Genomic DNA, 56,193 nt, shown 5'->3' on the forward strand with positions numbered 1-56,193 from the left:
CGGTCATTGCCATCAATTATGGCAACCGGATGTCTACGAAAGGCTGGCCGGTCCATGGGGGACTGAACGCCCTCGTGAAGTCGAAGTACTTCTGGTTCGCTGTCGCGATAACGATTCTGTGCTCTCGCTACTTCACAACTCCCGGCTGGTGGGAGCTCGCTATCACCGTGATACCCGGCCTGGTGGGATTTTCCATCGCTGGCGTTGCAATCTTCGTAAGTTTGGGAAGCGACTCTCTGCGGGCAGTCATAGCAGGAAAGGATCCCAACGATCCTTCTCCGTCGCCATTCATGGCCTTCATGGCGATGTTCACTCATTTTGTGGTCATCCAGCTCATTGCACTTCTATGCGCCTTTGTTGCACAAGCCCTGTATGACGCCCGCCCCATAGCAAGCAATCCACTTGAGGGCCTGGCTAGCGAGCTTCGAGGTCCGTTCTGGTTAGTCGGTGGACTCCTATTCTGCTATGCGCTCTCGCTTTGCACCGCCTTAGCGATCGAGATATATCGGCTCGCGAAGATGATCGATGAGTTTCAGAGCCGCGAGAACAACTCAAGATAGCGTGAGCTACCACCCCTTCCATCGAGAGGCAATGCAGCATGGCTGTTGTAACGCGCACACTCGGGCCGCTGCATTTCGAGGATCTGGAGCCGAAGCGATTTGAAGACCTTGTACGTCAACTGATCTACGACTTCCGGGAGTGGTACAAGCTAGAGGCCACCGGAAGAAGTGGCGATGACGACGGCTTTGACGCGCGGGCCACAGAAGAAGTGAGTCGCAGTGTCGGCGAGGAGGATCAGGCCGAACCCAGCTCAGCTCCTCACCGAACTTGGCTTGTTCAGTGCAAGCGCGAGAGGAAGATAAGTCCAAAAAAGCTTCTGGAGTATCTTGGCGGCATCCGGGAATCCGCAGGCGAGCCCCTACATGGGCTGATCTTTGTTGCCGCTTGTGATTTTTCAAAAAAGGCAAGAGACGCTTTTAACTTTGCCTGCAGAGAGATGGGGCTGCAGGAGTGGTTTCTGCTAGGTAAAGCTGAACTTGAAGACCTGCTCATGAGGCCGAAGTATGATCACCTGCTGTACGGCTACTTCGGGGTCTCTCTCGGGGGAAGGCGGACGAATCCGTACGCTGCACTTCGCAAGTCACTCGCGGCAAAGCGCAAAGCAATTCGCGTACTGGATGATCATCACCACCGCCCGGTACTAATTCGCGCAGCGGATGCCGAGGACTACCCCCACCCTACCGATGCTGAGAAGTTCAAAACGCGCCCTGGGTGGATCGTCAGGACATATCTTGGCCACACGTACGCAGGTCTTCTCTTCCTTCACAGGAAGCACTTTGCCTTCCTGGCCGAAAACTCGGTCGATTGGGACGCCGCCTTCTCGTTCAACGACGCTGTGAACGCACACGACGATTACTGGAGCCACTTTCGCAAGCAACTAGCGTCCAGGCATGACGTCTTTACGGCGTGGGAGTCTCTTGGGGAGGATAGAGCTTGGCTCGAGATTCAGGCTGTCCTCCCGTACGATCGGATCATCGATATTGACGAGCACGGCGACGACTTGGCTGAATTTCCGCAGATCATAGTTGAGAGAGATGACCAAGGGCACATCTTCTCTAGCGCGCATGCAGAAGTTTCTACGATCGGAAACGTCCGGCGGAGTCGACAACTAAGCTCACCAGAGGAAGACCGCGTATCTGCTTTCCCTGAAGGCCTCCGAGAAGAGGAATGAGGGTACGCTTCTCAGGCTCGACATGCTTAGCCAGTCGCCGCCTGAACAGCGAAAGCAAGCCGCAACCGGCGACCATGCACGCCACCACGTTCCGTCGAGGCCTGAAGAACAGGGACTCTGCTTTGAACGAAGGCGGCTATCCGATCTTCCGTCTCCAGCGCGCGCTGAAACCTATTCGGCTGATCCGAAATGAAAGCCGCGACTCTCGAGAAATGAGACGCATCAACGGAAGTCTTCTGAAGGCCGAGCTTCGCGCCCATCTGTGACGCTAAGACCATCGCGGACAGTCCCTGCCAAGCTGCGGGGCGACCGAATGGACCGGAATTGTGCTGCTGCATGGTGTTCTCCGAAGGATAGAGAGATGGGGCCTGGCGCCGTCGCTCTCGGCGACAGGCCCCGGTTTGCGCGATCGACCCTTGGAGGTGCCCAATGGGCTTGAAGAGCCTCACGCTGCCGAGGTTGTTTCGGACACTCACGGCTTGTCCGCTACGGGTGCGGGAGACCCGTGGAGTTACGCCGTCGGCCGAATGCCCGTGATCAGCGTGAAGGCTCGCGCATACATCGCGGCCACGTCGACGCGCGCATGACAGATGAAGCCGATCTGCCCGGTTTCGGCATAGAGCTCGTTCGCCACCTGCACGCTGACACCTTCGCGGATGAAGAATACGAACTGGCTGAAGTCGCCTACGTAGATCTCGCTGCAGTTGTCCGAGCTGCCCACTTCGAGATCGGTTGGGATCTGCGAGGTTTGCAGGAACCTCATCGATTCCAGCAGCGGCGGCAGCCGCAAGGGCTGGCCCGTCGTGTCCGCGAGATTCGCGAAGGTGGCGAGATCTCTCGGATGCATGATGGCGGCAGTGGGCGCGGGGGCGTTGTTGGTAGTGCTTTCCTTCCACGCCGAGACCATGCAGCTGTAGTTGGTCGGCGCCGCGCCATTCGCTCCACCGAAAGCCACCGCATTGATATTCGCGATGTTCTTCAGACCACGGATCTCCGGAGCGGTACCTGTACCTCGGAGGCCAGCCCTGTCCATCTCTTTCGCGAAAGCTCCGGCGATCGCGAGATAGAGCGCGGCCTCCAGACCAGCCTGACTATCGCCCAGGAGTTCACGCGAGATCTTGAAGCGGAATGCCAGGCTGCGCGGCACAACGTCGATAGCCCTGAAGGTGGCATCACTTTCGGCGATGTTCCCGTTCTCGGAACGCCACGCGGCCGTGGGAATGTTGTCGATACCCGCGATCCGGAAGCTCTTGCCCTCGCCCTGCAGCATCGCAACGGAGGCGCCAGCGCTGAGCAGCGAAGATGCTGGCACCAATGCCGAGAGAATGCCGGGTAGCAGCACGGAGGGCACGGTATATCCGCCGGCGGTGTCAGTGCCGACACTGAGACTGTTACGCACGGCCTCCGTCGTCTTCATGTTGGCGACACCGCGGAAGAAGTCTGCGATGTCGATGTCGCTTTCCGCTCCCAGACGGGCGACGCCAAGGCTGTCTGCCACGCCGACCTGGTCCTTCAGCGCTTGATTCGTGAAGAACGTGCCGATCCGCCTGCCCTCGTCATCGCGAAGAGCGTTGCTGAGCTTGCTGCGCCCGGAGAAGGTCGACTCGGCCGCCTCATCCAAGTCCAGCTGATTGGAAATCAAACCAATCTCGGCAGACAGGTAATCGATCGTATTCACGATGTCCTCCGTCAACGTCGCGGGCTTCGATCGATCGTAGGAGTGCTGAACGGCGTTCATTGCTCGCCTAAGATCCGCGCGGCGCGCCAGCATCGAGCGTCGATCATCCGGAACGTCCTCGAGATTGAGGGTGACTCCCAGCTTCCCAAGCTCTGCCTTTGCGGAAGCTTTCAGTTGGCGATCTGCGAGGACTTCACGAAACTCGGCGGTTCCGCCTCGGGCGCTCGGCGTCATGCTGGCAGAGATGGCGCGTGCGTGCGTGCCGTGGGGGTTGAATCTGTTCATGAGGTTTTTCCTTGGTTGCGACCCGGGAAACGAAAAAGCGCGCCCGGATCAGTGGTTACTGATCTAGAGCGCGCTTTGGCGTGGCCTCGGCCGCAACTTCGGACCGGTGTCGGATTCGCCCGTGGGGCGTTCCGTCCTGGACCCGATCAGGATAATTCCAGCGCGCGCTGGTGCAAGGGGTTTCGTTACGGAGATTGCTGATCGCATCTCCAGGTGCCGGCGCGCGCGGAATGCCGCTTGACGGCAAGCTCCGCTGCAGAACATACGGGGCCGCCCATTCGCGTTCTCGGAAACAACATTCCGGCAGCTGGGACATTGGGTCATGCCGGACGCCCCGCCGTGTGCCTGGCAAAGCGGTTGCCCTGAAGAGGTTCCTTGAAGGCCGTCACCTTGCTTCTGGTGGCCGGGGTAAGTCCGAGTTGCCCGAGCAGCGCCTCGAGTCGACGGAACTTCGCGTCCGACAGCATCGGCCCCAGCGCGCGGAAGTTGGCGAGCAATACAGCCGTCATCTCAACCACGAGCCGGTCCGCGTGGCGGAGCACGCCAGGGGGTGCGATTCGCTCGATTTCGCCCCAGCAAACACGCTGCTCGGCGGTCAGATGCATCGGAGGATCCCCCAGAGCCCTATTGTCGACGGGCTCGTCAGCGCGATCGCGAAAGCGCTGGGGGTCATGACTCAGAGAGCCGGACAGCTGGTGAAGGGCAGTTGGCTTGCGAGGGCGCGCCATGGGTCACCTATTGCAATTTTGCGGGTGTGAAAATTTGGCTGGGCGTACGTGTCGTGGTCGAAGGGCCTTCTACTTTCGATGGCCCCCTCCCCTTACGCGGCTTGGGACTGCTCGAAGCGCTTCCATTGCTCGCCGGCGGTCGTGAGCAGATATCCGCCTGAGGCCGGATCGAAGCGCCACAACTTCAGCCAGTCGCCCTGGACGGCGTTCTGGTAGACCCGCGACCAGTCGCGATAGCGCTTCGTCTTGTCACCGCGATACCGATCCTGAAAGGCCAGCCAGGCGAGGTAGAGCCAGTCGTCCGGGATGCCCACCTGCTCAGCCCATCTGAATATGGGGTGGTCAGCTGCGATCGGCTCGGAGTGATCCGGCATGCCGTCTATCCACTCATCGAAAGTCGCTAGGGCGAGCGCGCGCTTGCGCGTGCCTTCTGTTGCTTTTGCTTTTCTCTTCTGTTTGGGTGCCATGCGTGGTACCGGTTCGGTGCCATGCGTGGTACCGGTTTCCGCCTCGTCGCTGCCATGCGTGGTACCGGTGCCGTGCGTGGCACTGGTGTCACTCATGGCACCACTTAGAACGTAGTGGCTTGTGGCTCCGGTACGCCGTTCGACGATGATCCAACCTGTCGATTCAAGCGCCTTCAGCGCGCGCAGGACGTTGGTTCTGGGCAGCCCGGATTCCGTCACGATCCGCGAGACGCTCGGGTAGCACCGGCCGCTGTATCGGTCGGCGTGTTCTATCAGCACCGCTGCCACGGCGATCGCCGCTTGAGACAGTCGCTTATCCCTGCAGATTCGCCCGAGGCGCCAGAGCTTCCCGGAATAGTTGAGGGGCGGGTCATGATCCATGCGCGCCTGCCTCGCCTAAGCGAAACAGCTCCAAGGGCCGCACGTCAGTCCTTCCCTTCCTGGCTGTGCGCAAGCTGCTTAGCGATGTAGTTCCGGAGCTCTTCCTCAGGGATGAGGGTTCGAGCACCCGCCTTGAAATGCCGGATCTCGCCTCGCGCGATCAGCTCATAGAGAGTCGTGCGGGAAACGCTCAGCCGGTGGCAGGCGTTGGGGACCGTATGCGCAAGCGGCGCCGTTTCATTGGTTGTCACTGTCCGTCCTCGGGTGTAGGGATGCCGACGTTTCGGCACGGACATATTCCGAGGATCCCAAGATGCAGACGACGGGAACAATCGTGGCTGACCGCCCCCGATTTCCGCCCTTCACTTGTTATGACTGAACTCTCTCATGATCTTGGCAGCTTCGTTGCAATCGTCAGGGATTGGCACCCCACAAGTCGTGAGCAGTTCGCTCGCGCACTGAACGGCCTTCATTCGCGCCAATCCGCTCGAACTCTCAAGCTTGAGGACAACCGCGGCCAGGAGCTCGCCACGCGCGGTGGCGGGCTTCCTGCCGGCCTTCCCGCTCTCGGCGTCGACCCCTCGCTCAGCCTCAATGAGCACACCGCGAAGCTCTTCAAGATCACCAGACACGCGCCTCCGCAGATCGGCGTACGGTTGACCGGCTCGTTTCAGACACACTTCATCCGCAGCAGCGCGCGCGCGTGGCGGAAGATCGTCCAGCTTTAGTTTCAGATCTCCTAGCTCGCTGATCATCCGTTCGAGAAAACGGAGCTCTTCGGAAACCTTCGGGGTCGATTCCTCGCTCCCACGAAGGCTCCGATAGAGAGAGACCCTCTCGCTCAGGTACTCCAAGAACATCGCCTGATCCAAGCCCGGGGCCAGTTCGATCAAGATCGCCCGGAGACGCCCTTCAGGGATGGCCTCGTCAACGAGCTCGCCTTCCGCCCAGCTCATCTAGCCAGCTTGTCCAGGTCGCGGGACAGGCGCCGCAGTAGCTCAGCACAGGCGTATAGACGGCCATCCATATCGCTGACCTCCCCGACCATGCCCGCAAGAATGTCGGCGACGCCATCGATGGATCCGGACACCACCTCAAGTTCACTGTTCATCGTTACTGCCCTCATCTGTGTTGCGGGTAAAGCGAGTGCTCAGCGCCTTCCCGATGTGATGTTCCCTAGCGTAAAGCGAGGCCGGCGGCGCGAACATGACCCTCTCCAACTCGGCAGCAAGCTTCGCAACTCGGTCGGGAGAAGGCACGTATCGTCGATGGGGCGCTACGGTTTTGGGAAAGCTGATCACGTTGTCGGCCATGTCAGGAAGCGCTCCCAATCACCGGGATCTCTACCCACTCTTCAGCCTCAGCGAAGATGGCCGCACTCGCGTCGTTAATGCTCACGTACGCTTGTGCCAACGTCGACTCTAGTCCCTTCAGGGCTTCGCCGATCGCGTTTTCCCACTCTTCAGCACTGAACTCCCCAGACTCCATGAACTTCGCGATCAGGCGCAGGTTGCAGCTCACCTGGTACACCCTTTCATTGTGCTCATCGATCGTACGCAGTGCGGCCTCGCGGCTCTTGCCTGAGACTTCGCCAGCAACGACACTTTCGTTTCCCATAATCGTTCTCCTATCGAGCGGTTGTGGAAGGCGGGCCGGGTGCCTCAATCACCCGGCTCGCCGCTTCTTCCCCTTCAACGGGGATACGTTGTCGCCGACGAAGACTCCCAAGCGCGGCATCTTTGCGACCGCCCTCGCGACTTCGTTCGGCAAATACTGTGCGTAGTGCTTTCGAGTGATGCGGCTATCGCTGTGCCCCAGCGCGCGGGCGACCATCTCGATGTCCTTGGTGGCGATCAGCAGCAGCTTCCCGTAGGTCGCGCGGGTGGTCTTGAAACTCACGTCGTCCAGCTTGGCGGCAGCCACGGCGGCTAGCATGGGCTTGGTCACGTCATCCCTGCCCCAGGCCCGGCCATCGGCCCTCATGAAGATCGGATCCATAGGCCCCTTGCCGGCCGTTGCCCGCTGAAAGAACGACTCCCCTTCCGGCGTGAGCGGCTGCAGGAGCGTCTTGCCGGTCTTGGACTGATATAGGCGCACCGTGCCGTGATCCGGGCTGTAGTCGCGCGTTTGGAGCGCCACCAGCTCACCCCTGCGCCCGCCAGTCATAAGCGCCCCCGTCAGGAGCTCCCGCAGGTCTGGAGCCGCCGTGTTGAGCAGCCGGGTGATCTCGTCTCGCTCCAGCATCCGCGGTGGCGGATCCTCTCCGAGCTCGAACGGGGTGACCTTGACCCACCAAGTAGGTAGGTCGGCAGGTAGCCGGTCATTGGCCCAGGCGTAGTTCAGCGCCGCCTTCACGATCGTCAGATTCCGATTTGCCGTCGACTTGCGGCCGCGCAGCTGGTCGGGGTCTGCCGGGTCAAAGGGCTGGACCTTCCCCCGAATGACGGGCGCCTTGGCTGCCAGCGCCTTGTGCCACTTCCGCAGTGCCGGCGCGTCCAGGGCGGTCACTAGCTTGCTACCTATCGAGTCGGCCCCGTGCAGTGCCCATGACTGCCTAGCGATCTTCTCCGAACCCTTCCCGGCCAGATGCTCTTCGAAGTACGCGTCGACCACCTTCCCGAGGGTCATTCCGTCCCGGTAGTGCTTGGGCCGTGACGCCCGCTCTTCAACCTGCAGCGTGGTCGACAGCGGAACGGCCTGCGCGTAGCTCAGCACTACCTGCCCATCGGCGGCAGCGTGATCGTCGGGCGTCCCAATTCGCTGGTGCCGATACCCCACTCCCTCGCGCTGGCGAACGATCCAGGCAGCATCGCGCTTGCCGCGGTAGTAGCCAAGGAATGTGCCTGGGACGATCTGACGCCAGTACGGCTCTTTGCGCGCCTTCAATTTGAGGCGCGCTTCACGTGTCTCGAGGCGGTGGTCTCTGGGTTGCCGTGCCACGGTAGCGATCGTCCTTCTTCCGGAGTTTTCCGGAATATACCGGGGCGAACCCCCGTGAACGCTACCGTACAGGAGCGGACGCTAAAGTCAACAGCACCAATGGTTTAAGCGGAGTATTGGCGAACAATAGCGAACGGTGACGAACATGCAAACCTACTCTTTCACGGTAGCGACCGGGGTTCGAATCCCCGTGGGGACGCCAATTTTTCAGAAGGCCCGGGAAACCGGGCCTTTTTTTTGCGCTTCGTGCGGTATCCGCTTCGCCCATTTTTACGAGCATTTCATCGTGTCCGGCGTAGATGCTTCCGCGACGCCTGCCCACAGCCCCAGTACGGCAGTTGCGTAATGGGTGGGCGGTGGCCATGCCACCTTTGTGGAACCGGCGTGATGACGCACGATACCCTCGCTGACGAACTGATCGCGCTACTTCCCCTCCACCGCGCGCGATACGTGCTGGACAGCAGGATCGCGGGAGCGGGATGAGGTGGCCTTCGATGCCGTGCCGCAACGCCCGACGCGTCACGCAACGTCGCGTGCAGCGCTTGTCGGATGCAGGGTGGCGACGCCGTGCCCCTGCTCTGCCAAGTACTCCAACCACTTTCCCAGGAACGTATTCATGCGCATGCGGTGGCTGATCACCTCCGCCGCGGGCGGATACAGACCGATCACGTCCTGCCAGCGCTTGCCGACGTAGCAGTGCGTTGCCTCCACCTGATGGGCGTCACGGTACAGGCGGACGAACGCGGAGGGATCAGGCTCACCGGTCAGTGGATCGCAGATGTCGTAGGTGAGTCGCAGTTCTACGGTGTAGCGGTGCGTCTCGATGACCTCAAGCCGCAGGTCCAGTCCATCGCCGATGCTGGAGAAGTACGTGCCGGGCTGCAGATGTTCCGGTGAGAACAGGCGCGTCAGCCGCGCATGGTTTTCCGCATACAGCGCCATCAACCAGCCGAAGCGGCTCAGCCGGGGGATGCGCGCGGTGCGTGCGAGGGCCTGTGACATGGGTCGATCCTACACGCGGAATCCCGCTCGCGGCAGCATTGACGACCTGCGGCATGGGGCCTTAGTTAAGGGTTCCCGGATGGCATCTTCCGGGCACCCGCAACGCCCTCCCGACTCAGTACATGTCCCGCTGCAAGCCCAGCGTGGAGAGGACCTTGCTGGAGATTTCCTCGATGGACTTGTTGGTGGTGCTCAGCGTGGGCAGCCGCTCCACCTGGAACATGGCCTCGGCCGCGGCCACTTCGCGCTTGCAGGTCTCCATCTTCGCGTAGCCCGAGTTCGGACGCCGCTCCTGGCGGATCTGGTACAGGCGGTCCGGGTCGATGGTCAGTGCGAACAATTTGCGGCGGTACGGGCGCAACCGCGCCGGCAGGCGGTCCGTTTCCAGGTCGCCGTCGGTCAGTGGGTAGTTGGCGGCGCGGATGCCGTAATGCAGGGCCAGGTAGACGCAGGTCGGGGTCTTGCCGGCGCGCGACACCGCCACGAGGATCACGTCGGCTTCGTCGTAGTTCACCGCCATGCCGTCGTCATGGGTCAACGCGAAGTTCATCGCGTCGATGCGGCGGTGATAGGTCTCGAAATCCACCAGGCCATGTGCCTGGCCCACCCGGGACTCGCGCTGCTGGCCCAGCTCCCGTTCCAGCGGCTCGATGAAGGGGGCGAAGACATCGAGCATCAACGCGCCGCTTTCCGCGACCAGCGCGCTCAGCGCCGGATCGACGCACGAGTTGATGACGATGGGTCGGCTGCCCAGCTTCTCGCCCGCGCGGCGGATGCGGTCGGCTGCATCCCGGGCCTTTTCCTCGTCATCGACGAAGGACAGCCGGTCGGTCTGGAACCGCATGCCGGCGAACTGGGTCAGCAGGCTGTGGCCGATGGTCTCGGCCGTGATACCGGTTCCATCTGAAACATAGAACACCTGCCGCAAGTCAGACATGACGACCCTGCCCCTTCACCATGGAAACCCCCTCACATCAAGCTTGTCTGCAATTGGTATGCACTGCATCATATCGCTTCTTTCCCCATGGACACGGCACCCCACGCCGATGGTCATCGGCATGGCGCGGCCTGCTTCGGAGCATTGCGCTTGAACGAGAACATCCTGTGGTTGCATGAGCTGCGCCTGGCCGACCTGGCCCGCGTAGGTGGCAAGAATTCGTCGCTGGGCGAAATGATCGGCCACCTGGCCAACCTGGGCGTGTCGGTGCCCGGTGGTTACGCGACCACGGCGGAAGCCTTCAAGGCCTTCATCGCGCACAACGACCTGTCCAAGCGCATCTTCGACAAGCTGGCCACGCTGGACGTCGAAGACGTGCCCGCGCTCACGGCCGCAGGCAAGGAAATCCGCGGCTGGGTCATCGATGCCCCGCTGCAGCCCGACCTGGATGCCGACATCCGCGCCGCCTACGCCAAGCTGTCGGCCGACAATGGCGGCGGTGATGTCGCTGTGGCCGTGCGCTCCTCCGCGACCGCCGAAGACCTGCCCGACGCCTCGTTCGCCGGCCAGCAGGAAACCTTCCTCAATGTCACCGGTGCCGACGATGTCGTGTACAAGGTGAAGGAGGTCTTCGCCAGCCTCTACAACGACCGCGCCATCGCGTATCGCGTGCACCACGGCTTCAAGCACGAGGACGTGTTCCTGTCCTCGGGCGTGCAGCTGATGGTGCGTTCCGGCGTCGGCGCCTCGGGCGTGCTGTTCACGCTGGACACCGAATCCGGCTTCCGCGACGTGGTGTTCGTCACCTCCAGCTTCGGCCTCGGCGAGATGGTCGTGCAGGGCGCGGTGAACCCGGACGAGTTCTACGTCTACAAGCCCACGCTGAAGCAGGGCAAGCCCGCCATCCTGCGCCGCTCGCTCGGCAGCAAGGCGCTGCGCATGGTGTATTCGGACACGCCGGGCGAACGCGTCCGTACCGAAGACACACCGGTGGAACTGCGCAACACGTTCTCGATCAGCGATGCCGATGTGGAGGAACTGTCGAAGCAGGCGCTGGTGATCGAACAGCATTACGGTCGCCCGATGGATATCGAATGGGCGAAGGACGGCGTGACCGGCAAGCTGTTCATCGTGCAGGCACGGCCGGAAACCGTGAAGTCACGCGCCAAGGCCACGCAGATCGAGCGTTATGCGCTGGAGAAACGCGGCGAGGTGATCGCCGAAGGCCGTGCCATCGGCCAGAAGATCGGCAGCGGCGTGGCGCGCGTGGTGCGCTCGCTGGACGACATGGCGCGTGTGCAACCCGGTGACGTGCTGGTCGCCGACATGACCGATCCGGACTGGGAGCCGGTGATGAAGCGCGCCAGTGCCATCGTCACCAACCGTGGCGGCCGCACCTGCCATGCCGCCATCATCGCGCGCGAACTCGGCGTGCCGGCCGTGGTCGGCACCGGCAACGCGCTGGACCGCATCGAGGACGGCGTCGAGGTCACGATCAGCTGCGCCGAAGGCGATACCGGCTTCATCTATGCGGGTGCCCTGCCCTTCGAGCGCACCACGACCGATCTGGCCGCGATGCCCGAAGCGCCCTTGAAGATCATGATGAATGTGGCCAACCCGGAGCGCGCGTTCGACTTCGGCCAGCTGCCGAATGCCGGCATCGGCCTGGCGCGCCTGGAGATGATCATCGCCAGCCACATCGGCGTGCACCCGCTGGCGCTGCTGGAATACGACCGCCAGGACCTCGACGTCCGCAAGAAGATCGATGCCAAGACCGCCGGTTATGCCGATCCCGTCAGCTTCTACGTGGACCGGCTGGCCGAAGGCATCGCGACGATCACCGCATCGGTGGCGCCGCATCCGGTGATCGTCCGCCTGTCGGACTTCAAGTCGAACGAGTACGCGAACCTCATCGGCGGCAGCCGCTACGAGCCGCACGAAGAGAACCCGATGATCGGCTTCCGCGGTGCCAGCCGTTATGTCGATCCGTCCTTCGAGCCCGCCTTCGCGCTGGAGTGCCGGGCGGTCCGCCGCGTGCGCGACCAGATGGGCCTGGACAACCTGTGGGTCATGATCCCCTTCGTCCGCACGCTGGAAGAAGGCCGCAAGGTCATCGACGTGCTGGCCAAGCATGGCCTGCGCCAGGGCGATGGCGCCACCGATGGAAAGCCGGGGCTCAAGATCATCATGATGTGCGAGGTGCCGTCGAACGCATTGCTCGCCGAGGAATTCCTCGACATCTTCGATGGCTTCTCGATCGGTTCGAACGACCTGACCCAGCTGACACTTGGCCTCGACCGCGATTCCAGCATCGTCGCCAACCTGTTCGACGAGCGGGATCCTGCGGTCAAGAAGATGCTGTCGATGGCGATCAAGGCCGCCCGCGGCAAGGGCAAGTACGTCGGCATCTGCGGCCAGGGCCCCAGCGACCATCCCGATCTCGCCGAATGGCTGATGGCGGAGGGCATCGAATCGGTGTCGTTGAATCCGGATACTGTCGTCGATACCTGGCTTCGCCTTGCGAAGAAGAAGGCCGGCTGACGGCCGCTACGGTCGCCTTCACGCAAACGCGGTTAACATCGCGACGCATCGCCAGCACGCCCCTGATGGGGCGTGCTGCATTTCAGGAGTCCTCATGCCCGTGCCTTCCATCGCCACCGCTCCCACCCTCACCGAGATTCCAACGGAACCGGCTGCCCTGATGCGCCAACTGCGCGGCATCGACTGGCTGCAGTTGCTGGAAACCTGGGGTCTGAAGCTGCTGGCCGCCGTGGTCATCTTCCTGGTCGGCATGTGGCTGGCCAAGCGACTGAGCGCCGGGCTGGAGCGCGTCCTCGGCCGCACGCATGCCGACGCCACGCTCGGCGGCTTCCTGCGCCGCGCCAGTTACGCCGCGATGATGGTGCTGGTGATCATCACGGCGCTTACCTCGCTGGGCGTAAATCCGACCTCGATGCTGGCCGTGCTGGGTGCGGCCGGCCTCGCCGTCGGTCTGGCCCTGAAGGACTCGCTATCGAACATCGCGTCTGGCGTGATGCTGATCGTGCTGCGGCCGTTCCGTGACGGCGACTTCGTGCAGGCGGGTGGCCTGGAAGGCATCGTCGAGGAAGTCCGCATCTTCCAGACCCGCATGCGCACACTGGACAACCGCCTGATCGTGTTGCCGAACAGCCTGATCACCACCGCGCCGATCATCAATTTCACCGCCAAGCCACATCGTCGCATCGACATCCCGGTCGGCGTCGGTTACGACGACGATCTCAAGCGGGCGAAGCAGATCCTGCTGAAGATCGCCCAGGACCACCCGCACGTAGTGCAGGATCCCGCCCCCAGCGTCATCGTCTCCAGACTGAGCGAAAGCAGTGTCGATCTGATCCTGCTGGCGTGGGCCAAAACGGAGGATTTCGGCGATACCAAGAGCGACCTGACCGAAGCCGTGCGGACCGAGATCATCGGCAACGGACTCAACATCCCCTATCCGCAGCGCGACCTGCATGTGTACCACCACAACAGCGACGGCACGCCGTTGACGGACATCATCACCAAGGGAGTCGCCGACGACGGCGACGTGGCGAAGCCGCCTGCCTGACAGGCGCCGGCTACTCGCCCGCGAGCGCCGCCATGTGCTTGCGGTAGTGCCGCAGCTCCTCTATGGAATCGCGCACGTCACTCAGTGCTGTGTGGCTGGCCTGCTTGCGCACGCCTTCCAGCACCTGCGGCGCCCAGCGGCGTGCCAGTTCCTTGAGCGTACTGACGTCGAGGTTGCGGTAATGGAAGTATTTCTCCAGACGCGGCATCAAGCGATGCAGGAAACGGCGGTCCTGGCAGATCGAATTGCCGCACATCGGCGAAGCGCCCACGGGCAGCCACTCATTGAGGAAGGCCACCGTCTGCGCTTCGGCCTGGCCCAGCGACACCTGACTTTCCACCACCCGCTTCCACAAGCCTGACCGGCCATGCTGGTTGCGGTTCCAGTCGTCCATCGCCTCCAGCACGGAGACAGGATGGGCGATGGCGAACTCGGGCCCTTCCGCCAGCACGTTCAACTTCGAATCGGTGACCACCGTGGCGATCTCCAGGATCGAATCGCGGTCGGTATCCAGCCCGGTCATCTCCAGGTCGATCCAGATCAGGCGGTCGGTATTCGCGTTGTTCGGGGCCATGCAGCAATCCATCACGGGAAGGAGATCCGGCCGTTGCACACCGGGATGCGGACGTACCGCATCGTGTCATGATAACGCAGACCACTCCGACGACCGGCCCATGAACCCCACCACCGATCACGCCGTGCTCACCGCGATGCTGGCGCCAGCGTTCTTCCTGACGGCGACTGCGTCGCTGTTGCTGTCGGCCAACAACCGGCTGGCACGCATCATCGACCGCGCGCGAACCCTGTTGCGTGAACTGGCCGACGTGGAGGAAGACGCGGATCGCGGCTTGCTGGAGAAGCGCATCGCATTGCAGCGTCTACGCAGCCTGATCATCCTGCGCGCCGGCCAACTGCTTTATGCGGCGATCAGCTGCTTTGTTGGCACCAGCCTGGCGGTCGCCGTGGATGCGTTCACCGGCCACCGCCTGGGATCTTTGCCTACCTGGCTCGCGGCGCTGGGCGTGGTCGCGATGCTGGCCGCGAGCCTGCTGCTCGCGCGCGAATCCACGCTCGCCGTCACTGCGATCAACGAAGAGATGGATCACCGCAAAGTGAAGCGGAAGTTTCCTACGCCTTAGACCAGCGGTCTTCCACGCTTGGCGCGGAAATAGTTGGTCAGGCGACGGCCGGCGTCTTCACCCAGTACGCCGCCAACTACTTCGATCCGATGGTTGTGCCGCGGATCGGCGATCAGGTCGAACACGCCGCCGCACGCCCCCGTCTTCGGATCGGACGCGCCGTACACGACGCGCGCCACGCGCGCATGCACCAGCGCCATCGCACACATCGCGCACGGCTCCAGCGTGACGTACAGCGTGCTGCCGACCAGGCGGTGGTTGCCCAACGCCCTGCCCGCTTCGCGCATCGCCACGATCTCGGCGTGCGCGCTGGGATCGTGGTCGATGATGTTGCGGTTCCAGCCCTCGCCCAGCCGCTGTCCGTCGACGGATACCAGTACCGCACCGACCGGAATCTCGTCGAACTCCTGTTGAGCGCGATCCGCCAACGCAAAGGCGTGGCGCATCCAGGTTTCGTCGTTGCACTCGGTCATGACGTCACCGAGGGCTTCCCGGTCAAAGGATTCACAGGCATTTTGCTGATCTTTTCTTGGTCCAGCTTTACGACCCAATGACCGCCTGGCTCCTGAGTCGATTGCAGCAAGTCATAAGTTCGGAGCATGTCCAGCAGACCGGAATGCCCGTATGTGCTTGGCGTAAAGGATGGATCGGTACGCCGCAAATAGTTGCCGAGAGCGCTAAGACTCACCTTGCCCTCAGGAGTGTCGCCAGCGAGCATGGCAACAGCCTTCACGACCAGCATCGGTCGCTGCTTGCCAGAAGATCGAGTCTGATCGACCTGCTTGGCCATTGAGCCACTCTCTAAACCAGGTTTCGCCTGCGAACCGGCACCCGACTCAACAACTGCCTCCCATTGCGAAAAGTGGTCGCTAGCGTTCCTAAGGGCGGATGGAGTTTTCTCCTCCCCCACGATACAGACAAGTGCACCTCGTTCTCGTAGTTTCCGGCAGAGATGGGCGAAGTCGGAATCACTTGTGACTATGCAAAACGTGTCGACGATTTCATCGAAGAGCATCTCCATCGCATCCAACGCCAGCGCGATGTCGGCGGTGTTCTTTCCACTAGCGTACTGATACTGCAGGCATGGAGTGAATGCCTGTTGCGTCAAAGCATCCTGCCAGCGCGCAGCGCCAAGAGTCATAGAGTTACCGTAACCACGCCGGACCACGACGCGCCCGAACTGCGCAACGAAGCGTAATGCGTGGTCAAGAATCACTGGTGGCACGTTATCGCAGTCCACCAGGACCGCGACACGCGCGTCTCTACTCTCCGAAAGACCTGCCATCCTGGCTACCTCATCGACTGGATGCGCCGAAGTCTAGCCCAAGAAGCGGGCTGTCATTACTCCCACTCGATCGTCGCCGGCGGCTTGCCGGAAATGTCGTAGACCACGCGCGAGACGCCGCGCAGCTCGTTGATGATGCGGTTGCTGACCGTGCCGAGGAACTCGTAAGGCAGATGCGCCCAGTGCGCGGTCATGAAGTCGATCGTCTCGACGGCACGCAGCGCGATGACCCATTCGTAGGCGCGCGCGTCGCCAACCACGCCCACCGACTTCACCGGCAGGAACACCGCGAACGCCTGCGAGGTCTTGTCGTACAGGTCGGCCTTGCGCAGTTCGTCGATGAAGATCGCATCCGCTTTCGCCAGCAGTTCGGCGTACTCGGGCTTCACTTCGCCCAGGATGCGCACGCCAAGGCCCGGACCCGGGAACGGGTGGCGGTAGACCATCGTGCGCGGCAGGCCGAGTTCGACGCCGAGGCGGCGCACCTCGTCCTTGAACAGCTCGCGCAGTGGTTCGACCAGGCCCAGCTTCATGTGCTCGGGCAGGCCGCCGACGTTGTGGTGGCTCTTGATGACATGCGCCTTGCCGGTCTTGCTGCCGGCCGACTCGATCACGTCGGGATAGATCGTGCCCTGCGCCAGCCACTTGGCGTTCTTCAGCTTGTTCGACTCTTCCTCGAAGATCTCAACGAACAGGTTGCCGATGATCTTGCGCTTGGCTTCCGGGTCGGCGACGCCTGCCAGCGCCTTGAAGTAACGGTCGGCGGCATTGACGCGCACGACCTTGACGCCCATGTGCTCGGCGAACATCGCCATCACCTGGTCGCCTTCCTGCCAGCGCAGCAGGCCCGTGTCGACGAACACGCAGGTCAGTTGCTCGCCGATGGCCTTGTGCAGCAGCGCGGCGACGACGGACGAATCCACACCGCCGGACAGACCGAGGATCACTTCGTCAGAACCGACCTGCTCGCGCACGCGGGCGATCTGGTCGTCGATGATGTTGGCCGCCGTCCACAGCGTCCTGCAGCCGCAGATGTCGGCGACGAACCGGCGCAACAGTGCCTGACCCTGCTTGGTGTGCGTCACTTCCGGGTGGAACTGCACGCCGTACCAGTGCTTTTCTTCCAGTGCCATCGCAGCGACCGGAATACGGTCGGTGGTCGCGGTGATCGTCCAGCCCGGTGGCGGCTTGGCGACGTGGTCGCCGTGGCTCATCCACACATCGATGCGCGGTTCGCCCTGGTGATCGCTCAGGCCACCCAGCAGCGCGTCATGTGCGACCAGCTGCACCTCGGCATGACCGAACTCACGCGCATCCGCCGCTTCCGTCGCGCCACCCAGCTGCGCGGCCAGCGTCTGCATGCCGTAACAGATGCCGAGGAGCGGCAGGCCGCTGTCGAACACCTGCTGCGGCGCCGCAGGGGCGCCGTGCTGCGTGGTGGATTCCGGACCACCCGACAGGATGATGCCCTTTGCACCGAACTTCGCGATTTCCTCAGGGTCGTGGTCCCACGCCCAGATTTCGCAGTAGACGCCGATCTCGCGGATGCGGCGGGCGATCAGCTGCGTGTACTGCGCGCCGAAATCGAGGATGAGGATCTTGTCGGTGTGGATATTCGTCATGGTGTCCTGCGGCTGTAAACGAAGAAGGGAAACGCTTGCGTCTCCCTTCCCTGGCAACGATCAGCCCATCCGGTAGTTCGGCGGCTCTTTGGTGATCTGCACGTCGTGCACGTGGCTTTCGCGCTGGCCGGCGCCGGTGATGACGACGAACTTCGGCTTGCTGCGCATGTCCTCGATGGTCGCGCAACCCACGTAGCCCATGGTGGCGCGCAGCCCACCGACGAGTTGGTGGACAATGCCGCCAACCGAGCCGCGATACGGCACGCGGCCTTCGATGCCTTCCGGCACCAGCTTGTCGGCGTCGCTGGCGTCCTGGAAGTAGCGGTCCTTCGACCCCTTCTCCATCGCGCCGAGGCTGCCCATGCCGCGGTAACTCTTGTAGCTGCGGCCCTGGAACAGTTCGACTTCGCCCGGGGCTTCCTCGGTGCCGGCGAACAGGCCGCCGATCATCACGGTGGATGCACCGGCGGCGATCGCCTTGCCGATGTCGCCCGAATAGCGGATACCGCCATCGGCGATCAGCGGAATGCGGCCCTGCAGCGCCTCGGCGACCATGTCGATCGCCGTGATCTGCGGCACGCCCACGCCGGCGACCATGCGCGTGGTGCAGATGGAGCCCGGGCCCACGCCGACCTTCACCGCATCAGCGCCCGCGTCCATCAGCGCCAGCGCGGCATCGCCAGTGACGATGTTGCCGCCGATGACCTGCAGCGACGGAAAGCGCTTCTTGACCCAGCTGACGCGGTCCAGCACGCCCTGCGAATGCCCGTGCGCGGTGTCGACGATGATCACGTCCACGCCCGCAGCCACGAGTGCTTCGACGCGCTGGTCGGTATCGCCGCCGACGCCCACTGCGGCGCCGACGACCAGGCGGCTGGCGCTGTCCTTGGCGGCGTTGGGGTTGTCGGTCTTCTTCTGGATGTCCTTGACGGTGATCAGGCCGCGCAGGTCGAACGCGTCGTTGACCACCAGCACCTTCTCGATGCGGTGCTTGTGCAGCAGCTGCAGGACTTCGCCGTCGCTGGCGCCTTCGCGCACCGTGATCAGGCGATCCTTCTTGGTCATGATGTGGCGGACCGGATCGTCGAGCTTCGTTTCGAAGCGCATGTCGCGACTGGTGACGATGCCGACCAGCTGGCCGCCGTCGACCACCGGCACGCCGGAGATGTTGCGTGCGCGGGTCAGCTTGAGCACCTCGGCGATGGTGGTTTCGGGCCCGACGGTGAAGGGCTCCTTGATGACGCCGGCCTCGAACTTCTTGACCTTGGCCACTTCGGCGGCCTGCTGTTCCACCGTCATGTTCTTGTGCAGGATGCCGATGCCGCCCAGTTGGGCCATGGCGATAGCCAGGCGTGCCTCGGTGACGGTATCCATGGCCGCCGAGACGATAGGCAGCTTCAGCCGCAGGTCGCGCGTCAGGCGCGTTTCCAGGCTGACATCCTTGGGCAGGACGGTGGAATGGGCGGGGACGAGGGAGACGTCGTCGTACGTCAGTGCTTCAGCCTGGATGCGCAGCATCGGCGGGCCCGGATAGTTGGGGAAGCGCGGCATTATACCCTTATCCGCGGGGCTTCCGCCTGCTGCTGCAGGCGGAACGATGCATTCCCGGCAATGCCCATGTCCCGTGGGAGCGACGTCAGTCGCGATGAGCCATCCGGGAGCTTCATCGCGACTGACGTCGCTCCCACGACACCCGTCCGCCGTATCAGAAGCCCGCTTCGGCCGCTTCCAGCGTGTTCTGCATCAGCGTGGCCACGGTCATCGGACCCACGCCGCCCGGGACGGGCGTGATCCAGCTGGCACGCGTCACCGCCGCATCGAAGCCGACGTCGCCGACCAGCCGGCCGTCGTCCAGCCTGTTGATGCCGACGTCGATGACCACGGCGCCTGGCTTGACCCATTCGCCAGGGACGAGGCCCGGCTTGCCGGCCGCCACCACCAGGATGTCGGCATCACCGACCCGGGCCTGCAGCACGTCGCGCGGGGTGAACTTGTGGCAGCTGGTGACCGTGCAGCCGGCGATCAGCAGTTCCAGCGCCATCGGCCGGCCGACGTGGTTGCTGACGCCCACGATGGTGGCGTTACGGCCACGGACCGGCTGGTCGGTATAGCCCAGCAGCGTGGTGATACCGCGCGGCGTGCATGGGCGCAGGCCGAACTGGCGCAGCGCCAGGTGGCCGACATTGGCCGGATGGAAACCGTCCACGTCCTTGCGCGGATCGATGCGCTCAATGAGCCGGGTGGCGTCCGGAATGCCGGGCAGCGGCAGCTGCACCAGGATGCCGTGGATCTTCGGATCGGCATTCAGCTGGTCGATCAGGGCCAGCAACTGCGTTTCGGACGTGCCTGCCGGCAAGTCGTAGTCGAAGGCCTCGATGCCGACCTTTTCGGCCGCACGACGCTTGTTGCGTACGTATACGGTCGAGGCCGGATCGCCGCCGACCAGCACCACCGCCAGCCCGGGCCGGCTCTGGCCTGCGGCCACGCGCGCATCGACCCGGACCTTGAGTTCGTCCAGCAGGTTCTCGGCGATGCGTCGGCCGTCCAGGATTCGGGCAGTCATGGGGAGGTGCGGTGTAGAGTCGGCGCGTATTGTCCCCGATTCCCCTGCCCCAGCGCGACCCACGCCGCGCATCCGGACCCGCCGACACCATGACCGACACCACTGCCCTCGAAGCTGCCGCGTTCCGCCGCCTGCTCAAACACCTCAACCACGACCGCACCGACGTGCAGAACATCGACCTGATGATCCTGGCCGGCTTCTGCCGCAACTGCCTGTCGGACTGGTATCGCGACGCCGCCACGGAGGCAGGCCTCGCGATGGACAAGGAGCAGGCGCGCGAGCGCATCTACGGCATGCCGTTCACCGAGTGGAAGGCGCAGCACCAGCGCGAGGCCTCGCCAGAACAGCTGGCCGCCTTCAAGGCCGCGCAGGAGCGCCATGGCTGATAACCGCGCGCGTCGCATGGTGGTCTGGCTTCTCGGACTGGCGATCTGCGCTTACCTGGCGATCTGCGTCCTGCTCTACCTGCAGCAGCGTCGCCTGATCTATTACCCGCAGTTCACGCGGGTTGCTCCGGCGCAGACGGATTTCGCCTTCCAGCGGCCCGATGCTGTGCTGCGCGGCTGGGTCGTGAACTCCGGTCGACAGGATGCGGTGCTTTACTTCGGTGGCAATGCAGAGGCAGTGGAAGCCAATCGCGACGTGTTCGCCCAGTGGCTGCCCTCCCGCACGGTCTATCTGGTGGCCCATCGCGGCTACGGCGCAAGCGACGGTGAACCGTCGGAAGCTGCCCTGCTGGCCGATGCGCTTGCGGTGTACGACGACATCGCGCATCGCCATCCGGATGGCGACGTAGCCTTGATCGGCCGCAGCCTGGGCAGCGGCGTGGCGACCCACGTGGCATCGGAACGCGCGATCAGTCATCTGATCCTGGTGACGCCGTTCGACAGCCTGGCGGCCGTCGCACAATCCCACTACCCGGCGTTTCCGGTGAGCCTGCTGCTGAAGGACCGCTACGATTCCGTTGCACGGCTGCCAGGCTACGACGGAGGACTGCTGGTGCTGAGGGCGGGGCGCGATGCGGTCGTACCGCCGCCGCACACCGACCGGTTGCTGGCCTCGTTCAAGGGAGAGGCGCAGGTCGTGGACTTTCCGCGCGCCAGTCACGACGACCTGTCGTCGGATCCCGCCTACTGGCCGGCGATCCGGGATTTCCTCCAGCGCACCGCCGACTAGCGTCGGCTATTCCTCTTCTTCCTCGCCGATGATTTCGGCGGCTTCCTCGTTCAGCGCCTTCGCCTCCCGCTTGGGCTTGGTGAACGGCGTCGGCGTGGGTTTGGCAGGCTTGTTGTTGCCGTACAGCGCGGGAATGCCGGATCTGAGGTCTCCTCCGCCGGCGATCTCGAGCTCGAAGCGCTCGGCATCACGCCGGCGGATCTCCAGCGCGATCGCATCCGCGTCCTCGGGCGACGTGCCGACGCTCATCAGCGCAGCCTTGCCGAACTCCACCGCCGACTCGAAGGTCTCGCGGATCTGGAAGTCGACGCCCGCCGCGATCAGCGCGAGCGAGTGCTCGCGGTCGAACGAACGCGCCAGCACCTGCGCCTGCGGGAACTCGTGCCTGACCAGTTCGACGATGCGGCTGGCGGCTTCCTTGTTGTCGATGCAGATGGCGATGGATTGCGCGGTCTGCGCACCGCAGGCCCGCAGTACGTCCAGCCGCGTGCCGTCGCCATAGTAGATCTTGAAGCCGAACTCCTCGGCGCTGCGGATCATCTCGATGTCGGTATCGATGATGGTGACGTCCACGTCGCGTGCCAGCAGCGACTGGCTCATCACCTGGCCGAAGCGGCCGAAACCGATGATCAGCACGCTGCCGCTGAGGCCCTTGGCCTCCTCGATGCCCTCCATCGACGGCTTTTCGGGATGGGTGAAGCGTCGCAGCAGCAGAACGAACAGCGGCGTCAGCGCCATCGACAGCACGACGATGGCGGTGAGATTCGCATTGACCGTCGCATCGATGATGCCCGCAGACGCAGCAGCGGCGAACAGCACGAAGGCGAACTCGCCGCCCTGCGCCATCAGCACGGCGCGATCGAGCGATTCGGCATGCGAACTGCGGGTCACGCGCGCCACGATGTAGATGCAGAGGGCCTTGACCGCCATCATCGCCAGCACCGCGCTGACGATCAGCGGCCAGTTGGTGGCCACCACGGCCAGGTCCAGCGCCATGCCGACGCCGAGGAAGAACAGGCCCAGCAGGATGCCGCGGAACGGCTCGATGTCGGCTTCGATCTGGTGGCGGAAGGTCGATTCGGACAGCAGTACGCCGGCCAGGAACGCGCCCATCGCCATCGAGAGGCCGCCCAGTTGCATCAGCAGCGCTGCACCCAGCACGACCAGCAGCGCGGCTGCGGTCATCACTTCGCGCGCCTTGGCGGCGGCGAGGATGCGGAAGAACGGATTCAACAGCCAGATGCCGGCCGCGATCAGGCCACCCAACGAGGCTGCGGCAATACCGATCGAAACCCAGCGTGAGCCTTCCTCCGGCTGCACCACCTGTGGCGACATGAAGGCGACCAGCACCAGCAGCGGGACGATCAGCAAGTCCTCGAACAGCAGGATCGACACGACTCTCTGCCCGTTCGGCAGCGCGACGTCGCCGCGCTCGGCGAGCAGCTGCATCACCACCGCCGTGGAGGTCAGCACGAAGCCCATGCCGCCGATGAACGACACCGGCAGCGAATAGCCGAACAACAGGCCGACACCGGTCAGCAACAACGTGCAGACCGCGATCTGCAGCGCACCCAGCCCGAAGATCTGCTTGCGCAGGCTCCACAGGTGGCTGGGCCGCATCTCCAGGCCGATGACGAACAGGAACATCACCACGCCGAGTTCGGCGACGTGCAGGATCGACTGGGGATCGTTGAACCACTTCAGTCCGAACGGTCCGATCGCCAGGCCCGCGGCCAGGTAGCCCAGCACCGACCCCAGGCCCAGGCGCCGGAAGATCGGCACCGCCACCACCGCTGCGCCCAACAGGGCGACGACACTGACCAGTTGGCTGGCACCCGATTCTGCACTCATGCGGCGAGTCTACCGGATGGTGTGCGCATTACGGTCCCCATCCGGGCATGCGCGTGCTTCAGTGCGCCGCCTTCCGCGCCAACCACCACGCCATCGCGACCGGCATGAAGTAGATCACCGCTTGGATCGGCAGTTCTTCCTGCAGCGAATACCCATGCGACATGCCGGTCCGCAGGTTCCACAGCACGACCGCAAGCCAGCCCGCGCTAAAGACCACGGCGGCGACGCGGCGCTTGCCAGGCCGGGCAAGCCACATCGCGATCCCCACCAGCAGCAAGCCGACGACGATGAAGATCAGGGTACGCATGATGGTCTTCCCATGTGCTAGTCATCCGGTGCGTGCACGTTATCGCAAGGACGTGCCATGCGACACGGGAATGGGCGGACGCGATGCCGCGCCGCCCTCAAGGCTTACTTGGTGGTGTAGCCGCCGTTGATCAGGATGGTCTGCCCGGTGATCCACCAGCCATCACTGACCAAGTGGCGGATGAAGGGCACCACGTCCTCGATGTCGGTCAGGCCGGTCCTGCTGTGCGGCGACAGCGCGGCGGCCGTTTTGTGGTAGGCGACGGCGTCCGCGCCTTCGGCCGGGTAGAAGAACGGCGTGTCCATCGGGCCCGGGCCGATGGCCGTCACCGAGATGCCACGTGCGCCGAACTCCTTGGCCGCCGCGCGGGTGAAGTGCTCGACCGGTGCCTTGGTGCCCGCGTACGACGCATAGAACGGCGTGAACGCGCCCAGCAGCGAGGTGACCAGCGTAACGACCTTGCCGTTGTCGTTGACGTGCCTGCCCGCCTCCTTCAGGAAGAAGAACGCCGTCTTGGCGTTCACGGCCGACATCTCGTCGTATTCGGCCTCCGAGATCTCCGCGATCGGCTTCTTCAGCACCTTGCCGACGGTATTGATGGCGATGTCGGGACGACCGACGGCGGCAACGGTGTCGGCGAACAGTCGTTCCACGGCAGCGGCGCTGGTCAGGTCGCCTTGCAGGGCGACGGCCTTCGCACCGGCGGCCTGGATGGCGGCGACGGTCGCATCGGCGTCAGCCTTGCTCGCCGTGCTGTTGTAATGGATGGCGACGGCGCTGGCGCCCTGCCCAGCCAAGTCACGGGCGATCAAGCCGCCCAGGTTCTTGGCGCCGCCGGCGATCAACGCCACTTTGCCGCGGATGGAATGGTCGGTCATGGGAAAGCTCCTACAGTGACAGGACGGGGGACGCTCCGGGGGCGAGGTCTTCGTGTAGGCAGCCCGGCGGAACGGCCCTAAGATGCGTGCGAAGCAGTCCGCCCGGCTTTCACGATGTCCGATCCGCTATCAAATTCTCCGGCGCACGATGGGTGGGCGTCCTCGCATGACGGGGACGATGCGTTGATGGCAGGAACACCGGCTTACACCGTGCTGGCACAGGCGCAATGGCCGGGCGTGGACTTGCTGGTCTGCCGGGAAGACATCCGCCAGCGCACGCTGTGGTCGATCGAACAGCCACGGCACACCGTCATCGTCCATCTCGGCGGCACCATGCGCGAACTCGACACCGAGATCGACGGTGCCGGATCGACGCACGCCCCACCGTCGCCCGGCGACATCTGGCTCGTCCCGGCAGAACGGCGCTACGCCAGCCAGGCGCGTGGACAGGTCATCACTTATGCCGAGCTGCGTCTGTCGCCGCTTGCGGACGTGGACCTCGGCAACGAGTCGCGCATGCCGCTCGACGAGTTGATGCCCAGGCTCGGGCACCGGGACGAGTTCCTTCACTACAGCGTGGCGCGACTGGGTCGGCTCAGCCAGAACGCCGATGACCTGTCACTGATGATGGCCGAACGGCTGCAGTTGCTGCTGCGGCAGCACCTGTACGACGGCTACCGGCTTCCGGTGGCGCCAAGACCGGAAGCCGGCTCGCTCTCGCCACAGGCGGCACGCCGGCTATGCGACCACATCGAGGATTGCCTGGACCAGCGCATCACGCTGGCCGATCTGGCCGCGCTGGCGGGCATGAACGTGCACCAGCTGTTGATCGCCTTCCGGCGCAACTTCGGGACCACGCCCGCGCAGTACATCCTGGCGCAACGGCTGCGTCGTGCACGCTGGCATCTGCTCAATGGCAATGCCGACATCGCGGACATCGCCTTCGACTGCGGCTTCGCCAGCCACAGCCACCTCAGTGCCGCGTTCAAGCGCGACACCGGCATCACGCCACGGCAGTTCCGCGATGGGCTGCGCATGCGCGCCGACTACTGATCAGGTCACGCGACAGAAGGCGGCGTAGTCGATGTAGCCAGGAAATGGCCGACCGGCGGCGCACACAGGGCAATCAGGGTCGTGGCGCAGGCGGGTTTCGCGGAAGCGCATCGCCAGGGCATCGAAGTGCAGCAGGCGACCCGCGAGCGTTTCACCGGCACCCAGCAGCAGCTTGATGACTTCCGTGGCCTGCAACAGGCCGATCACCCCGGGCAACACGCCCAGTACACCGGCCTCGGCGCAGTTCGGCGCGAACTCCGGTGGTGGCGGTTCCGGGAACAGGCAGCGGTAGCAGGGCTGCTCGCCCCGATGCCGGCCGGCATCGAACACACTCACCTGCCCTTCGAATCGCTGCACCGCGCCGTACACCAGCGGCTTGCCCAGCTTCACGCAGGCATCGTTGAGCAGGTAGCGGGCCGGAAAATTGTCCGCGCCATCCAGCACCACATCGACGCCCTCGAGCAGACGTTCGACGTTGTCCGCTGTGACGCGCTCGGCGACCGCGTCCACCTGCGTGCGCGGATTGAGCGCCGCCAGCGTCGCCTGTGCCGAGGCGACCTTCGGCGTGCCGATGCGGGCTTCGGTATGCAGGATCTGGCGCTGCAGGTTGCTGCGGTCGACCACGTCATCATCCGCGATGCGCAACTGCCCTACCCCGGCGGCCGCCAGGTAGAACGCAGCGGGCGAACCCAGCCCGCCCGCACCGATCATCAGCACCTTGGCTTGCTGCAGTCGTTGCTGGCCCGCGACGCCCACTTCGGGCAGCAGCAGGTGGCGCGAATAGCGTTCGTTGAAGTCACGTGCATCCGCCGACATGGCGGGCACGACGACCGCGCGCTGCTCGTCGATCCAGCGCGAGGTGCCGCCGGCGACGGACGCCAGGCGGGAGTAGCCGGCGGCCGCCAGCACGCGCGCGGCGTCCATCGAGCGGCCGCCCTTCTGGCAGATCAGGACGATGCTGGCGTCGCGGTCGGGCAGATGCGTGGCGTGATCGCGTTCCAGCGTGCCCTTGGCGATGCCGCGCGCGCCTTCCGCCTGCCCGCTGGCGCGTTCGTGGTCCTCGCGCACGTCGATGAACACACTGCCTTGCGCGAGCAGCGCGGCGACGTCACGGGGTTCGATTTCGCGGATGGCCATGCGGCGATTATCGCGCAAGTCGTGGCGCGGCCCGGCTCAGCAGCCGATCACGTCGACGACTTCACCGGCGCGATAGTCGTGCGCCCCCTCTGGCAGCACGATCAACGCATTGCTGTCCGCCGCCGCACGCAGCTGGTGCGATGCGTCGGCGGCATTCGGCGTGACCTGTAGCCGGCCGTCGGGTGCACTGGACAGCTGACCCCGCAGGAACTCCAGACGCTCGTGCGTTTTCCGCCACGGCGCGGCGAGGACCGCCTTCCAGTGCGGCCGCGGTTCGCGGCGGCGCTGCATGCCATCCAGCACGCCACGGCCAAGGGTCAGGAAGGTCGCCAGCACGGATACCGGATTGCCGGGCAGCCCCAGGAACAGGGCGCGGTCCATCTCGCCGAACAGCACCGGCATGCCCGGCTTCATCCGCACCTTCCAGAAGTGGATGCGGCCATGCGTCGCCAGCAGGCCGGGAAGATGGTCCTTCTCGCCGGCCGACACGCCACCGCAGGTAATGACCACGTCGAATGCCGCCGCCGCGTCGGTCAGCATGGTCTCCATCCGCTCCGGATCGTCGGGCAGCGTCGGCCATGCCGTGGGCTCCAGGCCTTCCGCGCGCAGCAGCGCCATCAGCAGGTCCCGGTTGCTGTTGTAGATCTGGCCGGGCGCCAGCGGCAGCCCCGGCTCCACCAGTTCGTCACCGGTGGTGAAGACGGCAACGGTCGGTCGCTGCGTGACCGCCAGCGACGCCACGCCCAGCGCAGCGGCGAGCGATACGCGCGCCGGTGTCAGCAGGTAGCCTTCCTCCAGCACGCGAACGCCGGCGGACACGTCTTCGCCACGGCGGCGGACATCCGCACCGGGTGCGATGCCCGACGGCACGCGGACGCTGCCGCTGCCGCCCTCCTCGACGCAGTCCTCCTTGATGGCGACCGTGTCCGTCCCACGCGGCAGCGGTGCGCCGGTGGTGATACGGACGCACTCTCCCGCACCGACGTCCAAGTTCTGCAAGCGACCTGCGAACTGCTCTCCTGCCAGCCTCAGCACGGTCGGGCCATCCTTCGAGAGACTGGCATGCGCGAACGCGAAGCCATCCATGCGGCTGTTGTCGAACGGTGGCAGCGCGACCGGCGAGACGATGTCCTCGGCCAGCACGCGGCCGCCCGCACGTGTCACCGGCACGCGCTCGGCCTTCAACATCCGGTTGGCGGCGACGTCGCGGATGATCTCCGCGGCGGCGGCGAAATCGATGCGGGTCGGGTAACCCGTCACTTGCCGCGCTTGACGTGCCGGATCAGGCGGCGCTTCTTGGCGATCTGCTTCTCGGTCAGCACGTTCTTCTTGCCCTCGTAGGGATTGGCGCCCTCGCGGAAGATGAAGCGCACCGGCGTGCCGACCAGCTTGAAGCGCTTGCGGAAGAAGTTTTCCAGGTAGCGCTTGTACGACTCCGGCAGCACCTTCAGGCGCGTGCCGTGGACGATGAAGGTCGGCGGATTGGCACCGCCCGGATGCACGTAGCGCAGCTTGGAGACATGCCCGCGGATGCTCGGCGGCGGATTGGTCTCGTAGGCGATCTCGAGCGCCTTGTTGACCTCGCTGGTACCGAACTCCTTGGTCGCCGACGCATGCGCGCGGTGGATCGCCTTGAACAGTTCGCGCAGGCCCGAGCCATGCAAGGCGGAGATGCGCACCACTTCGGCCCATTCGACGAAGCCCAGTTTGCGGGCCAGCAAGGCTTCGGCCTGCTCACGCTGGTAGGCGGTCAGTCCATCCCACTTGTTGATCCCCACCACCAGCGCACGGCCGGCATCCAGCACAGCGCCGAGCACGCTGGCGTCCTGGTCGGTGACGCCCTCGGTCGCGTCCAGCAGCAGCACCGCCACCTGGCATTGCTCGATGGCCTGCAGCGTCTTGACCACGCTGAACTTCTCGACCGCCTCCTCCACCTTGCCCTTGCGGCGCAGGCCGGCGGTGTCGATCAAACGGTACTGGCGACCGTCGCGCTCCATGTCCACGGCGATGGAATCGCGCGTGGTACCGGGCACCTCGGACGCGATCATGCGCTCTTCGCCCAGCAGGCGGTTCACCAGCGTGGACTTGCCCACGTTCGGGCGCCCGACGAAAGCCACGCGCATGCGGTTCGGATCGTTGTCCAGACCGGCTGTCCCACCTTCTTCAGGCAGGCGCTGATGCACTTCTTCCAGCAGGTCATCAATGCCCTGACGGTGCGAGGCCGAGATGGTGATGACGTCGGCGAAGCCATAGCGCGCGAAATCCGCGATCGCGGTGGTCTCGTTGATGCCGTCGATCTTGTTGACGACCAGCAACGTGGGGCGTGACGTCTTGCGGAGCCAGGCCAGAATGTCGTCGTCCAGCGCGGAGGCGCCTTCGCGGCCATCGACGATGAACAGCACCAGGTCCGCTTCTTCGGCGGCGGCACGCGCCTGGCGCGCCGTGGCGCCGGCCAGACCTTCTTCTTCGCCGGCGATGCCGCCCGTGTCGACCACGAGGAACGGGGCTTCTTCGTCGAGACGACAGACACCGTAGTTGCGGTCACGGGTCACGCCGGGTTGGTCGTGCACGAGGGCATCACGACTGCGGGTCAGCGCATTGAACAGGGTGGATTTGCCGACGTTGGGACGGCCCACCAGGGCGACGAGGGGCAGCATGCAGGAAGCAACCGTGAAGAGGAGGGTCGCCGGAGGGTCGCCGTCGCGCGTGCGGCACGACTGCTCCGGTCGGTCAAGGGGCCGCCATGGTATCGGAATACGCCCTGATCCGCGAAAAAGGGCCGCATTGCGGCCCTCTTGGGTAACACGGCAAGGAGCGGCTGGGCCGCTCCTGTCGGCTTACTTGAAACCGAACGCGGTCAGTCCGCCTTCCCCGTCCTGGACCAGCAGGACGCCCTCGGCCACGACGGGCTTGCCACGGATGGCCTTGCCGCCGACGCGCGCGCGCGCTGCCACCTCGCCATTGTTCGTCTTCAGCCAGTGCACGTAGCCGTCGTAGTCGCCGACCACGGCGTAGTCGCCATGGATCGTCGGTGCAGACAACGAGCGACGAGCGAGCGTGGTGTTCGACCAGAGTGCGCTGCCGCTGTACTTGTCCAGACCCCAGACCGTACCGGCCGGGTCGGCCACGATGACGGCACTGCTGGTCACGCCCAGACCGCCAGCGCCACCGTTGTCGCGTGTCCAGAGCGGGCGACCGGACGGCCCTTCGAGGGCGACCGTCTCCTTCTTGAAGCTCGTGACATACAACGTGGTGCCTTCCAGTACCGGAGCACCGTCTACGTCCGCCATGCGCTCCAGCTCGCTGCGGCCCTCGGGCATGCCGACCGTCTGCGTCCACATGGGGCGACCGTCGTTGGCTGCCAGCGCGGTGACCGTGCCGTCATCGCTGCCCGCGAATACGACACCCGGCCCGAATACCACGGGTGCATTGCCACGCACGGTCAGGCTGGGAAGTTCGTTGTTCCAGAACCAGCGGCGTTCGCCACTGTCGGACGACAACGCGGTAACGCGTCCATCGTTGGTACGGACATACACCATGCCCTGGCCGATGGCAGGCGCCGCGATGACTTCGTTCGGCACCTCGGCCTTCCACTTCTCCGTGCCCGTGGCCGCGTCCAGTGCGATCACGTGGCCGTCGAGCGTACCGATGACGACCAGACCCTGCCCAGCGCCCGGGCCACCCGACAGGCGCAGGTCAGACTTGTATTGCCACGCCTGCTTGCCCGTCTGCAGGTCGAAGGCGCGCACGCCGCCCTCGACTGCAGCGGCGTAAACCCGCCCATCCTCGACGACCGGTACCTGCTGCAGGCCGAGGCGCTTTTCGCCCTTGCCAACGTTGGCACTCCACAGCTTCGAGACCGATGCCGTCGGCGTGATGTCGACGAGCTCGGCGGGGTCAACCGGCTTCTCGCCCTCCTTGCCCTTGCCCGCGAACCAGCCCTTGACGGTGCTGCAGCCGCCCAATGCGGCGATGATCGCGGCAGCCGCCATCAGGCGAACCATGGGGGTCATGCCGCGGCTCATGCTATCTCTCCCGGCTTTGGCGGCGTGCCGCCTGCGTCAATCAGCTTCAGTTCCACCAGTCGACGCTGTGGAGATACCGCATCCAGCGTGGTCAGCGCACGGGTGTACGCCTCCTGCGCTTCCTTGGTCTTGCCCGTCGCGAGCAAGGCATCGCCCCGCGCTTCAAGGCTGGAGGCGTCATCCGCCTTGTCCAGCACCTTCAGGGCCTCATCGTGCTTGCCCGCATCGATCAGCAGGCGCGCCAACCGCAGGTTTACCAACGGCCGAAGTGCGTCGTCAGGGGTCAGGCTGCGCAACGTGGCAATGGCAGCGTCCGCCTGCCCCGACTGTACCTGTGCCTTGGCCAGTTGCAGGCCGGCGACATCGGCATAGAGCTCGTCCTCCTTCACCAGCGCATCGACGGCACCTTGGGTTTGCTTCAAATCGCCCTTGGTGAGTCCATCGATAGCGGTTTGGTAGCTCTGGTAGGCCTGCTCCTTCTTGCCGGCCTGGTCCTTCTGCCACCACTGCCAGCCAAAGATCACACCCAACCCCAGGACGACGCCGCCCAGCAAGCCGGCACCATTACTTCTCAGCCAGCTGCGGACACGTTCGCTTTGTTCGTGCTCGTCGAGCAGATCATCAATCGCCATGCGCTCTCTTGCCCCGTCTCAGGCGGGGTCTCGGTCTAGGTTGAACAGACCCGCACGCGGGTCAGTCAACGACCGGCGCCAGGGAACCCTCGGAGGATACCGTAAAGCGTGCAACGTTCGCTCGCTGATACGGCGCGAGATCCACCGTACTACCCGCATGCTGAACCTCGACCGCCGCCGCATCGCCCAGTTTCACTCTCCCGACCTCGCCCGGCGCATAACGGCGCTCGTCGCCCGCTCGGAGCAGTGCGTGTTCGACCTTGCGGCCATCGGGAGCATTCACCTCTACCCAGCTGTCGCCCCTGAACGACAACGACAACCAGGACGCCGTCGCACGCGGGGACGGCGCCATCGACGCTACGTAGGGAGCCGCTTGCGGTCGAGTCACTGGTCGCGAGGCGTCTGCTTGACCTTCGTTACCCGCTCGCGACGCATCGGGCACGTCATCCAGCGACGCGGTTGCGGCCTCAGGCGCCGGCCCCGAGGCGGGGCGAAGTGCCATCCACACGGGCGTCACGATGACCAGCGTCAGCACGACGTAAACCGCACGCCGCTTGAAACTCTCAAACGCGTGCTGCAAGCGCGGCGTATGCGTATGGCTGACCAGTTCGGCCGGTGCGGCCACGACGGCATCCGCCTGCTGCAGGAATGGCTCAACGTCGACCTTGAGCAGTCGACCGTAACTGCGCAACTGACCACGAACGAAGACCGCACCACCCAATTGGTCCCACTGTCCTGCTTCGAGGGACTGCAGTACTTTCGCGGGCATCTTCAGACGCTGGCTGACCTCCTGCAATGAAAGGCCGGCTTGCTCACGCGCCAATCTCAGCGCCTCGCCGCACCCCTGCGGCGGGGACATATCCCCGACTACCGATTGCATCATGGCCCTGCATTTCCCCCGGTGGTGACGTCCTGCGCGTCCGGGAACTCCGCCCGAATGCGCTGAACATATCGACTGGCGGCGGCCCTGTCGCCGAGTCTCTCTTCGATTTGTGATGCGAGTTTCAGGACAGCTACGCTGGCGGGCCCCGCAGCCAGCCTACGCTCGATGAAGGCACGGGCAGGCAGGTATTGCTGCCGGCGAAACTCAAGTTCGGCCATCGCCTCCAGCGCCACCGCATTCGATGGCTCTGATGCCAGTGCCTCGCGCAGGTCATGCGCGGCTCGATCATTCTGGCCGGCTTTGAGTGCGCAGCTACCCGCGTTGGCCATGGCCGAGCCCGGGGTGGCATAACCCGGCGCATGAATGGCCCGGTCGAACCACACCAGCGACTCGGCAGCGAATCCGTTTGCGCACAACCACGTGCCGTAATTGTTCTGCACCGCGCCCCGCGTCGGCGCCAGTTCCGCCGCGCGTCGATAATGCTGCCCCGCGACGCTGGCATGACCGCGCTGATCCTCGATCACGGCCAAGATGGTGACTGCATCGACCGAGCCGGGATCCAGCTTCAGCGCGGCACGTACATCCTTCTCGGCAACGTCTGGCTCGCCGGACTGCAGCCTTTGCATGGCACGCGCCAGCAGGATCTGTACCGACTGGCGACGCTTTACGTCGGGACTGTCTCCCACCGAATACTCGGGCGCCGTCTGCTGGCCGGGCAGCGACTCGATCTTGTTCTTGGGGCGCACGAAGGTCAGGCGACTGCAGGCGGTCACCATCAGGATGGGGACAAGCAGCAGGCAGAGCGCCTTAAGCCGCATCGTCGATGCCCTGTTCCTGCAGTTGTCGGCGGAACTCCGCTTGGCGGCGTGTCCGGTCCATGACCTGCCCTTTCAACTGGCCACACGCGGCATCGATGTCATCGCCTCGGGTACGTCGCACCATCGTCAGTACCTGCGAATCGAGCAAGAGCTTCTGGAAGGCACGAATGTCTTCCTCGGGCGCACGCTCGTAGCGTGTTCCGGGGAACGGGTTGAACGGAATCAGGTTGACCTTGCCGGCGTCCTTCAGCTGAGCCGCATTGCTGAACTTGCGCATCAGCTGCGCCAGCTGGCGCGCGTGCTCGGGCTGATCGTTGACGCCCTTCATCAGGGTGTACTCGAAAGTCACCGAGTCGCGCTTCTTGTTGGCCCGCAGGTAACGCACGCACGAGGCCATCAGTTCGGCGATCGGGTACTTCCTGTTGAGCGGCACCAGTTGTTCGCGCAGCACATCGTTCGGTGCATGCAGCGAGACCGCCAGCGATACGTCGGTCTCGGTGGACAGGCGGTCGATCATCGGCACCAGGCCTGATGTCGACAGCGTGACCCGCTTGCTGGCCAGGCCATAACCCAGGTCATCACGCATGATGTTCATCGCGCGGACAACGTTGTCGAAATTGAGCAGCGGCTCGCCCATGCCCATCATCACCACGTTGGTGAGGCGACGGTTCTGTGCTGGCACGTTGCCGAGATGGCGCGCCGTCACCCACACCTGCCCGATGATCTCGGCGGTCGTCAGGTTACGGTTGAATCCCTGCGTAGCGGTCGAACAGAACGTGCAGTTCAGTCCGCAACCGACCTGCGAGGACACACACAACGTGCCACGGTTCTTGTCGGGGATATAGACGGTTTCGACGGCATTCTTGCCGTCCACGCCCATGCCGAGCAGCCACTTGTGGGTACCGTCGGTGGACGGTTTGTCGAAGACGACTTGCGGAACGACGACTTCCGCATGTTCCTGCAGCTTCGCTCGCAGGTTCTTGCCGAGATCGGTCATTTCGTTGAAGTCGGTGACGTAGCGGTGATGGATCCACTTCATCACCTGGTGCGCGCGGAACTTCTGCTCACCCAAGTTGCCGACGAAGAACTGCTCAAGACCCTCTCGATCCAGGTCCATGAGGTTCTGTTTTGCGGACACGGACGCACCGATGGCCACGGACGGAGCGTCCGTGGCCAGCTTCAACTCGATCGGCGGCAGTTCGTGGCTGCTCATCGTGTATCGCTCAGCGCGAGAACACTTCGGTCGCGGCGAAGAAGTACGCGATCTCGATGTTCGCGTTCTCGACCGAGTCCGAGCCGTGCGCGGCGTTGGCGTCGATGGAGTCGGCGAAGTCGGCGCGGATCGTGCCCGGCGCAGCATCCTTCGGGTTGGTGGCACCGAGAATGTCGCGGTGCTTGAGCACGGCGTTCTCGCCTTCCAGCACCTGGATAGCGACGGGGCCGGAGATCATGAACTCGACCAGCGCGTTGAAGAACGGACGCTCACGATGGACGGCGTAGAAACCTTCCGCCTCGCGGCGCGACAGGTGCTTCATCTTCGAGGCCACGATCTTAAGACCGTTCTTTTCGAAACGGGCATAGATTTCACCGACGACGTTCTTGGCAACGGCATCGGGCTTGACGATTGACAGGGTGCGCTCCAGCGCCATGGGGATTATCTCCGTTGGGCGGGCCACTGAAGGCCCAAGGGTAACATGAAAAACCCGCGTCGAAACACGGGCTTAGACCAGAAAGCGTAGCGAGATTCTAACGTATCCGACGGAAGTGTGCAGCCGGGCACGGGCGTGATTGCTGCCCTGCAGCATGACACCCCAATCGGCCGGGAAGACAATGGATCAAACAAGCGTTTGATTCAGTCTCGGAGGGCATCATGGCCAACACCACGCATTTCTCGACCAAGGAGCGGATCCTGGGGGCCGCCGAAGAGCTGTTCGCCCAGCACGGATTCGCCGGCACCTCGCTGCGGCAGGTCACCAGCCGCGCCGACGTCAATATCGCGGCCGTCAACTACCACTTCGGCAGCAAGGAAAACCTGGTCAATGAGGTGTTCCGCAGGCGCATGGACGACATGACCGTGGCCCGCCTTTCCCTGCTGGAAACGGCACTCGCCGACCGCCCCGGCGAGCTCGAGCCCATCCTGGCCGCCTTCGTCGAGCCTGCCCTCGCGCTGGCCCAGGACCGCCACGGCGGAGGCGCCTTCGTCCGCGTCATTGCCCGCGCCTACGCCGAGAAGAACGACGGCTTGCGCAAGTTCCTCTCCGACCATTACGGCCATGTGCTGCGCGAGTTCGGCAAGGCCATTGCGGCCTGCGTCCCCGGCCTCAGCAAGGAAGAGCTGTACTGGCGGCTCGACTTCTTCTCCGGCGCATTGACGTACGCCATGGCCGATTTCGGGCTGATCAAGCGCCCCACAGGTGTCACGGAGGCGGCGCACCGTGAGCGTGCCGCCCGTGAATTGATCCGTTTCGCCGAGGCCGGCCTGCGCGCCGACCGCACCTAAACCCCTGCAATCCAAGGAAATCCCATGTCCAATCCCCTGCTTGTTCGCAAGGCGGCCGTGCTGGGCGCCGGCGTGATGGGCGCGCAGATCGCCGCGCACCTCACCAATGCCGGCGTCGACACCGTCCTGTTCGACCTGCCCGCCAAGGACGGTCATCCCGACGGCATCGTGCACAAGGCGATCGCCAACCTGGCCAAGCTGAGCCCCGCTCCGCTGGCCAGCAAGTCCTTGGCCGAAGCCATCACGGCGGCCAACTACGAGACCGGCCTGGAGCACCTGAAGGGCTGCGACCTGATCATCGAGGCGATCGCCGAGCGGATGGACTGGAAGCAGGACCTGTACAAGAAGATCGCCCCCTTCGTGGCCGATCATGCGGTACTGGCAAGCAACACGTCGGGTTTGGGCATCAACAAGCTGGCGGAGGTGCTTCCGGAGCAGCTCCGCCACCGCTTCTGCGGCGTCCACTTCTTCAACCCGCCGCGCTACATGCACCTGGCCGAGCTGATCCCGGCCAAATCCACCGACGCCTCAGTACTTGAAGGCCTGGAAAGCTTCCTGACCAGCACGCTGGGCAAGGGTGTGGTGTACGCCAAGGACACCCCCAATTTCATCGGCAACCGGATCGGCGTGTTCTCGATCCTGGCCACGGCCCACCATACCGGCGAGTTCAAGCTGGGCTTCGATGAAGTGGACGCCATCACCGGCCCGCTGATCGGCCGCCCGAAGTCTGCGACGTACCGCACCTCGGACGTGGTCGGCCTGGACACCATGGCCCACGTCATCAAGACCATGGCCGACACCCTGCCGGACGATCCCTGGCACGCGTACTTCAAGTCGCCCAAGTGGCTGGAAGCCCTGATTTCAAAGGGCGCGCTGGGCCAGAAGACCGGCGCCGGCATCTTCCGGAAGGTCGGCAAGGACATCGTGGTCCTGGACCTGGAGAAGCAGGACTACCGCGCCTCTGACCGCACCGCGGCACCGGAGATGGTCGAGATCCTGAAGATCAGGAACCCCGCCGAAAAGTTCGCCAAGCTGCGCGAGAGCCAGCATCCGCAGGCGCAGTTCCTGTGGGCGGTGTTCCGCGACCTGTTCCACTACAGCGCCTACCACCTGGCCGATATCGCCGAGACCGCACGCGACGTCGACCTGGCCATCCGCTGGGGTTACGGCTGGAGCCTCGGTCCGTTCGAGACGTGGCAGGCCGCGGGCTGGAAGCAGGTGGCGCAGTGGATCGCCGATGACATCGTGGCGGGCAAGGCCATGAGCAGTGCGCCGCTGCCGAACTGGGTGTTCGACGGCCGCGAAGGCGTTCATGGTGCCGAGGGCAGCTACAGCCCGGCCAAGAACGCCAAGTTGCCGCGCTCGTCGCTGCCCGTGTACAAGCGCCAGCGCTTCCCCGATCCGCTGCTGGGCGAAACCTTCCCGCAGGGCGAGACGGTGTTCGAGAACGACGGCGTGCGCCTGTGGACCGACGGCGACGGCATCGGCGTGGTCAGCTTCAAGACCAAGATGCACACCGTCTCCGACGCGGTGCTCGACGGCCTGCAGCAGGCCATCACCATCGCCGAGCAGACGTTCAAGGGCCTGGTGATCTGGCAGCCGAAGGAGCCCTTCTCCGCCGGTGCCGACCTGGCCGGTGCACTGGGCGCGCTGCAGGCCGGCAAGATCGCCGAGTTCGAGGCGATGGTCGCCAACTTCCAGGCCACCAGCCAGCGCATCAAGTATTCGCTGGTGCCGGTCGTGGCGGCGGTACGCGGGCTGGCACTGGGTGGCGGCTGCGAATTCCAGATGCACAGCGCCCGCACCATCGCGCACCTGGAGAGCTACATCGGTCTGGTCGAGGCCGGCGTTGGCCTGCTACCCGCCGGCGGTGGCCTTAAGGAAATTGCCGTGCGCGCCTCGCAGGCCGCCGGTCCGGGCGGCGATGTGTTCGCCGAACTGAAGAAGACCTTCGAAACCGTTGCGATGGCAAAGGTATCCGCCTCGGCCGTCGAGGCCAAGGAACTGGGCCTGGTGCGGGCCGGCGACAAGGTCGCCTTCAACGCCTACGAACTGCTGCATATCGCCAAGCAGGAAGCGCTGGCGCTGGCCGAGACGGGCTACCGCCCGCCCCTGCCTGCCCGCCGCATCCAGGTGGCCGGCGACGTCGGCATCGCGACCTTCAAGATGATGTTGGTCAACATGCTGGAAGGCCGCTTCATCAGCCCGTACGACTACGAGATCGCCGTGCGCATCGCCACTGTGCTGTGCGGTGGCGAAGTCGACCGCGGCGCGTTGGTCGACGAGGAATGGTTGCTCAAGCTGGAGCGCAAGCACTTCGTCGAACTGGCGCAGCAGGAAAAGACCCAGGCCCGCATCGCGCACATGCTGAAGACCGGCAAGCCGCTGCGTAACTGACCGACGACGACACAGGACATAGAGACATGAGCAAGCAAGTACAGGAAGCCTACATCGTCGCCGCCACCCGCACGCCGGTCGGCAAGGCGCCCAAGGGCGTGTTCCGCAACACCCGCCCGGATGACATGCTGGCGCACGTGCTGAAGTCGGTCGTGGCGCAGGCGCCGGGCATCGACCTCAGCCGCATCGACGACGCCATCATCGGCTGCGCCATGCCAGAGGGCGAGCAAGGCATGAACGTGGCGCGCATCGGCCTGCTGCTGGCCGGCCTGCCGAACACGATCGCCGCACAGACCATCAACCGCTTCTGCTCGTCCGGCCTGCAGGCCGTGGCGATGGCCGCGGACCAGATCCGCCTGGGCAACGCCGATCTGATGCTGGCCGGCGGCACCGAGAGCATGAGCATGGTGCCGATGATGGGCAACAAGATCGCCATGGCGCCGAGCGTGTTCGACAACGATCACGTGGCCATCGCCTACGGCATGGGCATCACCGCCGAGAAGGTCGCCGAGGAATGGAAGATCTCGCGCGAAGACCAGGACGCGTTCGCCGTCGCCTCGCACCAGAAGGCACTGGCCGCGCAGGCCGCCGGCGAGTTCAGGGACGAGATCAGTCCGTACGAGATCGTCTCGCGCCAGCCCGACCTCGCCGGCAACACGGTCCGTCTGAAGAAGCTGCTGGTCGAGCAGGATGAGGGCCCGCGCGCCGACACCTCGCTGGAAGGCCTGGCCAAGCTGCGTACCGTGTTCCGCAACCCGCAGTTCGGCGGCACGGTCACTGCAGGCACTTCGTCGCAGATGAGCGATGGCGCGGCCGGCGTACTGCTTGCCTCGGAGCAGGCGATCAAGGACTACGGCTTGACGCCGCTGGCCCGTTTCGTCAGCTTCTCGGTCGCTGGCGTGCGTCCGGAAGTGATGGGCATCGGCCCGATCGCGGCGATCCCGAAGGCATTGAAGCAGGCTGGCCTGACCAAGGACCAGTTGGACTGGATCGAGCTCAACGAAGCCTTCGCTGCGCAGGCGCTGGCGGTGATCCGCGACAGCGAACTGGATCCCTCGAAGATCAACCCGCTGGGCGGTGCCATCGCCCTCGGCCATCCGTTGGGCGCGACCGGTGCGATCCGCACCGCCACCATCGTCCACGGCATGCGCCGCCAGCAGAAGAAGTACGGCATGGTGACCATGTGTATAGGCACCGGCATGGGCGCTGCGGGCATCTTCGAATCGCTGTAACCAGGTCGTTCGCCCGCCTGAAAGAGGAATGGCGCCGGAAGGCGCCATTTCTTTGCGTTAGGTGAGCGCGTTCAGGCCATGCGCGTGCCGTCGGGCACCGGCCGTTCGACCGTCGTGACCACCACGCCTTCGTCGGTGTGGAATCCGGTCAGCAGGAACTCGGAAATGAAAGGGCCGACCTGCTTGGGCGGGAAATTGATGACACCCACGATCTGCCGCCCGACCAGATCGTCGGGTGCATACAGCGACCGGATCTGCGCACTGGTCTTCTTCACGCCATGCGGCCCGAAGTCCACCCAGACCTTCCATGCAGGCTTGCGAGCCTCGGGGAACGGTTCAACCTTCTGCACGGTGCCGGCGCACAACTGGACACGCATGAAGTCGTCCCACCCGATCGTGTCTGCCGTCCCGCTCATGTTCGCTTCCCCCGTTCCGCCCGCGCCTTCCACGCATCCTTCGCTTCCGCCCACCAATAGCTGAGCTGGGCGCCCAGAAATCCTGCCGGCTTCATCGCCGACACCAGACCATAGGCGCCGAACTCACGCCAACGTTCGTCGCCTTCCGCAATGGCGGAGGCGATAACTTCGCCGGCCAGCGTCGTCGGCGCCACGCCATGGCCGCCGAATGCCTGCGCCACCCAGAGACCGGGTTCGACCTGCCCGATCTGCGGCATCTCGTGGCGGGCGTAACTCATGAGGCCCGACCAGGCGTAGTCGATACTCACCCCTTCCAGTTGAGGAAAGACCTTCAGCATGTCGCGATACAACAGACGCCTGACCGCGTTTGGCGAGCGGTCCAGGATGGAGATGCGCCCTCCCCACAGCAAGCGGGAATCAGGCAGTGGCCGGTAGTAATCGAACGCGAAACGGGTGTCGTAGACCGCGGCACGGGTGCGCATCGCCTCCTCCAGCCGAGCACCCAGCGGCGCCGTGACCATGACGTAGGTCGCGATAGGCAGGACGCCGGCGTCCACCCGCCTGTGCAGGCCTGCCAGATAGCCACCACAGGCGAGCACCACCTGCCTGGCATCGACGCTTCCGGAAGGCGTCGTGACGCGCCAGCCATTGCCGGTACGCTCCAGCGACACCGCCGGGGAGCGGGCGAACAGCGAAACGCCCTGTTCAGCAGCTAAGCGCGCGAGCCCATTCGCATACTTCAATGGATGGAAGTGGAACGCCTGTGGTTCGTACAAGGCGTCGTGATAGCGGGACGTGCGCAGCTGGCGACGGACCTCATCGCGATCCATCCATTGCCAGTCCTGATCGAAGGCATCCCGCAGCAGCGTCTGCCGCTGCCTGAGCACCTCCCGGTCGTTGAACCAGTTCGCCCAGATGATCCCCGCCTGCGTGTCATCGCAAGCGATGCCATGCCGGGTGATACGGCGACGGATCAGTTCTACCGCCTGCGTCGTTCCCGTGTACAAGGCGTTCGCACGTACCGGCCCAAGATCGCGTAACAGCGAGGCTTCGCCGCGCGAGAAACCACCGAACACGAAGCCGCCATTGCGCCCCGAGGCACCGAATGCCGGCGTATCCGCTTCCACCAGCACGACATCGTGTACACCACGTTCCGCCAAGCCCAACGCGGTATTCAATCCGGCGAAACCAGCGCCCACGATGCAGACAGAAGCCTCGATGCGCGATTCGAGCACGGGCAGTGCGGAAGCCGCGCCTGCTGTTTCCAGATAATAGTTGCCGGCTGACCTCCGCATGAAATGGCGTCCCGCGGTCAGCGAGGTTCAGCTGAACATGGAGTGGCACCGATACGCATGCCGTCAGCCGAGGTCGTGGACACCCAACTCGTTCAAGGCACTCTGCATCATGCCGCGCGCGGCGTCGCTGAGCTTCTCGTGATCAAGTGCATAACGGATGGTCGCTTCAATCAGGCCGATGTGCGTACCGCAATCGAAGCGCGTACCCTGGAAACGATAAGCATGGACCGGCTTCTCCGAGAGCAACGCCGCGATGGCATCCGTCAATTGGATTTCACCGCCTGTACCCGGCGTCGTATTCTCGAGCAACGAGAAAATACGCGCATCCAGCACGTAACGGCCGACAACAGCCAACGTGCTGGGCGCCACATCCGGCCGGGGCTTCTCGACGATGGCGTTGATGCGCCCCTCGCGACCATTGAAAGCCTCGGTCGCGACGATACCGTAGCTGCCGGTCTGCTCCGGCGGCACATCTTGCACGGCGATGACGCTCCCACCACTGGCTTGCGCAGCGTCGGCCATCTGTTTCAAGGCACCTGGACCACGGTTCCAGATCAGATCATCGGGCAGCAGCACCGCAAAGGGCTCGTTCCCGACAATCGGTTTCGCGCAAAGTACCGCGTGTCCAAGCCCCAGCGCCTCGGCCTGGGTAACGAACACGGCCCGAACATAGGGCGGCAATACGTTCCGCACCAGTTCCAACTGTTCGGCCTTACCGGCACGCTCGAGCTTCTGTTCAAGCTCATATGCCTTGTCGAAGTAGTCCGCCACCGCATGCTTGTAGCGGTTGGTGACGAAAATCAGCGTGTCACAGCCCGCCTCGACAGCTTCGTCCACAGCGTACTGGATCAGCGGCCGATCAATGATCGGCAGCATTTCCTTGGGGACAGTCTTGGTGGCCGGTAGGAAACGGGTGCCAAGCCCCGCGACCGGGAAAACAGCCTTGCGGATTCTGGCTTGCGTCATCGTGTCCTGCGCGCGTCACGTCCGGGGAATACGACAATATTAGCCGACGCCTCGTCCTGATCGTTTGACAGTGGCGAGAATTCGGGCACGGCCACCCTCAGCACCTCCGCGAGCTCAACGGTGTCATAGCGGGTGTAGGCCGCGCGCAGACGCTGCAAAGCGAGATCAATGAATTCTGGCGACACATCGCGTGCCAGCGCCTTCATGATCTTCGAGTGGGACGTTGGCTGATACCGCTCTTCCGCATGGAATAGCGTTTCATGGAGCTTCTCGCCCGGACGCAGGCCCGTATAGACAATCGCGATATCACGTCCCGGCTGTTTGCCTGCCAATCGGATCATCTGCTCGGCCAGCAAGCGAATCGGCACCGGATCACCCATGTCCAAGGTATAGATCGACGCGTGCGCTGCACCCGAGGCCGCCTGCAGGATCAGCTGACATGCTTCGGGGATGGTCATGAAATAACGCGTCACGTCCGGATCGGTGACCGTCACCGGTCCACCCTTGCGGATCTGATCGCGGAACAACGGTACGACGCTACCCGCAGAGTCCAGCACGTTGCCAAACCGCACCGTCACGTACCTCGTGCTGGCGCGCCCATCATCCAGTGCCTGGCATGCCATTTCAGCCAACCGCTTGGTCGCACCCAGCACGTTGGCCGGATCTACCGCCTTATCCGTCGAGATCAGGACGAAGGTGCCGACATTGGCTTCGCGACAAGCGCGTGCCACCGTCTCCGTTGCAAGCACGTTGTTGCCAACCGCTTCGCGCAGATGCCCCTCCAGCAATGGCACCTGTTTGTATGCAGCAGCATGGAAGACGGCATCCGGATCGGCAACGCGCAAGGCATGCGCGATGACCGCAGGATCACCGCAGTTGCCCAGCACGGGGAGTACCTCAAGATCGGGGAACGCGCGACGCAAGTCGCCTTGGATCGTGATGAGTGCGAGTTCGTCGATTTCGACCAGTGCGATCCGCTGTGCACCGTGGCGGGCGCACTGACGGCACAGTTCCGAGCCGATCGAGCCTCCTGCACCCGTCACCATGACGGTACGCCCGCCCAGCCAGCCGCGGATGAGCTTCCAATCGGGCGTGACCGATTTCCGACCCAGCAGGTCCTCGATCGCGACCTCCTTGAGATCGCCCGGCATGGACTGGCCTTCGAGGACATTGATCAGACGGGGCACCATCCGGAAAGGCAGCCCCGTGCTTTCGCAGATCGCCACGACGCGCTGCATCGCCGGTGCATCAAGCGACGGCATGGCGATGACGAGCATCCGCGCAGCAGTCTCCCGAGCCACCGCTGCGGCGTTCTCCAGTCCGCCGAGCACTGGAATGCCAAGCAACTTCGATCCCTGAAGCCGCGACGCATCATCAAGGAAAGCCACCGGGTGATACACGCCGGTCCGGCGGAGTTCCCGGACAAGCGCTTCACCCGCACGGCCAGCACCCAGGATCAATACACGGGATGCATTCTCGCTCCCCTGCTGCAACTGGCTGTCTTTCCAAGCGCGGTAAGCAAGCCGTGGTAGACCGAGAAATCCCACCAGCACGAACGGATAAAGACCGAGGACTGCGCGCGGTGTCGATCCGAACCGGTTGTAGAAGAACAGACCCAGAACCACGCCCAGGAAGCCAAGCGCGCAAGCTTTAACGATGTTCCATAAATCGGGCAGGCTGGCGAAACGCCATAGCCCCCGGTAAAGCCCCATCCACCAGAAGACAGTGCCCTGCGCCAGCAGAACAACCGCGATCTCGTTCGACCAGAACGGAAACTCCGGTGAGTGCGCCAGCATGGCGTAGCGCAAACGGTGCAGTACCTGCCAGCACAGCCAGACCATGGCCAAGTCATGGACGGCCACCAACGCTCGCGGCATGAATCCGCTCAATCGGTCTCGCCAAGATTCCATCAGCTCCCTCTCCGAATACTAGCCACGCCATCCTCGGCGTAACCAAAACCACAGCACCCCGCCAACACCATACATCACCATTGCCGCCGAACCGGTGACCACCAGTGCTTCGGACGACAATACATTGATTAACAATAAGCTAACGCCGCCGAACGCCATGTAAACCAAAGTTACCCGCGCATGACCAAAACGTCGCGCACCCGCCTGATAGAGGTGGCCGACATGGGGCGTCCACCATCTTTCCCCGCGCAGGATGCGCCCCGTCAACGTGAAGCCTGCGTCGACAAGGAAAGCGCATAAGGGGAGCAACGCCAGCGTGACTTTTGCCGGTGGTAGCGCAACCAACGCAGCGGCCAAGAGGCCTGCAAGTGCGTACCCGAGTGCGCCACTGCCTACATCCCCAAGAAAAATCCGGGCCCTCGGGAAATTGAACGGAAGGAAGCCCAGGCACGCGGCAAACAACGCCAACGCCAACCAACGCCACTCCCCCGTCAACAGTCCGGCATAAGCAAGAGCCGACAGTGCCGCCTGACTGCTGGCCAGCCCATTGATTCCATCCATGAAGTTCCAGACATTGACCAGTACGATTGCTGTCCCGAACGACAGCAGGGCCGGTAGCCATTGGCCGCTTTGCCACCCCGCCCCCGCGGCCAGCATCAGGGCGGCCACGGCCTGTACCGCCAGCCGCGACCAGGGTGATAGCGGGCGATGATCGTCCCACCAACCGATCGCGGCCACGATCAAGAGCCCGGGCAGGAAACCCATCCACAAGGCATCCAAGCGGGCCTGCTGCGACACCAAGAACAGGCCTGCAGCAACTACCACCACGACGATTGCGATACCACCACCTCTCGGGGTGGGAACCTGATGGCTGCGACGCTCACCAGGCTGATCCAGCAGATCGCCGCGCAATGCATAGCGACGTGCGAGCCACGTTCCGACGGCGGCCCCCCCTGCTGCTGCCCCCAGCCAAACCAGCAGGCCGGGCATCAGACCACCGCGTAGTTCAACAGCGGCTTGATGGTGCCCCACTCCTTGCAGCTTGGGCATTGCCAGTGATGGGTACGCGCGCCAAAGCCACATCGGGCGCAACGGTAGCTTGGATTACGCACCAGCAACTGGTCGGTGATGTGCTTCAGATCATGCAGGGTCGCCGAGGGATCCGCTCCCTCGGCAAGCGTCAGATCGATCAGGGCGGCTTCGCCACGAACCGAGGGACGGTCTTTGAGTTGGCGTGCCAGGTAGGCGCGCGCCGCGGCCACACCATCCTGGCGCTCGACCAGCTTCGTCAGCGCCAGCACGGGAGCGATTCCTCGATAGTGCTCGCACATCTCGGACAGGAATGCCCGCGCGCCAGAAAAATCTTCCACCAATTCATAGCTCGCCAACAGACTGGGCAAGACCTCTGGAAGGTAGTCGGGGTCATGCCTGGCCGCACGCTCGAATGCGCGAATCGCAGCCTCGGCGTTGCCTGTGTCGGACTCGATGCGACCCTCGATAATGCCTGCTCGCACGCTGCCAGCGTCTGCCTGGTAGGCGCGGGCCACCGCGGCACGTGCAGCCTCGATGCTGTTGGCGGTGCGTTGCCGTTCGGCCAGTTCGCATTCGAACTGTGCGACCAGCTTGCCCATCGGTTCGGCTGTGACATCTTCGTAGCGCCGTGCATTATCGATCGCCTTCTCCCAGTCGCGCTCTGCCTGGTAGATGCCGATAAGATGCTTGAGCGCCTGGGGGGCCCGTTGGTCGATCTGGGCCAGGTCGGTAAAGACGGTCTCCGCGCGATCAAGAAGTCCCGAGCGCATGTAATCCTCGCCCAAGGCCAGCAGCGCCTGTACACGCTGTGCATCACTCAGGTCGGCGCGTTGCACCAGACCCTGATGAAGACGAATGGCGCGGTCTACCTCGCCGCGGCGACGGAACAGATGACCCAGCGCCACCTGCGTTTCGAACGTTTCCTTGTCCAACTCCGCGATATGCAGGAACAACTCGATCGCCTTGTCAGGCTGTTCGTTCAGGAGGTAGTTCAAACCGCGGAAGTACGTGCTAGATAGCCTGCTGACCTGCGTATCGCCATGCCGTTGTCCTCCTCGACGGCCGATGACCCAGCCGCTAAGCGCGGCCAGCGGGAGAAACAGGAAGAACCAGAACCACTCCGTCAGGAACGCCATGACTCAGAGACCGCTGTCAGTGTTCGATGCCCCTGCACCAGCGGCCGGAGGCTGCATGCGAGTCGCCTTGCGCAATTTGGCGTAGAGCGGCCACACCAGCGTCGCGACGACGATCAACCCACCCACCACCACGCCCAGCAGCAGGGACAGCATGATGCCGACGCCGGACGACGTCTGGAATTCGGTGAACAGGAGTTTCAGCGTGATCGGCTGCGTGTTGAGCACGCCGATGATGAGTCCGTAGGCCAGGAACAGCAGTGCTACAACCAGACGGAACATGTTCATCAGGCGACTCCTTGCAGGACGACGCCTAGCTTAACGGACTCGACGCGGAACGACACGCGCCGGCAGCGGGCTATTCGCCGCTTTCCTCAATGGGCGTAACGCCGCTGACGCGCTCGCGCAGCTCCTTGCCCGGTTTGAAATGGGGGACGTGTTTGGCCGGCAATGCGACCGACTCACCGGTCTTCGGATTGCGACCCATGCGCGGCGGACGATAGTGCAGCGAAAAGCTGCCGAACCCACGGATCTCGATACGGTCGCCCTGCGACAGGGCGCCGCCCATCATTTCCAATAGTGCCTTGACGGCCAGATCGACGTCTTCCGCCTTGAGGTGCGGCTGGCGGCGGCTGAGGATCTCGATGAGTTCGGATTTGGTCATCGCGTGCGGAATTGGGGCGGATATGTACCCGCGCCGGCCCGGGATCTCCGGGCCGGCGGGGAACGTTACTACTGGCGGTACTGCAACGGCGCGGGCCGCTTACTCGGACTTGCCACCGTCCAGCTGTGCACGCAGCAGCGCACCCAGGCTGGTGGTGCCGGTGGACGCTTCGGCGGCCGACTTGTTGTACTCAGCCAACGCTTCGGCCGTGTCGGCTTCGTCCTTCGCCTTGATCGACAGCTGCAGCGTGCGGCCCTTGCGGTCCATGCCGATGAACTTGGCTTCGACCTTGTCGCCCACCTTCAGGTGCTGGCTGGCGTCGTCCACGCGGTCGTAGCTGATGTCGCGCGCCATGACGTAGCCTTCGATGCCATCGGCCAGTTCTACCGTGGCGCCCTTGGCGTCCACTTCCTTCACCGTGCCTTCGACCTTCGAACCCTTCGGGTGCGCAGCCATGTACTGACCGAACGGATCCTGCTCCAGCTGCTTCACGCCCAGGCTGATGCGCTCGCGCTCCGGATCGACGGCCAGCACCACGGCTTCCAGCGTGTCGCCCTTCTTGAAGTTGCGCACGATGTCTTCGCCGGTGGTGTTCCAGCTGATGTCGGACAGGTGGATCAGGCCGTCGATGCCGCCGTCCAGGCCGATGAAGATGCCGAAGTCGGTGATCGACTTGATCTGGCCGGACACCTTGTCGTTCTTCTTGTGGGTGGCCGCGAAGGTTTCCCACGGATTGGCGGCGACCTGCTTCATGCCCAGCGAGATGCGGCGACGCTCTTCGTCCACGTCCAGCACCATGACTTCGACTTCATCGCCAACCTGGACAACCTTGGACGGGTTGACGTTCTTGTTGGTCCAATCCATCTCGGACACGTGCACCAGGCCTTCGACGCCCGGCTCGATCTCGACGAACGCGCCGTAATCGGTGACGTTGGAGACCTTGCCGAATACGCGGCTGTTGGCCGGGTAACGGCGGGCGATGTTGTCCCACGGATCCTCGCCCAGCTGCTTCAGGCCCAGCGAGACGCGGTTGCGCTCACGGTCGTACTTCAGCACGCGGACGTCCAGTTCCTGGCCGACTTCCACGACTTCGGACGGATGACGCACGCGCTTCCAGGCCATGTCGGTGATGTGCAGCAGGCCGTCGATGCCGCCCAGGTCGACGAACGCGCCGTAGTCGGTGAGGTTCTTGACCACACCCTTCAGCACCACGCCTTCCTGCAGCTTGTCCATCAGCTGCTCGCGCTCTTCCGAATGCTCGCTCTCGACCACCGCACGGCGGGAGACGACCACATTGTTGCGCTTGCGATCCAGCTTGATGAGCTTGAACTCGAGTTCCTTGCCTTCCAGGTAACCCGGGTCGCGCACGGGTCGCACGTCGACCAGCGAGCCCGGCAGGAACGCGCGGACGTCCTTGATGTCGACGGTGAAACCACCCTTGACCTTGCCGCTGATGCGGCCGGTGATGGTCTCGTTCTTCTCCAGCGCCTGCTCCAGCTCGTCCCACACCATGGCGCGCTTGGCCTTCTCGCGCGAGAGGACGGTTTCGCCGAAGCCGTTCTCGATCGAGTCGAGGGCCACCTTCACTTCGTCGCCCACGCCCACGTCGATTTCGCCGGCGTCGTTCCGGAACTGTTCGATCGGCACGATGCCTTCGGACTTCAGGCCGGCATTGATCACCACGACGTCGTTGCGGACTTCCACGACGACGCCGGTGACGATGGCGCCCGGCTTCAGCTTGGCCAGTTGGGTCTGGCTCTGTTCAAACAGTTCGGCAAATGATTCGGTCATTGAAAAATACTCGATTGATGACACAGACCGGCGCACGCGAGTGCAGACGGTCCACCCGTTTGTCGGCCTGCGCGGGATGCGTATGGCCGTGAGTGTTGTGGTTGGAAAACCATGCGGAGGATTCCGCACGGACCTTCTGCAGCGCGAGGCTCAACCTGCGCGTGATGGCACGAGGGCCAGCACGCGCTCGACGACGGCGTCGATGCCAAGGCCGGTGGTGTCGATAAGGACGGCGTCGTCGGCCGGCCTCAGGGGCGCCACCGTGCGCTGGGCGTCACGGGCATCGCGGGCGAGGATCTCGCGCAGCAGACCGTCGATTGTGACGGAAACCCCTTTGTCTTTCAACTGCTTATAGCGCCTCTCAGCCCGTTCGTCGGCGCTCGCCGTCAAAAAGACCTTATAGGCGGCATCCGGGAAGATGACCGTTCCCATGTCGCGACCGTCGGCAACCAACCCCGGCGCCTGACGGAACGCGCGCTGGCGCTCCTTCAGCGCGGAGCGGACCTCGGGAATCGCGGCAATGGCCGACGCCAGCGCGCCCGTGGTTTCCAGACGAAGCTCGTCCGTTGCGTCCAGGTCGTCGACGATCACCCGCAGCCCTTGGTCCGACTCGCGGAACCCGACCCGGGTATCGAAGGCGCAACGGACCAGGGCAGCCGGGTCCGAGACATCAAGGTCCGCCCAACTCGCCGCCACGCCCACCGCGCGGTAGAGCGCGCCAGAATCAAGGTAATGCCAACCCAAGCGAGCAGCCGCCAGGCGACTTACAGTGCCTTTGCCGGCCCCCGAGGGACCATCGATCGTCAGGACAGGGGCGGTATCGGACATGGGCACTCCAGAGGGTTTTCGCCTCCATTATGGCGTTTGCGTCCCCCGTCGGCGCGACGGACATGCGCCCGCCAGCCGAACCAAAGGCGCAACCGCTTGATAACCCAATGGAATTGCCGTTAGAATAGCCGGCTTCGCTCCACCCCATATTCTTTACGCCGAGGTTTCAACTCATGAAGGTCCTGTCCTCCCTGAAGTCGGCGAAGGCCCGTCACCGCGACTGCAAGGTGGTCCGCCGCCGCGGTAAGGTCTTCGTGATCTGCAAGTCCAACCCCCGTTTCAAGGCGCGTCAGCGCTGAGTCACGGCGGTGCCGACCGTACTGGCCGGCAATGCGCGAAAAGCCGCCTTCGGGCGGTTTTTTGTTTCCTGCCATTTGTTATAAATGGCAGGTCTTCCCGGGGGAACCATCGCATGAATCGTCGTGTCCTTGCCCTACCCTTGATTGCCTTGCTGGGCCTGTCCGGCCACGCCGTCGCGGATACCCTGCTGGTTGAACGCGCGCAGGAGAAACCCGCTTCGGCTGCTCCCGTGCGCGGCCAGAGCGCTGCGGACGTCGAGGCCCACTTCGGCGCTCCGCAACAGAAGTTGGAACCGCGCGGCGGCCAAAAGCGCCAGTGGCCCGTTATCCAACGCTGGGTATATCCCGGTTTCACGGTCTACTTCGAGAAGAGCCGCGTCATCGACGTGGTGCTGAACAAGGCATCGGCCGAAGAAATCGGGCCCAAGCCCCCCATCCGCTGACCGGCGCTACCCGCGCCCCGTAAACCATGACCGATGCCTTTCGCTTTCCCGCGGAGTGGGAACCCCAGTCCGCGGTCCTGATCGCTTGGCCGCACGCCGAGACCGACTGGGCCGACCGCCTCGCCGAGGTAGAGGAAACCTACGTCGCCCTGGTCGCTGCGATCACCCGTTTCCAGCCCGTGGCGATCTGCGTCGCCGACGACGACCTACAGACGTACGCCGAAGCCCGCCTGCGCTCCGCGCGCGTGGACATGACGCGCGTGCGCTTCGTGCCCGCCGAGTACGACGACACCTGGCTGCGCGATTCCGGCCCGATCACCCTGCGTGACGGCGACCGCTTCAAGCTGCTCGACTTCCGCTTCACCGGCTGGGGCGGCAAGTACGAAGCCAGCCGCGACGACCGGCTGGTCGGCGAGCTGTCCGGCATGCAGCTTTTTCACAACTATTTCGTCCAAAGTATTGATTTTGCGTTGGAAGGTGGCGCCATCGAAACCGACGGTGCCGGCACCCTGCTGACGACATGGCAGTGCCTGCACGAACGGCACCCCGAGGCATCGCGCGAGGAGCTGACGGAAAAGCTGGCGCGCTGGCTGAAGCAGGACCGGGTGCTCTGGCTGGACCACGGCTACCTGGATGGCGACGACACCGACGCCCACATCGACACCCTTGCCCGCTTCGCACCGGGTGATGCGATCGTCTACCAGGCCTGCGACGACACCAGCGACGCGCACCATGCGGAACTGCAGGCGATGGCGGGTGACATCGCGGCCCTGCGCACCGCCGATGGCCGCCCGTACCGCCCATTTCCGCTGCCGTGGGCGCAGCCGGTGATCGACAACGGCCGCCGTCTTGCCGCGTCCTACGCGAACTACCTGATCATCAACGGCGCCGTGTTGATGCCGGCCTACGGCGACGCGGCCGACGATACCGCCGCCGCGGTACTGGCACAGGCCTATCCGGACCGTGAGATCGTACAGGTGCCGTGCCGGGCGCTGATCTGGCAGAACGGCAGCCTGCACTGCATCACCATGCAACTCCCGGCCGGACTGCTCGGCTGAGCCCGTCCTTGCCACGGCTCATGGCACCGTGACATCAGTTGGGCACAGATTGAACGCTTCGTTTACATCTCGCCTCACACGATCCGGGATAACCACCGTTTCCCCCTGATCGAGGAGACGGCCGTGTACTCACGACGCAAGTTCCTGACGACCACGGCGCTGGCCACCGCCGGCCTTGGATTGGCGGCCTGCCGGGACGCAGCCCAGGCCGGCGCCGTCGGCACGACGCCTCCCGCCGCTACCGCGGCAACGTCCACCACCGACGCCGCATTGGGCGCCTTGAACACGCGCGTCATCCCGTCCACGGGCGAGCGCGTCCCCGTCATCGGCATGGGCACCTCGGGCAGTTTCGAGGTCGGCCAGAGCGCCAGCGAACTGGATCCGCTGCGTGAAGTCCTGAAGCGCTTCTTCGCTGCCGGGGCGACCTTGATCGATACCGCGCCCACCTACAGCGTCGCCGAGGACGTGATGGGCGCGCTGCTGGCCGAGCAGAACCTGACCGGCAAGGCCTGGCTGGCCACCAAGCTGTCCGGCGTGACGGGGCGCGAGGCGGGCATCGCGCAGTTCGAAGACACGCTGCGTCGCCTGAAAACCGAGAAGGTGGCGCTGCTGCAGGTCCACAACCTGGGCGATCTGAAAGCGCAGCTGGCCGTCGCGCGCGAACTGAAGGCGCAGGGCAAGGTGAAGTACGTCGGTGTAACGCATTACGTCGAGCGTGCGCAGGAAGAACTCGCCACCATCGTCCAGGCCGAAAAGCCGGATTTCCTGCAGATCAACTACTCGGTCGCCAGCCGCAGCGCCGAAAAGCGCGTGCTGCCGCTGGCGCAGGAGCTCGGCGTGGCGGTGCTGATCAACCGCGCGTTCGAGGACGGCAGGCTGTTCGCGCAGGTGAAGGACAAACCCGTGCCGCCCGCACTGGCCGAGGCTGGCGTCACATCGTGGGCGCAGGCCTTCCTGAAATTCGCCCTGAGCCATCCGGCGGTCACCGCGGTGATTCCGGCGACCGGAAAGCCCGATCGCCAGACCGACAACCTGAAAGCAGGCACGGGTCCCGACCTGACCCCGGCGCAGCGCGATGCACTGATCGCCGCGGTGGCCTGAGCCGATGTCGACACCTCCCGCGCCCGGCATTGCCGGCTGGCTCGCCCGTCTGTTCAACGTCCGCGACCACGAAGCGCCGGTGGTCGGCGCCGGACTGGCGATGTTCTTCCTGCTGTTTGCCGGTTATTTCATGTTGCGACCCATCCGCGAAACGATGGGCGTCGCGGGCGGTGTCGACAACCTGCAGTGGCTGTTCACCGGCACCTTCGTCGCCACCCTGGTCGTGCTTCCGCTGTACGGCTGGATCGCGTCGAAGGTCGCTCGGCGGCGCATCGTGCCGTGGGTGTTCGGCATGGTGGTGGCCAGCCTGCTGGGCTACGGCGCCGCGATGCTGGCGAACCCGGACGACGTGTGGCTGGCGCGCACGTTCTACATCTGGGTGTCGGTCATCAACCTGCTGATGATCTCGCTGGCCTGGAGCGTGCTCGCCGATGTCATGGAAAGCCACGAGGCCAAGCGCCTGTTCGCGCTGATCGCCGCGGGCGCGAGCCTGGGCGGACTGGCCGGGCCGCTGCTGACCACGCTGCTGGTCAAGCCCCTGGGGCATGGCGGCCTGATGCTCTTCTCCGCCGTGCTTATCGGGGCCAGCGCCGCGACGGCGACCTGGCTGCATCGCTGGCGCGATCGCCATCCGTTGCCCGCCGGCGCCAGTTCGTCCGAACAGCGGCAGCGGCCGCTGGGCGGCAATCCGTTCGCCGGTGCGACCGCGGTGTTCCGCTCGCCATACCTGCTCGGCATCGCGTTCTTCGTGCTGCTGCTGGCCACGGTCACCACCTTCCTCTATTTCGAGCAGGCAAAGCTGGTCGCCGAGCGGTTCACCGACAAGGAAGAGCAGACACAGGTCTTCGGCCTGATCGACACCGTGGTGCAGACCTTGGCCATACTCAGCCAGCTGTTCATCACCGGCCGCATCGCGCAGAAGCTGGGCGTGGGCGTGCTGCTGGTGGCCGTGCCGGTGATCATGGCCGGCGGCTTCCTGTGGCTGGCGCTGTCGCCGGTGTTCGCGGTCTTCGTGGTGGTGATGGTGGTGCGGCGGGCGGGCGAGTACGCCTTCGTGCGGCCCGGCCGCGAGATGCTCTACACCGTGGTCCCTGCGGAACAGAAGTACAAGGCGAAGAACTTCATCGATACCGTGGTCTACCGCGGTGGCGATGCGCTGAGCGGCTGGGTCAAGCGGGCGCTCGACGTGCTGGCGGAGCATCCTGCGGCCGCCATGTTCATCGGCGCAGGCGTGGCTGTGGCATGGGCGGTTACCGGTGTGGCGCTGGGCAGGCGGCAGAAGCGGCTGGAAGCGACGCACGACACGCCCTGAAGCCGTGCGTTCACCCCCGGGACGCCTGCCATCACGGGGGACGCGGTACCATGCGCCCTCCCCTCGATAGACCCCGCCTCGCACGATGAGCCGCACCACCCTGCCCGTTGCCCTGATCCAGGAAAAGAACCACGGCGACGCCGACGCCAACCTGTCGGTGATCGAGGCGCGTGTCGCCGAAGCGGCCAAGCGCGGCGCGAAGCTGGTGCTGCTGCAGGAACTGCACAACGGCCCCTACTTCTGCCAGCACGAATCCGTGCACGAGTTCGATCTCGCCGAACCGATCCCCGGACCCAGCACCGAGCGGCTCGGAAGGCTGGCGAAGCAGCATGGCGTGGTGCTGGTGTCGTCGCTGTTCGAACGCCGCGCCGCCGGCCTGTACCACAACACCGCCGTCGTCTATGAGAAGGACGGCAGCATCGCGGGCAAGTACCGCAAGATGCATATCCCGGACGACCCGGGCTTCTACGAGAAGTTCTATTTCACGCCGGGCGACATCGGCTTCACGCCGATCGACACCTCGGTCGGCCGTCTTGGCGTGCTGGTCTGCTGGGACCAGTGGTATCCGGAAGCTGCGCGCCTGATGGCGTTGGCCGGCGCGGACCTGCTGCTGTACCCCACCGCGATCGGCTGGGATCCGGATGACGAACAACCGGAGAAGAACCGCCAGCGCGACGCCTGGGTGCTGAGCCATCGCGGCCATGCCGTCGCCAACGGCCTGCCGGTATTGAGCTGCAACCGCGTCGGCCACGAGGCCTCGCCGCTCGGTGCCTCCGGCATCCAGTTCTGGGGCAACAGTCATGTGCTCGGCCCGCAGGGCGAGTTCATCGCCGAAGCCGGCGCCGACGAGACCATCCTGATGGCCGACGTCGACATGGCACGCAGCGAACACGTCCGCCGCATCTGGCCGTTCCTGCGCGACCGCCGCATCGATGCGTACGGCGACCTGCTCAAGCGCTACATCGACTGAGGTCCCGGCGTGCCGCTGATCGTCCGTGACGCCACGCCGGCCGACGTGCCGGCCATCGCCGTCCTCTATGCGGACGAAGTCCGCGACCACGTCAACACCTACGAGTACGACGTGCCGGACGAGGCCGAGATGGCGCGTCGCATGCAGGGCCTGCTGGATGCGGGCTATCCGTACCTCGTCGCGGAACTCGACGGCCGCTTCGTGGGTTACGCCTACGCAGGCAGCTACCGCGCCCGCGCGGGCTATCGCAAGACCGTGGAGAACTCGGTCTACGTGGTCCCCGGTCAGCAGGGCCAGGGCATCGGCGCTGCGCTGATGCAGGCGCTGATCGCAGCCTGCGAAGCGCGCGGCTACCGGCAGATGATCGCCGTGATCGGCGAACCCACCAACACCGCCTCCATCCGCCTGCACGAGAAGTTCGGCTTCACCCTGGTCGGCATCTTCCGCGGCATCGCCTGGAAGCACGACCGCTGGCTGGACACCGTGCAGATGCAGCGCCCCCTCGGCGACGGCACCGCCGCGCCTCCGAAAGACGATTGACCTGACGAACGACCCGATGACCGAATCGATTGACGCCGTTGCCGACCCGCTGCACGGACAACCCCACGAGATCGTCGAACGCGACGGTGTGCGTTACACGCTGCTCGGCACCGCCCACGTGTCGCGCGCCAGCGTCGACGCCGTACGCGCCGCCGTCGCCAGCGGCGACTACGACAGCGTGGCGGTGGAACTGGATGCGGGCCGCCTGCAGTCACTGACCGACCCCGACACACTGGCGCGACTGGACCTGGTGAAGGTCATCCGCGAAGGCAAGACGCATCTGTTCGCCGCCAACCTCGCGCTCGCGGCGTACCAGCGCCGGCTGGCCGAACAACTCGATGTCGAGCCGGGCGAAGAGCTGAAAGCAGGCGCACTGGATGCGAAAGCGCGCGGACTGCCGGTCCACCTGATCGACCGCGAAGTCGGGCTGACCTTCAAGCGCGCATTGCAGTCGCTGGGCTGGTGGCAGCGTACGAAGGTGGGCGCAGGCATCCTGGCCAGCATGTTCGGCGACGAGGAAGTCGGCGACGACGAGATCGAAAAGCTCAAGCAGGGCGACCTGATGGAATCGAGCTTCGGCGAGTTCGCCGCCGAAAGCCCGCAGCTCTACCAGGCCATCATCGCCGAGCGCGACCAGTACATGGCGTCCGCCCTGCGCCAGGTCGCCGCCGGCAAGCCGGCCGACGCGGCGGCGCCCTACCGCGTGCTCGCGGTCGTCGGCGCGGGCCACCTGCCCGGCCTGACCCGGCATCTGAAGGACGACACCGCCGATCCCGCCCAGCTCCGCCGTTCACTTGAGGTCGTCAAGGCCAAGTCGCGGTTCCCGTGGATGGAACTGGTCATCGGCGTGTTCCTGATCGGCGGCTTCGCCTGGGGTTTCTGGCAGGGCGGCGTGGATGTCGGCTCGGACCTGCTGCTGCAATGGGTGCTGGCCACTGGCATCCTCGGCGCCATCGGCTGTGCGGTCGCGGGCGGCCACCCGCTCAGCATCCTCGCGGCCTTCATCTCCTCGCCGCTCACGCCGCTGCACCCGGCGCTCGCGTCGGGCACCGTCAGCGCGTTCGTGGAAGCGACGCTGCGCAAGCCGACGTATGCGGACTTCATGGCGCTGCGCGACGATGTGCAGACGATGCGCGGCTGGTGGAAGAACCGCGTGGCCCGCGTGCTGCTGAACTTCTTCCTGACCAGCCTGGGCACC

At 64.5% G+C, this 56,193-nt stretch carries 58 protein-coding genes (1 of these 58 only partly in view); 20 read left to right on the forward strand and 38 right to left on the reverse strand.

Translation table 11 applies throughout. The features are described from left to right. From AX730_RS11225 to AX730_RS18870, 3 genes are all read left to right on the forward strand, one after another. A partial coding sequence (locus tag AX730_RS11225) for a hypothetical protein (RefSeq protein ID WP_062356312.1) occupies positions 1-560 on the forward strand: 560 nt, incomplete at its 5' end. 38 nt (positions 561-598) lie between these two features. Beyond that, positions 599-1,732, forward strand: a complete 1,134-nt coding sequence (locus AX730_RS11230) for a restriction endonuclease (protein WP_062356314.1) — start codon at positions 599-601, stop codon at positions 1,730-1,732. A gap of 74 nt (positions 1,733-1,806) precedes the next feature. Continuing rightward, positions 1,807-1,998, forward strand: coding sequence for a hypothetical protein (locus tag AX730_RS18870; protein ID WP_157074207.1), 192 nt, complete (start codon positions 1,807-1,809; stop codon positions 1,996-1,998). A 245-nt stretch (positions 1,999-2,243) separates the two neighbouring features. Here the strand turns inward: AX730_RS18870 and AX730_RS11240 are convergent, their stop codons facing one another. The 10 genes from AX730_RS11240 to ppsR all read right to left on the reverse strand — a co-directional run bounded on the left by AX730_RS11240 (position 2,244) and on the right by ppsR (position 10,150). Next, on the reverse strand, positions 2,244-3,695 hold the full coding sequence (locus AX730_RS11240; protein WP_083537867.1) for a phage major capsid protein: 1,452 nt from the start codon (positions 3,693-3,695) through the stop codon (positions 2,244-2,246). A gap of 320 nt (positions 3,696-4,015) precedes the next feature. After that, positions 4,016-4,300 (reverse strand): hypothetical protein, encoded by a 285-nt coding sequence (locus AX730_RS11245; RefSeq protein ID WP_062356322.1) that lies wholly within the window; start codon positions 4,298-4,300, stop codon positions 4,016-4,018. A 215-nt stretch (positions 4,301-4,515) separates the two neighbouring features. After that, positions 4,516-5,271: a helix-turn-helix domain-containing protein gene (locus AX730_RS11250; protein WP_062356324.1), complete on the reverse strand. Its 756-nt coding sequence runs from the start codon at positions 5,269-5,271 to the stop codon at positions 4,516-4,518. Positions 5,272-5,315: 44 nt separating this feature from the next. Continuing rightward, complete coding sequence (locus AX730_RS11255; protein ID WP_062356327.1) at positions 5,316-5,522, reverse strand: helix-turn-helix domain-containing protein; 207 nt, start codon at positions 5,520-5,522, stop codon at positions 5,316-5,318. 111 nt (positions 5,523-5,633) lie between these two features. Further along, positions 5,634-6,227: a hypothetical protein gene (locus AX730_RS11260; protein WP_062356329.1), complete on the reverse strand. Its 594-nt coding sequence runs from the start codon at positions 6,225-6,227 to the stop codon at positions 5,634-5,636. Next, positions 6,224-6,382, reverse strand: coding sequence for a hypothetical protein (locus AX730_RS18875; protein ID WP_157074208.1), 159 nt, complete (start codon positions 6,380-6,382; stop codon positions 6,224-6,226). Before AX730_RS18875 ends, AX730_RS11260 begins: the two co-directional genes overlap by 4 nt. A gap of 203 nt (positions 6,383-6,585) precedes the next feature. Further along, a complete protein-coding gene (locus tag AX730_RS11265; RefSeq protein ID WP_062356332.1) occupies positions 6,586-6,888 on the reverse strand; it encodes a hypothetical protein in 303 nt (100 codons plus the stop codon). A 48-nt stretch (positions 6,889-6,936) separates the two neighbouring features. After that, positions 6,937-8,211 (reverse strand): tyrosine-type recombinase/integrase, encoded by a 1,275-nt coding sequence (locus tag AX730_RS11270; RefSeq protein WP_062356335.1) that lies wholly within the window; start codon positions 8,209-8,211, stop codon positions 6,937-6,939. 519 nt (positions 8,212-8,730) lie between these two features. Beyond that, on the reverse strand, positions 8,731-9,213 hold the full coding sequence (locus AX730_RS11275; protein WP_062356337.1) for a DUF1249 domain-containing protein: 483 nt from the start codon (positions 9,211-9,213) through the stop codon (positions 8,731-8,733). A 115-nt stretch (positions 9,214-9,328) separates the two neighbouring features. Continuing rightward, complete coding sequence (gene ppsR / locus AX730_RS11280) at positions 9,329-10,150, reverse strand: posphoenolpyruvate synthetase regulatory kinase/phosphorylase PpsR (protein ID WP_062356339.1); 822 nt, start codon at positions 10,148-10,150, stop codon at positions 9,329-9,331. 150 nt (positions 10,151-10,300) lie between these two features. Between ppsR and ppsA the strand changes: the two genes are divergently transcribed. After that, positions 10,301-12,691: a phosphoenolpyruvate synthase gene (ppsA, locus tag AX730_RS11285; protein ID WP_062356498.1), complete on the forward strand. Its 2,391-nt coding sequence runs from the start codon at positions 10,301-10,303 to the stop codon at positions 12,689-12,691. A gap of 94 nt (positions 12,692-12,785) precedes the next feature. After that, entirely contained in the window at positions 12,786-13,739 is a 954-nt protein-coding gene (locus AX730_RS11290) for a mechanosensitive ion channel family protein (protein ID WP_062356343.1), read from the forward strand. 10 nt (positions 13,740-13,749) lie between these two features. On the opposite strand, the gene orn is transcribed toward AX730_RS11290, so the two are convergent. Beyond that, a complete protein-coding gene (gene orn, locus AX730_RS11295) occupies positions 13,750-14,313 on the reverse strand; it encodes an oligoribonuclease (protein ID WP_062356344.1) in 564 nt (187 codons plus the stop codon). A gap of 100 nt (positions 14,314-14,413) precedes the next feature. On the opposite strand from orn, the gene AX730_RS11300 reads away from it, so the two are divergent. Continuing rightward, positions 14,414-14,878: a DUF2721 domain-containing protein gene (locus AX730_RS11300; protein ID WP_062356347.1), complete on the forward strand. Its 465-nt coding sequence runs from the start codon at positions 14,414-14,416 to the stop codon at positions 14,876-14,878. Here AX730_RS11300 and tadA read toward each other — a convergent pair. The 5 genes from tadA to folD all read right to left on the reverse strand — a co-directional run bounded on the left by tadA (position 14,875) and on the right by folD (position 20,348). Then, a complete protein-coding gene (gene tadA, locus AX730_RS11305; protein ID WP_062356349.1) occupies positions 14,875-15,351 on the reverse strand; it encodes a tRNA adenosine(34) deaminase TadA in 477 nt (158 codons plus the stop codon). The two genes, AX730_RS11300 and tadA, sit on opposite strands and share 4 nt — an antisense overlap. Next, complete coding sequence (locus tag AX730_RS11310; protein WP_062356352.1) at positions 15,348-16,163, reverse strand: NYN domain-containing protein; 816 nt, start codon at positions 16,161-16,163, stop codon at positions 15,348-15,350. The genes tadA and AX730_RS11310 overlap by 4 nt, the downstream gene beginning before the upstream one ends. A gap of 56 nt (positions 16,164-16,219) precedes the next feature. Beyond that, positions 16,220-17,785 carry a glutamine-hydrolyzing GMP synthase gene (gene guaA / locus AX730_RS11315; RefSeq protein ID WP_062356354.1) on the reverse strand — a complete coding sequence of 522 codons (1,566 nt, stop codon included), beginning with the start codon at positions 17,783-17,785 and terminating at the stop codon, positions 16,220-16,222. A gap of 60 nt (positions 17,786-17,845) precedes the next feature. Next, entirely contained in the window at positions 17,846-19,303 is a 1,458-nt protein-coding gene (gene guaB / locus AX730_RS11320; protein ID WP_062356501.1) for an IMP dehydrogenase, read from the reverse strand. 187 nt (positions 19,304-19,490) lie between these two features. Beyond that, a complete protein-coding gene (gene folD, locus AX730_RS11325; protein ID WP_062356357.1) occupies positions 19,491-20,348 on the reverse strand; it encodes a bifunctional methylenetetrahydrofolate dehydrogenase/methenyltetrahydrofolate cyclohydrolase FolD in 858 nt (285 codons plus the stop codon). Between the two features lie 89 nt (positions 20,349-20,437). On the opposite strand from folD, the gene AX730_RS11330 reads away from it, so the two are divergent. Together AX730_RS11330 and AX730_RS11335 are read left to right on the forward strand one after the other, a co-directional pair. Continuing rightward, entirely contained in the window at positions 20,438-20,734 is a 297-nt protein-coding gene (locus tag AX730_RS11330; RefSeq protein WP_062356360.1) for a DUF1244 domain-containing protein, read from the forward strand. Continuing rightward, the gene (locus AX730_RS11335; protein ID WP_232310237.1) at positions 20,727-21,524 is read left to right on the forward strand and encodes an alpha/beta hydrolase; all 798 of its coding nucleotides are present in this window, start codon (positions 20,727-20,729) and stop codon (positions 21,522-21,524) included. The genes AX730_RS11330 and AX730_RS11335 overlap by 8 nt, the downstream gene beginning before the upstream one ends. A gap of 6 nt (positions 21,525-21,530) precedes the next feature. Here the strand turns inward: AX730_RS11335 and AX730_RS11340 are convergent, their stop codons facing one another. The 3 genes from AX730_RS11340 to AX730_RS11350 form a co-directional block, all read right to left on the reverse strand. Beyond that, positions 21,531-23,375, reverse strand: coding sequence for a monovalent cation:proton antiporter-2 (CPA2) family protein (locus AX730_RS11340; RefSeq protein ID WP_062356365.1), 1,845 nt, complete (start codon positions 23,373-23,375; stop codon positions 21,531-21,533). A gap of 58 nt (positions 23,376-23,433) precedes the next feature. After that, on the reverse strand, positions 23,434-23,682 hold the full coding sequence (locus AX730_RS11345; RefSeq protein ID WP_062356368.1) for a hypothetical protein: 249 nt from the start codon (positions 23,680-23,682) through the stop codon (positions 23,434-23,436). 104 nt (positions 23,683-23,786) lie between these two features. Continuing rightward, positions 23,787-24,560, reverse strand: a complete 774-nt coding sequence (locus tag AX730_RS11350) for an SDR family oxidoreductase (protein WP_062356369.1) — start codon at positions 24,558-24,560, stop codon at positions 23,787-23,789. Positions 24,561-24,746: 186 nt separating this feature from the next. Here AX730_RS11350 and AX730_RS11355 point away from each other — a divergent pair, with 186 nt between their 5' ends. Next, a complete protein-coding gene (locus AX730_RS11355) occupies positions 24,747-25,613 on the forward strand; it encodes a helix-turn-helix transcriptional regulator (RefSeq protein ID WP_062356372.1) in 867 nt (288 codons plus the stop codon). On the opposite strand, the gene moeB is transcribed toward AX730_RS11355, so the two are convergent. The 9 genes from moeB to ndk form a co-directional block, all read right to left on the reverse strand. Beyond that, positions 25,614-26,768: a molybdopterin-synthase adenylyltransferase MoeB gene (gene moeB, locus AX730_RS11360; RefSeq protein ID WP_269746994.1), complete on the reverse strand. Its 1,155-nt coding sequence runs from the start codon at positions 26,766-26,768 to the stop codon at positions 25,614-25,616. A gap of 18 nt (positions 26,769-26,786) precedes the next feature. Beyond that, entirely contained in the window at positions 26,787-28,010 is a 1,224-nt protein-coding gene (locus tag AX730_RS11365) for a molybdopterin molybdotransferase MoeA (protein WP_062356377.1), read from the reverse strand. After that, the gene (gene der / locus AX730_RS11370) at positions 28,007-29,407 is read right to left on the reverse strand and encodes a ribosome biogenesis GTPase Der (protein ID WP_062356380.1); all 1,401 of its coding nucleotides are present in this window, start codon (positions 29,405-29,407) and stop codon (positions 28,007-28,009) included. Before der ends, AX730_RS11365 begins: the two co-directional genes overlap by 4 nt. Positions 29,408-29,587: 180 nt before the next feature. Beyond that, a complete protein-coding gene (bamB, locus tag AX730_RS11375) occupies positions 29,588-30,763 on the reverse strand; it encodes an outer membrane protein assembly factor BamB (RefSeq protein WP_062356504.1) in 1,176 nt (391 codons plus the stop codon). An 8-nt stretch (positions 30,764-30,771) separates the two neighbouring features. After that, the gene (locus AX730_RS11380) at positions 30,772-31,407 is read right to left on the reverse strand and encodes a YfgM family protein (RefSeq protein ID WP_062356381.1); all 636 of its coding nucleotides are present in this window, start codon (positions 31,405-31,407) and stop codon (positions 30,772-30,774) included. Positions 31,408-31,468: 61 nt separating this feature from the next. After that, on the reverse strand, positions 31,469-32,290 hold the full coding sequence (locus tag AX730_RS11385) for a helix-turn-helix domain-containing protein (RefSeq protein WP_062356384.1): 822 nt from the start codon (positions 32,288-32,290) through the stop codon (positions 31,469-31,471). After that, positions 32,287-33,108: a type IV pilus biogenesis/stability protein PilW gene (gene pilW / locus AX730_RS11390; RefSeq protein ID WP_062356394.1), complete on the reverse strand. Its 822-nt coding sequence runs from the start codon at positions 33,106-33,108 to the stop codon at positions 32,287-32,289. The genes AX730_RS11385 and pilW overlap by 4 nt, the downstream gene beginning before the upstream one ends. Continuing rightward, positions 33,098-34,321: a dual-specificity RNA methyltransferase RlmN gene (gene rlmN / locus AX730_RS11395; protein WP_083537870.1), complete on the reverse strand. Its 1,224-nt coding sequence runs from the start codon at positions 34,319-34,321 to the stop codon at positions 33,098-33,100. Before rlmN ends, pilW begins: the two co-directional genes overlap by 11 nt. Before the next feature lie 10 nt (positions 34,322-34,331). Next, positions 34,332-34,757 carry a nucleoside-diphosphate kinase gene (ndk, locus tag AX730_RS11400; protein WP_062356397.1) on the reverse strand — a complete coding sequence of 142 codons (426 nt, stop codon included), beginning with the start codon at positions 34,755-34,757 and terminating at the stop codon, positions 34,332-34,334. A 221-nt stretch (positions 34,758-34,978) separates the two neighbouring features. Between ndk and AX730_RS11405 the strand changes: the two genes are divergently transcribed. From AX730_RS11405 to AX730_RS11415, 3 genes are read left to right on the forward strand one after another with little or no spacing between them, the layout of a single operon-like run. Then, complete coding sequence (locus AX730_RS11405) at positions 34,979-35,608, forward strand: TetR/AcrR family transcriptional regulator (RefSeq protein ID WP_062356399.1); 630 nt, start codon at positions 34,979-34,981, stop codon at positions 35,606-35,608. A gap of 24 nt (positions 35,609-35,632) precedes the next feature. Further along, positions 35,633-38,005 (forward strand): 3-hydroxyacyl-CoA dehydrogenase/enoyl-CoA hydratase family protein, encoded by a 2,373-nt coding sequence (locus AX730_RS11410; RefSeq protein ID WP_062356402.1) that lies wholly within the window; start codon positions 35,633-35,635, stop codon positions 38,003-38,005. A gap of 26 nt (positions 38,006-38,031) precedes the next feature. Further along, positions 38,032-39,237 carry an acetyl-CoA C-acyltransferase gene (locus tag AX730_RS11415; RefSeq protein WP_062356405.1) on the forward strand — a complete coding sequence of 402 codons (1,206 nt, stop codon included), beginning with the start codon at positions 38,032-38,034 and terminating at the stop codon, positions 39,235-39,237. 71 nt (positions 39,238-39,308) lie between these two features. On the opposite strand, the gene AX730_RS11420 is transcribed toward AX730_RS11415, so the two are convergent. From AX730_RS11420 to cmk, 10 genes are all read right to left on the reverse strand, one after another. Next, positions 39,309-39,653 (reverse strand): tRNA-binding protein, encoded by a 345-nt coding sequence (locus AX730_RS11420; RefSeq protein WP_062356408.1) that lies wholly within the window; start codon positions 39,651-39,653, stop codon positions 39,309-39,311. Beyond that, entirely contained in the window at positions 39,650-40,948 is a 1,299-nt protein-coding gene (locus AX730_RS11425; RefSeq protein ID WP_062356410.1) for an NAD(P)/FAD-dependent oxidoreductase, read from the reverse strand. The genes AX730_RS11420 and AX730_RS11425 overlap by 4 nt, the downstream gene beginning before the upstream one ends. Before the next feature lie 63 nt (positions 40,949-41,011). Beyond that, positions 41,012-41,914, reverse strand: a complete 903-nt coding sequence (gene galU / locus AX730_RS11430) for a UTP--glucose-1-phosphate uridylyltransferase GalU (RefSeq protein ID WP_083537871.1) — start codon at positions 41,912-41,914, stop codon at positions 41,012-41,014. After that, entirely contained in the window at positions 41,911-43,824 is a 1,914-nt protein-coding gene (locus AX730_RS11435) for a nucleoside-diphosphate sugar epimerase/dehydratase (RefSeq protein WP_062356416.1), read from the reverse strand. Before AX730_RS11435 ends, galU begins: the two co-directional genes overlap by 4 nt. An 18-nt stretch (positions 43,825-43,842) precedes the next feature. After that, a complete protein-coding gene (locus tag AX730_RS11440; protein WP_062356418.1) occupies positions 43,843-44,814 on the reverse strand; it encodes an MraY family glycosyltransferase in 972 nt (323 codons plus the stop codon). Further along, positions 44,814-45,992 carry a lipopolysaccharide assembly protein LapB gene (gene lapB / locus AX730_RS11445; protein WP_062356421.1) on the reverse strand — a complete coding sequence of 393 codons (1,179 nt, stop codon included), beginning with the start codon at positions 45,990-45,992 and terminating at the stop codon, positions 44,814-44,816. Before lapB ends, AX730_RS11440 begins: the two co-directional genes overlap by 1 nt. 3 nt (positions 45,993-45,995) lie before the next feature. Beyond that, on the reverse strand, positions 45,996-46,277 hold the full coding sequence (locus tag AX730_RS11450) for a lipopolysaccharide assembly protein LapA domain-containing protein (protein WP_062356423.1): 282 nt from the start codon (positions 46,275-46,277) through the stop codon (positions 45,996-45,998). Between the two features lie 70 nt (positions 46,278-46,347). Further along, positions 46,348-46,653 carry an integration host factor subunit beta gene (locus tag AX730_RS11455; protein WP_062356426.1) on the reverse strand — a complete coding sequence of 102 codons (306 nt, stop codon included), beginning with the start codon at positions 46,651-46,653 and terminating at the stop codon, positions 46,348-46,350. A 99-nt stretch (positions 46,654-46,752) separates the two neighbouring features. Further along, positions 46,753-48,444 carry a 30S ribosomal protein S1 gene (gene rpsA, locus AX730_RS11460; RefSeq protein WP_062356428.1) on the reverse strand — a complete coding sequence of 564 codons (1,692 nt, stop codon included), beginning with the start codon at positions 48,442-48,444 and terminating at the stop codon, positions 46,753-46,755. Between the two features lie 150 nt (positions 48,445-48,594). Beyond that, on the reverse strand, positions 48,595-49,272 hold the full coding sequence (gene cmk, locus AX730_RS11465; protein WP_062356431.1) for a (d)CMP kinase: 678 nt from the start codon (positions 49,270-49,272) through the stop codon (positions 48,595-48,597). Between the two features lie 173 nt (positions 49,273-49,445). On the opposite strand from cmk, the gene ykgO reads away from it, so the two are divergent. From ykgO to AX730_RS11505, 8 genes are all read left to right on the forward strand, one after another. After that, positions 49,446-49,571, forward strand: coding sequence for a type B 50S ribosomal protein L36 (ykgO, locus tag AX730_RS11470; RefSeq protein ID WP_010342887.1), 126 nt, complete (start codon positions 49,446-49,448; stop codon positions 49,569-49,571). Positions 49,572-49,684: 113 nt separating this feature from the next. Beyond that, entirely contained in the window at positions 49,685-50,014 is a 330-nt protein-coding gene (locus AX730_RS11475) for a hypothetical protein (protein WP_062356433.1), read from the forward strand. Between the two features lie 26 nt (positions 50,015-50,040). After that, positions 50,041-51,072, forward strand: coding sequence for an agmatine deiminase family protein (locus AX730_RS11480; protein WP_062356436.1), 1,032 nt, complete (start codon positions 50,041-50,043; stop codon positions 51,070-51,072). A 123-nt stretch (positions 51,073-51,195) separates the two neighbouring features. Beyond that, positions 51,196-52,173: an aldo/keto reductase gene (locus AX730_RS11485; RefSeq protein WP_062356439.1), complete on the forward strand. Its 978-nt coding sequence runs from the start codon at positions 51,196-51,198 to the stop codon at positions 52,171-52,173. Positions 52,174-52,177: 4 nt separating this feature from the next. Continuing rightward, positions 52,178-53,485 carry an NTP/NDP exchange transporter gene (locus AX730_RS11490; RefSeq protein WP_062356442.1) on the forward strand — a complete coding sequence of 436 codons (1,308 nt, stop codon included), beginning with the start codon at positions 52,178-52,180 and terminating at the stop codon, positions 53,483-53,485. Between the two features lie 85 nt (positions 53,486-53,570). Next, a complete protein-coding gene (locus AX730_RS11495) occupies positions 53,571-54,455 on the forward strand; it encodes a carbon-nitrogen hydrolase (RefSeq protein ID WP_062356445.1) in 885 nt (294 codons plus the stop codon). A 9-nt stretch (positions 54,456-54,464) separates the two neighbouring features. Then, complete coding sequence (locus AX730_RS11500) at positions 54,465-54,995, forward strand: GNAT family N-acetyltransferase (protein ID WP_062356448.1); 531 nt, start codon at positions 54,465-54,467, stop codon at positions 54,993-54,995. 16 nt (positions 54,996-55,011) lie between these two features. Beyond that, positions 55,012-56,193, forward strand: the 5' portion of a protein-coding gene (locus AX730_RS11505) for a TraB/GumN family protein (protein WP_062356450.1). It continues 54 nt past the right edge of the window; the window shows 1,182 of its 1,236 coding nt (coding positions 1-1,182); its start codon is at positions 55,012-55,014; its stop codon lies off the right edge, out of view.

It is taken from the genome of Pseudoxanthomonas mexicana (assembly GCF_001556105.1).
Lineage (GTDB): Bacteria > Pseudomonadota > Gammaproteobacteria > Xanthomonadales > Xanthomonadaceae > Pseudoxanthomonas_A > Pseudoxanthomonas_A mexicana_A.

Bases quoted from the DNA above. Each gene is read 5' to 3' on its own strand.
- AX730_RS11230 (WP_062356314.1), top strand. From the start codon at position 599: ATGGCTGTTGTAACGCGCACACTCGGGCCGCTGCATTTCGAGGATCTG.
- AX730_RS18870 (WP_157074207.1), top strand. From the start codon at position 1,807: ATGCACGCCACCACGTTCCGTCGAGGCCTGAAGAACAGGGACTCTGCT.
- AX730_RS11240 (WP_083537867.1), bottom strand. From the start codon at position 3,695: ATGAACAGATTCAACCCCCACGGCACGCACGCACGCGCCATCTCTGCC.
- AX730_RS11245 (WP_062356322.1), bottom strand. From the start codon at position 4,300: ATGCATCTGACCGCCGAGCAGCGTGTTTGCTGGGGCGAAATCGAGCGA.
- AX730_RS11250 (WP_062356324.1), bottom strand. From the start codon at position 5,271: ATGGATCATGACCCGCCCCTCAACTATTCCGGGAAGCTCTGGCGCCTC.
- AX730_RS11260 (WP_062356329.1), bottom strand. From the start codon at position 6,227: ATGAGCTGGGCGGAAGGCGAGCTCGTTGACGAGGCCATCCCTGAAGGG.
- AX730_RS18875 (WP_157074208.1), bottom strand. From the start codon at position 6,382: ATGAACAGTGAACTTGAGGTGGTGTCCGGATCCATCGATGGCGTCGCC.
- AX730_RS11265 (WP_062356332.1), bottom strand. From the start codon at position 6,888: ATGGGAAACGAAAGTGTCGTTGCTGGCGAAGTCTCAGGCAAGAGCCGC.
- AX730_RS11275 (WP_062356337.1), bottom strand. From the start codon at position 9,213: ATGTCACAGGCCCTCGCACGCACCGCGCGCATCCCCCGGCTGAGCCGC.
- ppsR (WP_062356339.1), bottom strand. From the start codon at position 10,150: ATGTCTGACTTGCGGCAGGTGTTCTATGTTTCAGATGGAACCGGTATC.
- AX730_RS11290 (WP_062356343.1), top strand. From the start codon at position 12,786: ATGCCCGTGCCTTCCATCGCCACCGCTCCCACCCTCACCGAGATTCCA.
- orn (WP_062356344.1), bottom strand. From the start codon at position 14,313: ATGGCCCCGAACAACGCGAATACCGACCGCCTGATCTGGATCGACCTG.
- AX730_RS11300 (WP_062356347.1), top strand. From the start codon at position 14,414: ATGAACCCCACCACCGATCACGCCGTGCTCACCGCGATGCTGGCGCCA.
- tadA (WP_062356349.1), bottom strand. From the start codon at position 15,351: ATGACCGAGTGCAACGACGAAACCTGGATGCGCCACGCCTTTGCGTTG.
- AX730_RS11310 (WP_062356352.1), bottom strand. From the start codon at position 16,163: ATGGCAGGTCTTTCGGAGAGTAGAGACGCGCGTGTCGCGGTCCTGGTG.
- guaA (WP_062356354.1), bottom strand. From the start codon at position 17,785: ATGACGAATATCCACACCGACAAGATCCTCATCCTCGATTTCGGCGCG.
- guaB (WP_062356501.1), bottom strand. From the start codon at position 19,303: ATGCTGCGCATCCAGGCTGAAGCACTGACGTACGACGACGTCTCCCTC.
- folD (WP_062356357.1), bottom strand. From the start codon at position 20,348: ATGACTGCCCGAATCCTGGACGGCCGACGCATCGCCGAGAACCTGCTG.
- AX730_RS11330 (WP_062356360.1), top strand. From the start codon at position 20,438: ATGACCGACACCACTGCCCTCGAAGCTGCCGCGTTCCGCCGCCTGCTC.
- AX730_RS11335 (WP_232310237.1), top strand. From the start codon at position 20,727: ATGGCTGATAACCGCGCGCGTCGCATGGTGGTCTGGCTTCTCGGACTG.
- AX730_RS11340 (WP_062356365.1), bottom strand. From the start codon at position 23,375: ATGAGTGCAGAATCGGGTGCCAGCCAACTGGTCAGTGTCGTCGCCCTG.
- AX730_RS11345 (WP_062356368.1), bottom strand. From the start codon at position 23,682: ATGCGTACCCTGATCTTCATCGTCGTCGGCTTGCTGCTGGTGGGGATC.
- AX730_RS11350 (WP_062356369.1), bottom strand. From the start codon at position 24,560: ATGACCGACCATTCCATCCGCGGCAAAGTGGCGTTGATCGCCGGCGGC.
- AX730_RS11355 (WP_062356372.1), top strand. From the start codon at position 24,747: ATGGCAGGAACACCGGCTTACACCGTGCTGGCACAGGCGCAATGGCCG.
- der (WP_062356380.1), bottom strand. From the start codon at position 29,407: ATGCTGCCCCTCGTCGCCCTGGTGGGCCGTCCCAACGTCGGCAAATCC.
- bamB (WP_062356504.1), bottom strand. From the start codon at position 30,763: ATGACCCCCATGGTTCGCCTGATGGCGGCTGCCGCGATCATCGCCGCA.
- AX730_RS11380 (WP_062356381.1), bottom strand. From the start codon at position 31,407: ATGGCGATTGATGATCTGCTCGACGAGCACGAACAAAGCGAACGTGTC.
- AX730_RS11385 (WP_062356384.1), bottom strand. From the start codon at position 32,290: ATGATGCAATCGGTAGTCGGGGATATGTCCCCGCCGCAGGGGTGCGGC.
- pilW (WP_062356394.1), bottom strand. From the start codon at position 33,108: ATGCGGCTTAAGGCGCTCTGCCTGCTGCTTGTCCCCATCCTGATGGTG.
- rlmN (WP_083537870.1), bottom strand. From the start codon at position 34,321: ATGAGCAGCCACGAACTGCCGCCGATCGAGTTGAAGCTGGCCACGGAC.
- ndk (WP_062356397.1), bottom strand. From the start codon at position 34,757: ATGGCGCTGGAGCGCACCCTGTCAATCGTCAAGCCCGATGCCGTTGCC.
- AX730_RS11405 (WP_062356399.1), top strand. From the start codon at position 34,979: ATGGCCAACACCACGCATTTCTCGACCAAGGAGCGGATCCTGGGGGCC.
- AX730_RS11410 (WP_062356402.1), top strand. From the start codon at position 35,633: ATGTCCAATCCCCTGCTTGTTCGCAAGGCGGCCGTGCTGGGCGCCGGC.
- AX730_RS11415 (WP_062356405.1), top strand. From the start codon at position 38,032: ATGAGCAAGCAAGTACAGGAAGCCTACATCGTCGCCGCCACCCGCACG.
- AX730_RS11420 (WP_062356408.1), bottom strand. From the start codon at position 39,653: ATGAGCGGGACGGCAGACACGATCGGGTGGGACGACTTCATGCGTGTC.
- AX730_RS11425 (WP_062356410.1), bottom strand. From the start codon at position 40,948: ATGCGGAGGTCAGCCGGCAACTATTATCTGGAAACAGCAGGCGCGGCT.
- galU (WP_083537871.1), bottom strand. From the start codon at position 41,914: ATGACGCAAGCCAGAATCCGCAAGGCTGTTTTCCCGGTCGCGGGGCTT.
- AX730_RS11435 (WP_062356416.1), bottom strand. From the start codon at position 43,824: ATGGAATCTTGGCGAGACCGATTGAGCGGATTCATGCCGCGAGCGTTG.
- AX730_RS11440 (WP_062356418.1), bottom strand. From the start codon at position 44,814: ATGCCCGGCCTGCTGGTTTGGCTGGGGGCAGCAGCAGGGGGGGCCGCC.
- lapB (WP_062356421.1), bottom strand. From the start codon at position 45,992: ATGGCGTTCCTGACGGAGTGGTTCTGGTTCTTCCTGTTTCTCCCGCTG.
- AX730_RS11450 (WP_062356423.1), bottom strand. From the start codon at position 46,277: ATGAACATGTTCCGTCTGGTTGTAGCACTGCTGTTCCTGGCCTACGGA.
- AX730_RS11455 (WP_062356426.1), bottom strand. From the start codon at position 46,653: ATGACCAAATCCGAACTCATCGAGATCCTCAGCCGCCGCCAGCCGCAC.
- rpsA (WP_062356428.1), bottom strand. From the start codon at position 48,444: ATGACCGAATCATTTGCCGAACTGTTTGAACAGAGCCAGACCCAACTG.
- cmk (WP_062356431.1), bottom strand. From the start codon at position 49,272: ATGTCCGATACCGCCCCTGTCCTGACGATCGATGGTCCCTCGGGGGCC.
- ykgO (WP_010342887.1), top strand. From the start codon at position 49,446: ATGAAGGTCCTGTCCTCCCTGAAGTCGGCGAAGGCCCGTCACCGCGAC.
- AX730_RS11475 (WP_062356433.1), top strand. From the start codon at position 49,685: ATGAATCGTCGTGTCCTTGCCCTACCCTTGATTGCCTTGCTGGGCCTG.
- AX730_RS11480 (WP_062356436.1), top strand. From the start codon at position 50,041: ATGACCGATGCCTTTCGCTTTCCCGCGGAGTGGGAACCCCAGTCCGCG.
- AX730_RS11490 (WP_062356442.1), top strand. From the start codon at position 52,178: ATGTCGACACCTCCCGCGCCCGGCATTGCCGGCTGGCTCGCCCGTCTG.
- AX730_RS11495 (WP_062356445.1), top strand. From the start codon at position 53,571: ATGAGCCGCACCACCCTGCCCGTTGCCCTGATCCAGGAAAAGAACCAC.